At 63.8% G+C, this 57671-nt stretch carries 43 protein-coding genes (1 of these 43 running past the window's edge); 27 read left to right on the top strand and 16 right to left on the bottom strand.

Going from position 1 to position 57671, the window contains the following annotated elements:
- Positions 1-2093, top strand: partial view of a UPF0182 family protein gene (locus JQ573_RS16040; RefSeq protein ID WP_212313105.1) — the 3' portion only. The gene continues 691 nt to the left of window position 1, outside the view; only the last 2093 of its 2784 coding nucleotides appear in the window; the start codon falls outside the window, past its left edge; its stop codon occupies positions 2091-2093.
- 137 nt (positions 2094-2230) lie between these two features.
- Here JQ573_RS16040 and JQ573_RS16035 read toward each other — a convergent pair whose 3' ends face one another.
- The 3 genes from JQ573_RS16035 to JQ573_RS16025 form a co-directional block, all read right to left on the bottom strand.
- Positions 2231-2584, bottom strand: a complete 354-nt coding sequence (locus JQ573_RS16035) for a hypothetical protein (protein WP_212313103.1) — start codon at positions 2582-2584, stop codon at positions 2231-2233.
- A 75-nt stretch (positions 2585-2659) separates the two neighbouring features.
- A complete protein-coding gene (locus tag JQ573_RS16030; RefSeq protein WP_212313101.1) occupies positions 2660-7492 on the bottom strand; it encodes an NAD-glutamate dehydrogenase in 4833 nt (1610 codons plus the stop codon).
- A gap of 360 nt (positions 7493-7852) precedes the next feature.
- Positions 7853-9148 (bottom strand): MFS transporter, encoded by a 1296-nt coding sequence (locus JQ573_RS16025; protein WP_212313094.1) that lies wholly within the window; start codon positions 9146-9148, stop codon positions 7853-7855.
- Between the two features lie 94 nt (positions 9149-9242).
- Between JQ573_RS16025 and JQ573_RS16020 the strand changes: the two genes are divergently transcribed.
- Complete coding sequence (locus JQ573_RS16020; RefSeq protein WP_212313092.1) at positions 9243-9839, top strand: TetR/AcrR family transcriptional regulator; 597 nt, start codon at positions 9243-9245, stop codon at positions 9837-9839.
- 66 nt (positions 9840-9905) lie between these two features.
- On the opposite strand, the gene fabF is transcribed toward JQ573_RS16020, so the two are convergent.
- Positions 9906-11168, bottom strand: coding sequence for a beta-ketoacyl-ACP synthase II (gene fabF, locus JQ573_RS16015; protein ID WP_212313090.1), 1263 nt, complete (start codon positions 11166-11168; stop codon positions 9906-9908).
- A 75-nt stretch (positions 11169-11243) separates the two neighbouring features.
- On the opposite strand from fabF, the gene JQ573_RS16010 reads away from it, so the two are divergent.
- The 3 genes from JQ573_RS16010 to JQ573_RS16000 all read left to right on the top strand — a co-directional run bounded on the left by JQ573_RS16010 (position 11244) and on the right by JQ573_RS16000 (position 17546).
- On the top strand, positions 11244-11387 hold the full coding sequence (locus JQ573_RS16010; protein WP_212313088.1) for a hypothetical protein: 144 nt from the start codon (positions 11244-11246) through the stop codon (positions 11385-11387).
- A gap of 127 nt (positions 11388-11514) precedes the next feature.
- Positions 11515-16833, top strand: a complete 5319-nt coding sequence (locus JQ573_RS16005; protein ID WP_212313086.1) for an AAA family ATPase — start codon at positions 11515-11517, stop codon at positions 16831-16833.
- A 152-nt stretch (positions 16834-16985) separates the two neighbouring features.
- Positions 16986-17546 carry a hypothetical protein gene (locus JQ573_RS16000; protein ID WP_212313084.1) on the top strand — a complete coding sequence of 187 codons (561 nt, stop codon included), beginning with the start codon at positions 16986-16988 and terminating at the stop codon, positions 17544-17546.
- A 185-nt stretch (positions 17547-17731) separates the two neighbouring features.
- Here the strand turns inward: JQ573_RS16000 and JQ573_RS15995 are convergent, their stop codons facing one another.
- Together JQ573_RS15995 and JQ573_RS15990 are read right to left on the bottom strand one after the other, a co-directional pair.
- Positions 17732-17998 (bottom strand): HGGxSTG domain-containing protein, encoded by a 267-nt coding sequence (locus JQ573_RS15995; RefSeq protein WP_212313076.1) that lies wholly within the window; start codon positions 17996-17998, stop codon positions 17732-17734.
- Positions 17995-18654 carry a hypothetical protein gene (locus tag JQ573_RS15990; RefSeq protein WP_212313074.1) on the bottom strand — a complete coding sequence of 220 codons (660 nt, stop codon included), beginning with the start codon at positions 18652-18654 and terminating at the stop codon, positions 17995-17997. The genes JQ573_RS15995 and JQ573_RS15990 overlap by 4 nt, the downstream gene beginning before the upstream one ends.
- A 431-nt stretch (positions 18655-19085) precedes the next feature.
- Here JQ573_RS15990 and JQ573_RS15985 point away from each other — a divergent pair, with 431 nt between their 5' ends.
- From JQ573_RS15985 to JQ573_RS15975, 3 genes are all read left to right on the top strand, one after another.
- Positions 19086-21407: a molybdopterin guanine dinucleotide-containing S/N-oxide reductase gene (locus JQ573_RS15985; protein ID WP_212313072.1), complete on the top strand. Its 2322-nt coding sequence runs from the start codon at positions 19086-19088 to the stop codon at positions 21405-21407.
- Between the two features lie 104 nt (positions 21408-21511).
- Positions 21512-22555, top strand: coding sequence for an alpha/beta fold hydrolase (locus JQ573_RS15980; protein ID WP_212313065.1), 1044 nt, complete (start codon positions 21512-21514; stop codon positions 22553-22555).
- Positions 22556-22582: 27 nt separating this feature from the next.
- On the top strand, positions 22583-23458 hold the full coding sequence (locus JQ573_RS15975) for a PhzF family phenazine biosynthesis protein (protein ID WP_212313063.1): 876 nt from the start codon (positions 22583-22585) through the stop codon (positions 23456-23458).
- Between the two features lie 13 nt (positions 23459-23471).
- Here the strand turns inward: JQ573_RS15975 and JQ573_RS15970 are convergent, their stop codons facing one another.
- Positions 23472-23984, bottom strand: coding sequence for a helix-turn-helix domain-containing protein (locus JQ573_RS15970; protein ID WP_092126007.1), 513 nt, complete (start codon positions 23982-23984; stop codon positions 23472-23474).
- Between the two features lie 208 nt (positions 23985-24192).
- Here JQ573_RS15970 and JQ573_RS15965 point away from each other — a divergent pair, with 208 nt between their 5' ends.
- The 12 genes from JQ573_RS15965 (at position 24193) to JQ573_RS15910 (ending at position 36666) form a co-directional block, all read left to right on the top strand.
- On the top strand, positions 24193-24831 hold the full coding sequence (locus JQ573_RS15965; RefSeq protein WP_212313061.1) for a 2-hydroxychromene-2-carboxylate isomerase: 639 nt from the start codon (positions 24193-24195) through the stop codon (positions 24829-24831).
- Positions 24832-24880: 49 nt separating this feature from the next.
- Positions 24881-26428, top strand: a complete 1548-nt coding sequence (locus JQ573_RS15960) for a class I adenylate-forming enzyme family protein (RefSeq protein ID WP_312011477.1) — start codon at positions 24881-24883, stop codon at positions 26426-26428.
- Between the two features lie 51 nt (positions 26429-26479).
- Positions 26480-27217, top strand: coding sequence for an SDR family oxidoreductase (locus JQ573_RS15955; RefSeq protein WP_092116714.1), 738 nt, complete (start codon positions 26480-26482; stop codon positions 27215-27217).
- Positions 27218-27229: 12 nt separating this feature from the next.
- Positions 27230-28411 carry an acyl-CoA dehydrogenase family protein gene (locus tag JQ573_RS15950; protein ID WP_212313059.1) on the top strand — a complete coding sequence of 394 codons (1182 nt, stop codon included), beginning with the start codon at positions 27230-27232 and terminating at the stop codon, positions 28409-28411.
- A 71-nt stretch (positions 28412-28482) separates the two neighbouring features.
- Positions 28483-29613 (top strand): acyl-CoA dehydrogenase family protein, encoded by a 1131-nt coding sequence (locus JQ573_RS15945; protein ID WP_212313057.1) that lies wholly within the window; start codon positions 28483-28485, stop codon positions 29611-29613.
- 15 nt (positions 29614-29628) lie between these two features.
- On the top strand, positions 29629-30816 hold the full coding sequence (locus JQ573_RS15940) for an acetyl-CoA C-acyltransferase (RefSeq protein ID WP_212313055.1): 1188 nt from the start codon (positions 29629-29631) through the stop codon (positions 30814-30816).
- 21 nt (positions 30817-30837) lie between these two features.
- Positions 30838-31848 carry a nitronate monooxygenase family protein gene (locus JQ573_RS15935; protein ID WP_212313053.1) on the top strand — a complete coding sequence of 337 codons (1011 nt, stop codon included), beginning with the start codon at positions 30838-30840 and terminating at the stop codon, positions 31846-31848.
- 12 nt (positions 31849-31860) lie between these two features.
- Positions 31861-32634, top strand: a complete 774-nt coding sequence (locus JQ573_RS15930) for an enoyl-CoA hydratase-related protein (RefSeq protein WP_212313051.1) — start codon at positions 31861-31863, stop codon at positions 32632-32634.
- A 41-nt stretch (positions 32635-32675) separates the two neighbouring features.
- Positions 32676-33836, top strand: a complete 1161-nt coding sequence (locus JQ573_RS15925) for an iron-containing alcohol dehydrogenase (protein WP_212313049.1) — start codon at positions 32676-32678, stop codon at positions 33834-33836.
- Between the two features lie 26 nt (positions 33837-33862).
- On the top strand, positions 33863-34669 hold the full coding sequence (locus JQ573_RS15920; RefSeq protein ID WP_212313047.1) for a glutathione S-transferase: 807 nt from the start codon (positions 33863-33865) through the stop codon (positions 34667-34669).
- 39 nt (positions 34670-34708) lie between these two features.
- A complete protein-coding gene (locus JQ573_RS15915; protein WP_212313045.1) occupies positions 34709-35410 on the top strand; it encodes an SDR family NAD(P)-dependent oxidoreductase in 702 nt (233 codons plus the stop codon).
- Between the two features lie 53 nt (positions 35411-35463).
- Positions 35464-36666 carry an ABC transporter substrate-binding protein gene (locus tag JQ573_RS15910; protein ID WP_212313043.1) on the top strand — a complete coding sequence of 401 codons (1203 nt, stop codon included), beginning with the start codon at positions 35464-35466 and terminating at the stop codon, positions 36664-36666.
- 29 nt (positions 36667-36695) lie between these two features.
- Here JQ573_RS15910 and JQ573_RS15905 read toward each other — a convergent pair whose 3' ends face one another.
- Complete coding sequence (locus JQ573_RS15905) at positions 36696-38252, bottom strand: hypothetical protein (RefSeq protein ID WP_212313036.1); 1557 nt, start codon at positions 38250-38252, stop codon at positions 36696-36698.
- 15 nt (positions 38253-38267) lie between these two features.
- Complete coding sequence (locus JQ573_RS15900) at positions 38268-39569, bottom strand: glycosyltransferase family 4 protein (RefSeq protein ID WP_212313034.1); 1302 nt, start codon at positions 39567-39569, stop codon at positions 38268-38270.
- Between the two features lie 166 nt (positions 39570-39735).
- Between JQ573_RS15900 and JQ573_RS15895 the strand changes: the two genes are divergently transcribed.
- A complete protein-coding gene (locus JQ573_RS15895) occupies positions 39736-41838 on the top strand; it encodes a GumC family protein (protein WP_212313032.1) in 2103 nt (700 codons plus the stop codon).
- A gap of 85 nt (positions 41839-41923) precedes the next feature.
- Here the strand turns inward: JQ573_RS15895 and JQ573_RS15890 are convergent, their stop codons facing one another.
- Positions 41924-43249 (bottom strand): polysaccharide biosynthesis C-terminal domain-containing protein, encoded by a 1326-nt coding sequence (locus tag JQ573_RS15890; RefSeq protein ID WP_249131857.1) that lies wholly within the window; start codon positions 43247-43249, stop codon positions 41924-41926.
- 506 nt (positions 43250-43755) lie between these two features.
- Here JQ573_RS15890 and JQ573_RS15885 point away from each other — a divergent pair.
- Positions 43756-44976 carry an NAD(P)/FAD-dependent oxidoreductase gene (locus JQ573_RS15885; protein ID WP_212313028.1) on the top strand — a complete coding sequence of 407 codons (1221 nt, stop codon included), beginning with the start codon at positions 43756-43758 and terminating at the stop codon, positions 44974-44976.
- 28 nt (positions 44977-45004) lie between these two features.
- Here JQ573_RS15885 and JQ573_RS15880 read toward each other — a convergent pair whose 3' ends face one another.
- On the bottom strand, positions 45005-46135 hold the full coding sequence (locus JQ573_RS15880) for a GNAT family N-acetyltransferase (RefSeq protein ID WP_212313026.1): 1131 nt from the start codon (positions 46133-46135) through the stop codon (positions 45005-45007).
- Positions 46136-46618: 483 nt separating this feature from the next.
- Between JQ573_RS15880 and JQ573_RS15875 the strand changes: the two genes are divergently transcribed.
- From JQ573_RS15875 to JQ573_RS15860, 4 genes are all read left to right on the top strand, one after another.
- Positions 46619-47443, top strand: coding sequence for a WecB/TagA/CpsF family glycosyltransferase (locus JQ573_RS15875; RefSeq protein ID WP_249131855.1), 825 nt, complete (start codon positions 46619-46621; stop codon positions 47441-47443).
- Between the two features lie 74 nt (positions 47444-47517).
- Positions 47518-48807: an O-antigen ligase gene (locus JQ573_RS15870; RefSeq protein WP_212313024.1), complete on the top strand. Its 1290-nt coding sequence runs from the start codon at positions 47518-47520 to the stop codon at positions 48805-48807.
- Positions 48804-49829, top strand: coding sequence for a glycoside hydrolase family 5 protein (locus tag JQ573_RS15865; protein ID WP_212313022.1), 1026 nt, complete (start codon positions 48804-48806; stop codon positions 49827-49829). Before JQ573_RS15870 ends, JQ573_RS15865 begins: the two co-directional genes overlap by 4 nt.
- A 118-nt stretch (positions 49830-49947) precedes the next feature.
- Positions 49948-51237 (top strand): MFS transporter, encoded by a 1290-nt coding sequence (locus JQ573_RS15860; RefSeq protein WP_212313020.1) that lies wholly within the window; start codon positions 49948-49950, stop codon positions 51235-51237.
- A 9-nt stretch (positions 51238-51246) separates the two neighbouring features.
- On the opposite strand, the gene JQ573_RS15855 is transcribed toward JQ573_RS15860, so the two are convergent.
- From JQ573_RS15855 to clpB, 5 genes are all read right to left on the bottom strand, one after another.
- The gene (locus JQ573_RS15855) at positions 51247-51438 is read right to left on the bottom strand and encodes a hypothetical protein (RefSeq protein ID WP_097672779.1); all 192 of its coding nucleotides are present in this window, start codon (positions 51436-51438) and stop codon (positions 51247-51249) included.
- 85 nt (positions 51439-51523) lie between these two features.
- Positions 51524-52339: a family 1 encapsulin nanocompartment shell protein gene (locus JQ573_RS15850; protein ID WP_212313018.1), complete on the bottom strand. Its 816-nt coding sequence runs from the start codon at positions 52337-52339 to the stop codon at positions 51524-51526.
- Positions 52332-53387: a Dyp-type peroxidase gene (locus tag JQ573_RS15845; RefSeq protein WP_212313016.1), complete on the bottom strand. Its 1056-nt coding sequence runs from the start codon at positions 53385-53387 to the stop codon at positions 52332-52334. Before JQ573_RS15845 ends, JQ573_RS15850 begins: the two co-directional genes overlap by 8 nt.
- A gap of 117 nt (positions 53388-53504) precedes the next feature.
- Entirely contained in the window at positions 53505-53774 is a 270-nt protein-coding gene (locus JQ573_RS15840; RefSeq protein WP_050628119.1) for a DUF2171 domain-containing protein, read from the bottom strand.
- 102 nt (positions 53775-53876) lie between these two features.
- A complete protein-coding gene (gene clpB / locus JQ573_RS15835; RefSeq protein ID WP_212313014.1) occupies positions 53877-56489 on the bottom strand; it encodes an ATP-dependent chaperone ClpB in 2613 nt (870 codons plus the stop codon).
- 655 nt (positions 56490-57144) lie between these two features.
- On the opposite strand from clpB, the gene JQ573_RS15830 reads away from it, so the two are divergent.
- A complete protein-coding gene (locus JQ573_RS15830; protein ID WP_212313012.1) occupies positions 57145-57624 on the top strand; it encodes a YXWGXW repeat-containing protein in 480 nt (159 codons plus the stop codon).
- The last annotated feature ends 47 nt before the right edge of the window (positions 57625-57671 follow it).

The raw sequence follows: 57671 nt of genomic DNA, 5'->3' as shown, positions 1-57671 counted from the left end.
TGTTCGCGGTGAAGGCCTGGTCCTATGGGCTCGACCGCTATCTGCTGCTCTACGGCGACAATGGTGTCGTGGTCGGGGCAAGCTACACCGATGTCCATCTGGGGCTGCCGGCTCTGTGGCTGATGATCGGGCTTTCGATTATCGCGGCGTTCATCGCATGGGCCAATTTGCGCGCCCGCACCTACCGGCTTCTTGCCGCCGGGTTCATCCTCGTCGGCGCCGGCTCTGTCGTGCTGTCGAGCGTCGTCCCTTCGCTGTTCCGGCACTTCGTCGTCAAACCGACGGAGTTGCAGCTCGAGAAGCCGTACATTGAACGCAACATCGCGCTCACCAGGCAGGCCTACAATCTCGACCGGATCGCAGCCAAGCCGTTTGCCGCCGAACAGCGGCTGACGTTCAAGACGCTGGAAGCGAACAAGGCCACCATCGACAATATCCGGCTCTGGGACTGGCTGCCGCTGTCGAATACCTACGCGCAACTGCAGGAGATCCGTACCTACTACAAATTCCACGATCTTGACGTCGATCGCTACTGGCTCGACGGCTCCTACCAGAGCGTGATGCTCTCGGCCCGCGAACTGCGGGCCTCGCTGTTGCCCACGAATGCACAGACCTGGGTCAACCGCCACGTGCTGTTTACGCACGGCAACGGCGCGGTAATGAGCCCGGTCACCCGCAAGAGCCCAGAAGGACTGCCGTTCTTCTATTTGCGCGATATTCCGCCGGTTGCGGACGGCGGTCCCAAGATCGAGGAACCGCGCATCTACTTCGGCGAAGAGAGCGACGACTACGTCATCGTCAAGGCCAGCATCCCGGAGTTCGATTATCCGAAGGGGAAAGACAACGTCTATGCGGCCTATGACGGCAGTGGCGGTGTTCCGATCGGAGCATTGGGATGGAGAACGCTGTTCGCCTACTACTTCAATGACGCGAATCTGGTCCTCTCAAGCTACATCACGGCCGACAGCCGGATCATGATCCGGCGCAATATCACGGAACGGGTGCGCACGATCGCTCCATTCCTCAGGCTCGATCATGATCCCTATCTGGTCGTCAGCAACGGGCGGCTGTTCTGGATACAGGACGCCTACACCACGAGCTCCTATTTCCCCTCCGCGCAGCCCGTGCCGGAGCTCGATCTCAACTACATCAGGAATTCGGTGAAAATTGTTGTCGATGCCTATAACGGGACGGTTGATTTCTATCTGATCGACCCACGCGACCCCATTGCAGCGACCTACCAGCGTATCTTTCCGAGCCTGTTCAAGCCGTTCACGGCCATGCCGGCGGATTTACAGAAGCACATTCGCTATCCGGAGGATCTGTTCCTGATTCAGGCGCGGCTCTATCAAACCTATCACATGGAGCAGGCCGAAACTTTCTATAACCGAGAGGACTTCTGGCAGTTTCCGCGACAGCCGGGCGGCGATGGCACCTCGGTGATGACCCCCTATTACATCATCATGCGGCTGCCCGGCGAGCCGCAGGCCGAGTTCTTCCTGATGCTTCCCATGGTGCCGAGTCGTCGCGACAATATGATCGCGTGGCTCGCTGCGCGTTGCGACGCCCCCGACTACGGCAAACTGATCGTCTACGAATTCCCAAAGGACAAGCTTGTCTACGGGCCGTTTCAGATCGAAGCGCGGATCAACCAGAACACCGAGATCTCGCAACAACTCACGCTGTGGAATCAGATGGGCTCGCGGGTGATACGCGGTGCGAACCTGCTGGTGATCCCGATCGAGAACTCGATCCTTTATGTCTCGCCGCTCTATATGCGCGCCGAGCTTGGACACCTGCCGGAGCTGAAACGCGTGATCGCAGCCTACGGTGAGCATGTCGTGATGAAGGAGACGCTCGCTGATGCCCTGGCCGCGTTGTTCGCAGAGCCCGGTGCGGTGCCGGCGGTTTCAAACGCAACGGACGCGGTGTCCCCTGCGGGCGGGGCGGCGAGCCCGGCCCAGCAGGCGCTCGATCGCTACAATCAGGCGGTGGAGCGATTGAAGGCCGGAGACTGGAAAGGTTTTGGCACGCAGTTCGATGCCCTGCGCGAGCAATTGGAGGAAATGAACCGACGCTCCGTCGGTCACTGATGGCCGAGGGGAGTTGAAAGCGCGGACGCGCGCCTCAATCGTATTGCTAAAGGTTGCATTGCAATTTCGATCGCACAGGGGCTCGCTGTTCTGTTCGGGGTGGCGCGCCACTTCCGCTTCGCGTGCGATACCGCCGATCAATCGTCGCAATTGCTGGTGCCTCCCGTGGCGTTCCGGATCCTTGCCACAACCTCCGGCCGGTTGCTCTCGAGCCAGGCCACGGCGTCGGGTCCATCGACAACGCACGCGAAGGTTTCCCAGGTTGGGTCCTCCAGGGATTCCGGTTGCAGTCGCTTCGCCGCATACTCAACGAGGTCGTGCAAGCGTTCATAGCCTCGTCGGCGCTCAAGGGAATCTGCAATCGCGGTGCTGGCCCATCCTCGCTGGGCCAAATCGATGATGCTCGGAGCGTCAGCCTCGCTGAACCAGGGTGTGGCATCGAACTCGATGCAGCGGACATTATCGGCGGTATGGCAAGTCGCGTGGATCATTGGATTCCTCCGTTCGCCGGCTAACAACCTGCGCCAGCATTGCTCCTGGAGTTTCACATCGCCGCCTCGCACGCCTCAGGCTTTGACCAGGTCCCCCAGCAGGTTCGCCGCCACCGTCAGCTTGGCGAGCGTCAGGCCGCTGGCCGCGATCTCCTCGACCGAGCGGCGGATGCGCGTCGCTTCGGGGTGGGCCGCGAGCCAGGTCTCGACAGCGTGCTGGCCGGACTGCCCGGTCGCCAGCATGTCCGCGGCCAATCTTCTCTCGGCGCCAGCGATCTGCTCGACGGCGCGATCAATCGCCATACGTTCGAAATAATCGTTTGCCGGCACGCTGCGCGCGGCGGCGACGATGCGGTCGAGGCGGAAATTCGCTTCGGCGGCGAAGAAGGTCGCGGCGGCGTCGCCGATGGGGCGGGCGGTGCGCTCGGCAACCGTCACGATATCGGGTGCCGGGACCAGAGCATCGAGATCGGCGAGTTCGCCGGCGAGGCCGGCCGGGACACCGGCATCGGTCAGGTCCTGCCGACGCTTGGCACGTGCGGCCTGCAAGTCCGGCGGCAGCGCGGTGTCGAGCCCGGCGACGATCTGGCGGATAGCCGGGCCGAAGCGCGCGACGACGGCCTCCAGCCCGTCCTTGAAATCGACATTGCGCACGTACCAGACCATGCGGGAGAGCAGGAGGTCCTGGACAGAAGCGTAGAGGGACAGCTGCACCCGCCCGTCGATGCAGGTATCGAGTGCATCGATCGCGTCACTGAGCCACTTGAGCCCGTAGCATTCATCGACCGCCACATAGGCCATGACGATGGTCGGGATATCGGCGTCCGTCTCGTCGATCAGCCGCACGACACAGGCCGGGCCGCCGCGGTTGATCACCGCATTGGCGAGGCTGGTCGCGATGATCTCCCGCCGCAGGCGATGGGATTCGACCGCTCTCGGGTATTTGTCCTGAACCTCGCGGGGAAAATACTGAGATAGTTCCCGGGCAAGATAGGGATCATCCGGCACGCTGGTGACGAGCAGGTCATCGTAAAGCGTCAGCTTGGCGTAGGCGAGCAGCACGGCAAGCTCGGGCCGTGCGAGGGACTGGCCGCGCCGTGTGCGCTCGGTGAGCGCTGCGTCGTCGGGCAGGAACTCCACCGTGCGGCTGAGCAAATCGCGCTGCTCGAGCGACTGCATCAGGCGCGTGAGGAAGCCGGTCTCGGCCACGCCCTTGCGTTCGGCGAGCGAGAGCGCCAGCGACTGCAGATAGTTGTTGCGTAGCACCAGCGTGCCGACCTCGTCGGTCATCGCGGCCAGCAGGCTGTTGCGGTCAGCGGGGCTGAGCCGTCCCTCGCGCTCGAGCCGCGCCAGCGCGATCTTGATATTGACCTCGACGTCGGACGTGTTCACGCCGGCCGAGTTGTCGATGGCGTCGGTGTTGAGCTTGACGCCCTTCTGCGCCGCCTCGATGCGGCCGCGTTGGGTGACGCCGAGATTGGCGCCTTCGCCGATCACCCGGGCCCGCACGTCGCTGCCCGTGATGCGGATTGGATCGTTGGCGCGGTCGCCGGCCTGATCGTCGCTTTCCGCGGCGGAGCGGACATAGGTGCCGATGCCGCCAAACCACAGCAGATCCGCGCGCGCCTTCAGGATTGCCGTCATCACCTCGAAAGGCGTCGCTTGCGGCTTGTCGAGATCGAGCAGGGTGCGTACCTCCGGAGCGAGCGGGATCGCCTTGAGCTGGCGCGAGAACACGCCGCCGCCCGCCGAGATCAGCGACTTGTTGTAGTCCTGCCAGCTCGATCGCGGCAGGTCGAACAGACGCTTGCGCTCGGCGAGGCTGATCGCAGGATCAGGCGAGGGATCGATGAAGATGTCGCGGTGATCGAAAGCCGCCACAAGCTTTGTCGCTGGCGACAGCAGCATGCCATTGCCGAAAACGTCGCCGGACATGTCACCCACGCCGACCGCGGTGAACGGCATGGTCTGAATGTCGGTGCCGAGCTCGCGGAAGTGGCGCTTGACCGCTTCCCAGGCGCCGCGCGCCGTGATCCCCATCTTCTTGTGGTCGTAGCCCTGGCTGCCGCCGGAAGCGAAGGCATCGCCGAGCCAATGGTTTTTCTCGGCCGAGATCGCGTTGGCGATGTCGGAGAAGGTGGCGGTGCCCTTGTCGGCGGCGACAACGAGGTAGGGGTCGTCGCCGTCATGGCGCACGGTGGATTCGGGCGGCACGACGATGTCGCCGTCGAGATTGTCGGTGAGCTCCAGCAGCGAGCGAACGAAGATGCGATAGGCTTCGGTGCCTTCCGCGAGCCAGGCGTCACGATTGGAAGGTGGCGGCAGGCGCTTGGGCACGAAGCCACCTTTGGCGCCGACCGGCACGATCACGGCGTTCTTGACCTGCTGCGCTTTCACGAGGCCGAGGATCTCGGTGCGAAAATCCTGCGGCCGGTCGGACCAGCGCAAGCCACCGCGCGCAACCTTGCCGAAGCGCAGGTGAATACCTTCGACACGAGGTGAATAGACGAAGATCTCGTAGAGAGGTCGCGGAGCCGGCAGGTCGTCGATCCGGCGCGCGTCGAACTTGAAGGAGATCACGGGACGCGGATGTCCATCCTCGCCGATCTGCCACAGATTGGTGCGAATCGTCGCCTGCACCAGGTTGGTGAAACGGCGCAGGATGCGGTCTTCGTCCAGCGAGGCGACGGATTTGAGTTGCTCCTCGACCTCGGCAAGCAGGGCCGTCTCGCGTGCCGAGCGCTCGGCTTCCGTGGAGGCGAGGCGCGGATCGAGGCGGGTCTGGAACAGCGCGACGAGGCTGGCCGTGATCGCGGCGTTCTTGCGCAAGGTCTCCCACATATAATCCTGGGTGAACGGCGCGCGGATCTGGTGCAGGTAGCGGGACAGTGCCCGGATGGTCGAGACTTCCCGCCAGCCCAGGGCGGTGCGCAGGATCAGGCCGTTGTATCCATCGGATTCGGCGTGATCGCGGACCACGGCCATGATCGAGGCTTCAAGGCGATGGCTGAATTCGGGGCTGATCGTGATCGGCTGGCCGTCGCTGGTCTCGATGGTCATCTCGTGGAGCCAAACCGGCGGAGGCGTCGGCGTGGCGCGCGGCGCGATCTGATAGGTGCGTTCGTTGACCACGTGCAGGCCGTGATTTTCGATCACGGGCACGCGGTAGGACAGCGACAGGGGCGCGCCGTGCGAAAACACCCTCAGTCCGAAGCGCTTGGGATCGGCCTCGCCTTCGTCACGGTAAACCGAAATCGCCACGGGGCGGGTTGGCGTGAGCTTTTCGATGGTGGCGATGTCGGTGATCGCCCGTTCCGCGCTGAACACCTCGGTATAGCCGCCGCTAAACGCCTGGGCATATCGGTTGGTGAGCATGCGTGCCCGCATGCCGTCGGTGGAGGCAGTGAGCGCGGCCTTCAGCTTGTCGGCCCAGGTCGCGGCAATGGCGCTGATCCCGGCTTCGAGCGTGGTGCGTTCGACGACGGGAGTTTTGCCGTCATAGCGTCCGATGATGTAGTGGACGCGCACAAGCGCCCCTTCAGGGAAGGAAACGTAGGAGGCCGACAGCGTTCCCTTGTAGACCTGCGACAGGAAGGCCCCGACGCGGGTGCGGACGTTCGTGTCGTATTTCTCGCGCGGAATGAAGGTGAGGATGGAGACGAAGCGATCGAACTTGTCCACCCGCGCCAGTGCGCGGACGCGCGGACGCTCGTAGAGGATCAGGATCTCCATGACGAAATTGTAGAGCGTGTCGACGTCGACCTGGAATAGTTCGTCACGCGGATATTCTTCGAGAATATGCATGAGGGCCTTGCCCGAATGGCCGTTCGGGTCGAAGCCGGCGCGTTGCAGCGCGCGCGTCACCTTGTGGCGGACATAAGGGATCTGGCGTGCGGAGCGGGTATAGGCGCCCGAGGTGAACAGGCCGACGACCCGCAATTCGCCCTCGAGCCGGCCGTCGGGCGTATAGAGCTTGATGCCGACATAATCCATGCGAATGCGACGATGAACGCGGCTGGAGACGTTGGCCTTGATGACGATGAGCAGGGTGGGCTCGTGCATGAACTCGCGAATTTCCGACGTCATCACCACCATTTCGCTGCCGCGGCGCAGGACCTTCGCATCCGGATCGCGGAGGACGCCTAGGCCCTTGCCGGTCGTGATGTCGTCGGATGCATCGCTGTCGGGCGAGAAGCGATATTCGCGCACGCCGAGGAAGGTGAAATTGTCCGCGCACAGCCATTGCAGGAACTGGTTGGCCTCGGCGACCTCGTCGATCGGCAGCGGCGGCGGATTGGAAGAAAAGGTCTTGATCGCGTCCTCGACCCGGTCGCGCATGGCACGCCAGTCGGTGACGCAGGCGCGGACGTCGTTCAACGTCCTGGTGAGGCCGTCGATCAGCTTCTGGCGATCGGCATCGGCGTCCAGGCGGGTGATGTGGAGGTGAATCAGGCTTTCCCGCGTGCCGTTTACTCCCTCCGGCAGCGCTTCGCCGTGGAAGCGCAGGAGCTTGCCTTGGCTGTCGCGCTCCACCGCGAGGATCGGGTGAGCGACGAGGGTGACTTCGATGCCTTGCTCGGCCAGCTCCGCCGTCGTGGAATCGAACAGGAAGGGCATGTTGTCGTTGAGAATCTCGAGCACGGAAATCTCGCGCCCGTCCGGCATCATCGGATTGACGACACGGATATCGGCGCTGCCGGCCGTACGCTGCTGCACGTGCTCCCAGGCTTGTTCCGCCAGGAAGGCCAGCGACTGGGCATCGTGATTGGCGAGGTCCTCGACATTGGTGTAGCCGAACAGAAGTTCGGCAAAGCTCCGGGGCGCCTTGCCCGGCTGCACGCTTCCCGCTGCATCGCGGATCAGGATCGAACGGGCCTTGTCGTCACGCCAAGCCATCATGTCCTCCATTTGCCGCGCCGTCCGATCGCAGCCGCGATCATCAGCTTGATTCTGGAGTGCATCGCTTCGAGCGCCACAGCCTTGACCGCGATCGAGCGCGTCCGCGAAATCCCCGGTCTCAAAGTTGCGACAACTCCCGTCGACAATACTCCGATCCCAAAGCTATCCAAGGCGCATGCTGTCGGGAGAAGTATTGAGATGCCCTGCTGCAGCGCGTGAGGCCGAAGCCGGCGCTGGCGGCCGACGGATCATGGGGTCAGACAAAATCACAAGCAATTTCAATTGTATATGAGTTCGCAATTGTATTCCGGGGTAGCGCGCCAGCCCACCCCGGACATGCTGCAGGGTCGCATCGAGGTCAGCGCGTGCTTACGCTGCGACCAGGACTGGTTGCGCCGGCCGCCGGGTGATCGTCAGTGACAGCACGGCAGCTATGATGCCGGTTAAGCCTGCGATCAAGAAGGCCTGCAGATAATCGCCCTGGGCCGAGCGCATGAAGCCTGCAAAGAACGCGGCGCAGGCGGCGCCGAGCTGATGGCCTGCGACCACCCAGCCGAACACCAGCGGTGCGTTCTTGTCGCCGAACGCCTCGTTGGCGATGCGCACGGTCGGCGGCACGGTCGCGATCCAGTCGAGACCATAGAACACCGCGAATACCGACAGGCTGACCAGCGAGAAATCCGAGTAGGGCAGGTAGATCAGCGACAGGCCGCGCAGTCCGTAATAGAAGAACAGCAACTTGCGCGGATCGAAGCGGTCGGTGAGCCAGCCCGACAAGGTGGTGCCGAACAGGTCGAAGAACCCCATCAGCGCGAGCAGGCTCGCCGCCTGCACCTCGACGATGCCATGGTCGCCGCAGAACGCGATCAGATGGGTGCCGACCAGACCGTTGGTGGTGAAGCCGCAGATGAAGAAGGTGGCGAACAGGAACCAGAACGCCCGCGTCTTCGCTGCGCGCGCCAAGTTGCTGAATGCGGCGGTGAACGGGTTGCCTTGTGCCGGCGGCGCGGCATGATCTTCGTGCTGGCTGCCGAACGAGCGCAGGCCGACCGAGGCGGGCCGCTCCGGCACCAGGAAATACACCAGCGGAATCAGCGCCGCGCAGCACGCGGCCACCGTCAGCACCACCGGCTTCCAGCCGCCCCATTCCACCAGCGCCGCGAGGCCCGGCATGAAGATCAGCGTGCCGGTCGCGGTGCTCGCCGTCAAAAGCCCCATGACAAGGCCGCGATTGGTGGTGAACCAGCGATTGACGATGGTGGCGCCGAGCACGTTGGCGACCGCGCCCGAGCCGATGCCGGAGAGCAGCCCCCAGCTCATGAACAATTGCCACGGCGCGGTCATGAAGTAGCTCACGCCTGTCGAGGCCGACATCAGCACGAGCGCGCCCAGCACCGTACGGCGGATGCCGAAGCGCTGCATCACGGCGGCGGCGAACGGGCCCGCGAGGCCATAGAGGAAGATGCCGACCGCGGCCGACGACGAGATCACGCCGACATCCCAGCCGAAGGCCTTTTGCAGGGGCAGCATCAGCACGCCCGGCGTTGAACGCAGGCCGGCTGACGCGAGCAGCGCGAGGAAGATCACGGCGACGACGACGAAGGCGTAGTTCTGGCCGAACGGCCGTCTCGACACGGGGGCGGGTTGAATGGAGACATTGGGCATGTTACTTACCAGTACGTATTGCGATGCGGCCTGTATACGTACCGGTCAGTAACACTGTCAAGCATGCCGTGTGTAAAATCGGGAGGGAGCCGTCATGAAGAAAGCCGTCGAGCCGTCTGCGGAGCGTCCGGTCCGCGCCGCCGACCGGATCCGCGCGTCCGCGGCCGAGCTGTTCTATCGCGAAGGCATCCGCGCCGTCGGCGTCGATGAGGTGGTCGACCGCGCTGGCGTCACCAAGCCGAGCCTCTATCGCAGCTTCGCATCCAAGGACGATCTCGCCGCTGCCTATATGCGCGACTACGAGCTGGACTTCTGGGAGAGGTTCGAGAAGCCCGGCGGAAAATCCTATTCAGATGCGCGCGAACACGTGCTCGCCTACATTCGTGAGCTGTCGACGCGCGCCGTGCGCAAGGGCTATCGCGGCTGCGGCCTCAGCAATGCGACCGTGGAATATCCGGCGCGGGACAATCCCGCGCGGCAGGTCGCCGAAGCGCACAAGAAGCTGTTTCGCAAGCGCCTGCGCGAGCTCGCAGCCGGCATGGGCGCGCGTCACCCCGCCGTGCTCGGCGACGCCCTGCTGCTGCTGATCGAAGGCATCTACGTCACCGGCCAGCAGTCGGAGGAGGGGCCGGCGCAGTCGGCGCTCGCGGTGGCGAAGCTCGTGATCGATGCGAGCGTAGCGAAGGCGTGAGCTGGATGACCGGCGGAAGCGCGCGAGCCCGCTCGAGTTGACGCGCTTGCGGAGCCGCCAGCCGGTTCAAGACCAGCGTCGAAACACCAGACTGGCATTGACGCCGCCAAATCCAAAACCGTTCGAGATCGCGTGTTCGATGGCCATCGGCCGCGCAACGTTTGCGACGAGGTCGATGCCCAGCGCGGCCGGATCGGCGTTCTCCAGGTTGAGCGTCGGCGGCGCGACCTGATCGCGCAGCGCCAGGATCGTGAAGATCGCCTCGACGCCGCCGGCAGCTCCGAGCAGATGTCCGGTCGCCGACTTGGTCGCACTGACGGCAATCCTTCCCTCGCGCCCGAACACGCGCTTGATGGCTTCGAGCTCGCCGAGATCGCCGACCGGCGTCGAGGTCGAATGCGCGTTGAGATGCTGGATCTGGTCGGGCCGCAACCCGGCCTGCCGCAGTGCCGCCTCCATCGCCCGTCGCGCGCCGTCGCCGTCTTCGGGACCCGCGGTGATGTGATAGGCGTCCGCCGTCGTGCCGTAGCCGGTGAGCTCGGCGATCGGCCTCGCGCCGCGCCGCAGTGCGTGCTCGAGCTCCTCGATCACGAGCACGCCCGCGCCTTCGCCCATCACAAAACCGTCGCGGTCGCGGTCGAACGGCCGCGACGCCCGCGCCGGCGTGTCGTTGAACGACGTCGACAGCGCCCGCGCCGCCGCAAAGCCGCCGAGGCTCACCGGATCGATGCAGGCCTCCGCGCCGCCGCAGATCGCGACATCTGCTTCGCCTGATCTGATCAGCCGCGCGCCGTCGCCGATCGCCTGCACGCTCGCCGCGCACGCGGTCACCGGCGCGCCGATCGGCCCCTTGAAGCCGTATCGGATCGTGATGTGCCCGGCCGCGAGATTGGCCAGGAAGGACGGAACGGTGAACGGCGACAGCCGGCGCAGGCCGCTCTTCTCCGCCGTGCGCACCGCGTCCGCGATCGCGGGAAACCCGCCGATGCCGGATGCGATCACGGTCGCGGTGCGCTCCTGCGCATGCGCCTCGGCCGGCATCCAGCCGGCCTGCGCCACCGCCTCGCTTGCTGCGAGCAGCGCGAACAGGATGAAGCGGTCCATCTTCTTCTGGTCCTTGCGCGGCGCCGCGAGATCCGGATCGAACCCGCCCTCGGCATCGGCGGCTTTGTCAGGGACCTGTCCTGCGACGCGCGCCGGCAGCGCCGCCGCCCACGCCGGCAGCGCGCTGAGCCCGGAACGCCCCGCGAGCAGCCTCGACCAGACGAGTTCGGTGCCACAGCCCAGCGGGGACACCGTCCCGAGGCCCGTCACAACTATTCGACGCATGATGCTCCTGTTGGGCTCTTGGTGCGGACCGGCGCGGCCGGGATTCGAGACTGCTTGGGCGTCGGGCTATGTTATATGATTGTTGTCATCTATTGTCTCGACCGGCCGGGCGTCAAGGTGGCGACCCGGCACAAGAAGGTCTTTCACAAGCGCGTGCGCGAGCTCGCCGCCGCCATGGGCGCGCGTCACCTCGCCGTGCTCGGCGACAGGCTGCTGTAGCCACGCGGCAATGCTGCGCGCGGCCCATATCGAGAAATTGAGTGCACTGTCACCATAAGAGTCTCGAAGACCTGCCTTGAAATTGTTCATGAAATGTTCTATCGATAACTGAGGTATGCCATCGCACATGTGCAACGATATCGGGCTGGCTGGCTGCTATGCCGCGGTCGCATTACACATGGGGACACCCAAGGTTCAATCGGGACACCCAAGGTTCATCGCGCAACGAATGACTAGTCCCTACACAGCAGGCGGCGGCGGTACACATCTCGAAGCGCGGGTGGCGGCATCTTGCCTCGTCGCTATCCTTTGCGAAGTGCCTATTCGCGGGCTGGCGGGGGAATTCGCCACGAGCGTGAAAAGCCAACGCGCACCGTTCGACGATCCCCTCGATGACTTGATCGTTGACGGCACCGGCAGCAACGGCCGCGCCACGCAGTTGCATCTTCAAGTGACGAACAAGCTCACCTTCACTGAGAATGACGAAAAGTGGGTGGATATCCTAAAGCGCGCTTGGGATACATTCTCCAAACCTGGATTTGATCCTGGTTTCCAGCGCATCGGGGTGGGCCTTGGCACCTACAACGCCAGAGCCGATCAGCACTATCAGTCGGTTCTGAATTGGGCGGTGCACAGTACGGACTCAAATCATTTCTTTGAGCGGATCGCACAGGGCGACTATTCGCACGAGGACAAACGCTCTTTCGTGGACACAGTCAGGACAGTAATCGGGACACTTGCCGCTCGTAGCATCACCGACGATGAACTCTGGCGCTTTCTCAAGGCCTTTGTGATTGTTCACTATGATTTTCAATCCACCGCAAGCTCGCGCGATGAAGCCGGCGCGATCGACCGCCTAAGAAACTTGCTCTCGCCCGAACGCCGCAGCCAGGCCACGTCGATCTGGGAACATCTGGTCGCGAGGGCGGGCGAGATGATCCCGGCCGGCGGCGGCGCGACGCGCGCAACGCTCGTTGAGGCCCTCAAAAGGCATCGAATTGACGTTGGCCCAGCTCCTTCCTTCTGGAAGGACATTCAAGCTTTGCGGCGAGAATCCCGGCGCGCTCTCGACGACATCAAATCACACATGCACGGCCTGAAACTTCACCGGGCCGCTGCGTACCAGCAAGTGCGCGAGGCACTGAACGCCGGAGGCCGTTTCGTCCAGATCGATGGCGGACCTGGTACCGGCAAATCGGCCTTGTTGAAGGAGATTGCCGAAGAGTGCGAGCGCTTCGGGCCCGTATTCGTCCTCAAGGATACACGCATTCATCCAAAAGGATGGGCTGCGCATGCTCACATTCTCGGTATATCGGATGACGTCTCTGCGCTGCTGCGCGAGTTCGCATGCGCCGGAGAGCCCATTCTGTTCATCGACGGCATCGACAAGATTACCGATCCCGCCGTTCAGCTCACCGTCAATGACGCAATCAAAGCTATCGCAAGTGAGGATGCTCTGGGCGCGTGGCGCGTGCTAGTGACGATCCGTGAACAAAATCTCAGGCATCTCGAAACCTGGATCGATTCCGATGCTCTCAAAAAGCTGCCTCTCAGGACGATCGAGGTAAAACCGCTTGATGAGGCGGAACTCGAGCTTGTTGCCAGTCATTTTCCCCGACTGAGTCCGTTGCTTACACAGTCCGGCGGACCGGATATCATTCTCAAGCGGCCGTTCTTCCTGAATGCGTTACTCGGGCTTTCCGGCAATACCGGTACCGCGCAATTGCCTGCCACCGAAGTCGAGCTCTTGAAGCTGTGGTGGGAAATGGGCGGCTCCGACCGCAAAGACTTCGCGGGTGCCCAGCACCGACGCAATCTTCTTGTTGCGATGGCGGAAAAGATCGCGCGCTCGCCGAACACGCCCATTTCCATCCGGGACTTGTCACCCGAGCCTCTCGCCGAACTAAAAGCCGCCGGCGTTCTAAGGGACAAGGAGCTTGGACACTCCGTCGTCTTCACCCATGACATTTACGAGGAGTGGTCGCTTTGTGAGCTGCTTGTCGGACAGCAATCGAACATTGCTGAATTCCTCAAGCAGATGGGAGAGCCGGATGCCTTGATCCGTCCTGTTCAGCTACTTGGAACTTACGTCCTGGAATCCGATGTCACTCCGGATTCCTGGAAGGCGCTGCTTGCCGAGTCCAGCGAAAACACTCTGCGGCCCGTTTGGCAACGCACCGTTTTGACTTCGTGCCTTCAGTCGACCCGCACGACACATCTTCTGGAGAAATTGACTGAATACCTGTCAGAAAATGACAGCGAGCGCCTGCGGAAGCTACTGCTGGCGATGACCACGATCGAAGTGCTGCCCAATCCGTTGTTTCTCAATGAGCAGATCATTCCTGATCTGACTCCGGAAGAGCGCGCGAAGTACGCGCATATCGACGCCATCCCTAAGCCTCTTACCTGGATTCGCTTTCTCGACTGGCTCATGCCGCAGGTGACCTCGGCTGCACCTAGCTTGATCCCCGATCTGTTGCCGGTATTCCAGACTTGGCAAGGCACGTATGCCGGGCAGAAGATTCGTCATTGCCGCGAAATCGGCAGCCTAAGCAATGGATGGCTGCAAGAGGTCGAAAAATCGTACCATCCCAGAGACTTCAAAAAATACCGGGCGCCGTTCGGCGGTGCTCTTTCCGGGAAGGATGTGGAGAAATCTCTTCGAGCGCTGTTCCTGTCCTCCGCCGGAGACGTTCCGAAGCTTGTATCAGATTATCTGCGTACGCACGCGGCAAGCTATAAAGACGTGCACGTGTTTCGTGAGAAGATTCTCAAGAATTGCGCGATGCTCATTCGTTACCTGCCGGGCCCATTGGTCGACTTCATCTTATCGGCCTATCTTGAGGATCCTTTCAAACGTCACGATGACCATCCTTTTGGCGGTCTCTCCGACCATGACTTTGACCAACTTGGTGTCGCAGGCTACCGCGAATTTTACCCGGCTTCGCCAGCGCAAGCCCCTTTTCTCGGGCTCCTCCGCCTGCACGAGGAGGAAGGGCTCCGTCTGGTCCGAGGCTTCTGCAATCACTCCATCGCCATCTGGCGCGCGCTTCAGACACGCGGCCGGTCCTGGTCCGCGCCGACTACTCCAATTCCAGTCACGCTTACATTTCCATGGGGACCTCAAACGTTTTGGGGCGATGGCCGGGTCTATTTGTGGTTCCGCGGCCTATGGGGCAACCACGCGGTGGAATCGGCGTTGATGGCGCTCGAACAATGGGCGCTGGAGAAGCTTGAGCGAGGTGCGCCGTTCGACGAGGTTTTCCGTAAAGTGATCGAAGGCAATGACGCGGTTGCCGCTCTTGGTGTCGGCGTCAGTCTTTGCCTGGCTCAACCCGGCGCCTCGTTGCCGTGCGCCTTCCCACTCGTGACCTGCCCATACATCTGGGAATGGGACATTCCGCGCTTCGTGCAAGAGTCGTCGCGGACAAACGAAATGGGCAATTGGCTTCATGACCGGGATAAGCTTGGCGCGGTCCGTAAACTGAACCAGAAATCCCACCGTAATCAGGATATCCGCAGCCTGGTTCCGTACTTCGTGTTTTCCGGCGAGGAGGCGCTCACCGAAGCCTTCACGAGCAGCGTCCGCGGGTTTCCCGAACACTTGCCTCTCGGCTACGAGGAAGAACGAGAGTCTCCCGAACATATCGCGGCCCTGCGCGAGAAAATGCTCTTGTTCGCTGAACAAGCGGACCCGCAGTATTTCAAGGCGGCTCCGACGGATGATGGAAATCATATTAAAATATGGAATGAACCGCCTTCGCTCCAAACAGAGCAGTGGAAGGAGCAGCAACAACAGCATGCCCAGCTCAATGCCTATATGGGCGTCGCGCTGTGGGCTGATAAGTCGATTGAACTGGATAAGATCGACGAGAGGTTCTCACTCGAAGATGCGCTTGCCAAGGCCCAGGAATGGGACAGTCCCGATCTGTTTGATGCCGATATCGACTCTCTTGATCACCGGCAGCGGACGGCAGCGGTTGCCGGCACTGCTGCCGTTGCCGCTCGTCATTGCTCGACTGAAATGTGGACCGAGGAGCGCGCGGCCTGGTGTTTGAATGTCATACAACGAGCCGGCACCGCCGCAGGAGTCATGAATGAGCTGAACATCCGCAGCGCGATGTTGCTGATGGACCCGGCGGTATTCGCTGCGCACGGCTACGCCGCTCTTCTCGCTCGCGGCTATGAAATTGATCGTTGCCAACAAGCGATCCTAAATCTTGCTCTTGATGCCGTTCAGGGAGTCCAAATAGCCGTTTTCGTCTCGGCCAAATACTATACCGACGTCCGGCATGACTTCTATTGGGTGCTCCTTAGCCTTGCGCTCAAGGAATGTGTTGTCCGCAATGGCGAGATTCCCGATTTTCATTCCATTGCCTGGGATGAGCGGGAAGCCGAGCGGAAACTTGCGCTTCTGGAGCAGGCCGAGTCCGATCTTTCCGGTCACAGCGCCCCAGCTTTTCCTCAAATTCCGATGCCTTGGATTAAGGTAGAAGAACCGGAGCGCAAAGCCTGGAAGGACACCAAAGGCTATGCGCGCAACGAGACGGTATTTCTCTATGACCTGGCCGAGAAACTGCTCCCGCACCTCCGGCTCGAACCGATCCTTTCCGATTTCGATCGTCGCAGTCAGTTTCTCTTGCTAGTCGGTGAATTACTTGAATTTACATTTCAGGAGATCGTGCCGCCCTTTGCCAGGACGAAGCATGACCATGGCGGTAGTACGGCTTTCGAATGGGTCTACGCTTTTTCGTCGTGGTGCGGAAAACTCTGCGCGCATTTAACCAGCGACGAGGCCAAGAACCTCATTATCGCGCCCGTATGGTCGCGCGATACCGATACCGCCTTGCTCATTCTGCAAAGCCTGATGCGCTCCTTCATGATCGATGCATTCTTGGGTGCGAACGAAATCAAAGATGAGCAGATTGCTCTTTGGAATGAGATGGCCGAATGGTTGTTGCAGACTTCACACTGGCGCCACAATGGGAAAGGTGGCCATCTTGACAGCGAATTCGTCGCTTGCGCCTTCACGACGCTGTTCTGCGCGGCTCCCGATTTCTCGCCTTTGATCTGCGGCGTCGATCCAGGGTGGCCGCACCTTTCCAGATTCTTGCCGATCATCGAGCGCTCGATCCGCGAATTCGGAAAGAACATCACGCTATACCTAGCCGTCATCACGTTCCTCAAGCGAGGTGGTTTTGATCTTATGCCCGAACCGGCCCTCGGCTGGCTGCAGAACGTCGTCGTCGATCGGAAGGCCGATCAGAAATTCTGGACGATGAACGGTGAGGGCACGGTCGAATTGCTGAAGCGCCTCGTCGCCGAGAAGGAACACGCGCTTACAGCGGACCACCGCAAGGTGATCACGTTGATCGCCGACATACTAGTCGATAACGGCGTGCGTGGAGCGGGATTCCTCCAGCAAGAGCTGTTGCGTGCCAGTTGAGGTCGACAGATCGGCATTGCACAGATTGATATAGGCGTCGGTTGGGAGTTAGAGGAGTCGTCAGAGAACAGTACGTGAACCGAGCTGCTTTGCGGCCAGCTTTAACATCGAGCGGTTGCGGCGCAAGAACACAACTGGAAGCGAAAACCCGCATGAAGACCACTTGGCACGTTGCTACCGCCGCTGAAGCCATCGCCGCCGCGCAATTCGCGCGGTTCGGGTTCGATGTATCCGTGCAATACGGGGCCAATCAGCCCGAGTATGATTTGATGGTCACAGACGGTGAAGAGTTCCTGAAGATCTCTGTCAAGGGGAGCGCTGACGGGGCTTGGGGACTGACGCAGACTCAGCTCGCTAGGATCGGAAATGCCGACTATCACGGAGCGGCTGATGCTTGGCTCAAGCGACACAAGCCGCGAACGGCATTGTGTCTTGTCCAGTTCAAGGATGTTCCTGACGACATCTTGCCCCGATGCTATCTGGCTTGGCCTTCCCATATCGCGGTTCGCCTGAAATCCGCTTCCGGCGGACGCGGAGACACCGTTCTCTTCGAGAACTATCGGCGTGGCCCGAGGGCAGCAGGAGCCGGGTCGGTCGAACGCATTCCGGATGATTGGAAGCTGTCACAGGAGCGCGTCATCGAATTCCTGCGAGTGGCCGGCGCGGCACACAAGGACATTCTGGCGGCCGAGCTATCTGCGCCGACGGAGTGAATTGTGGCTGGCGCTCTTCAACACCACATTCCGCTTCTTACCCGTCGTTTCCGTGTACCCGGTGGTTCCAAAAAGCAGAGCCAGGTCTGGCTGTACGCGATCGATCCCAATCGCGGTTTCGGCTCAACGCGTGTGGGGCGGATTACGCTCCGATGATCTCTCAATTGCGGATATCACCGCAACAATCACTTCATCCCCTCCAGCACCTTCCGCACGTCCCCCAACAACACTCGAATCTCCCTCCGCTCTTCGATCGCATCCCGCGTGAACAGCCCGTGCTTGCGCGCGTTCCGGTTGGCCCTCGGCGCGCCGGATCCCTCGGCGCCGCCGTGCATGCGGCAGCGCGTCTTGCCGTGCACCGCCGGCGCGCGGCACGCGCCGCCGCTGCGGGTCTTGGCGCCGCAGCGCGGGCTCGCCCGCATCGCTTCGGTGGTTCTGATGCGATCGCTCATGCCTGTGCGTTCGGCCCGGCATCGGCGGCATCATGCCGTCGCCTGGCGCCCGCGGGCCTCATGGCCCGCGCCGCCGCCGCCGGGGTCTGGTCCGAGACGATCACGCTCGCATGCTGGGTGACATTGCCGACGATGGCGTTGCCGCCGTCCTCCACCTTCACATTCTGCACGGTGATGGCGGGCTCGCGCTGGCTGCGATAACGATTCAGCGCGTCGATCTGGGCGGGAAAGGTGCGGGTGAGCCGGCCGAGCGCCCGCGCCGCGCTGTCGTGCTGGGCGAGGTCGTCGGCATGCGCGAGGTGATGGGCGCAGCGCATCGCCATCACATGCACCGACACCATCTGCGCCACCAGCATGGCCTCGACGGAATCCCGCGGCCCAATGCTCTTCACCATCGAGATCATGAAGGCGAGGTTGACCTCGCAGGGCTTGCCGCCGCTCACGCTGGCCTTGACCAATTGCCGCAGGATGCCGTCCATCGCGTCGCGATCGGCGGCGCCCAGCGCGTGCGCCATCAGCGCTTCGCCGAGCTTCCGGTCGGGATGGTCGATCGCGAACCCGCGCCGCGAGAGTTTTATGCGCGGAGTCGCGGCGGCTTGGCTCGGGGCGGTCGCGGCGGGCATCGTCGGCACGGTGATGTCAGGTGCAGTGATCATGTCGCTGGTCCTTGGGGTGCGCGCGGCATACGCGCAGGCGATCGCTCGCTACGCCGGCCGGTGCGATGTCGATTGTGGGTGGTGGTCGCAAGCGCAATCGTCGCGCCGCTGTTGCGGGCGAGGGGAGGCTTGCACGATTTCGGAATATTGGAAAAATAACCCTGAGTTGCCCGACGTGTCAAGTTGACTTGTCGAGCGCCGGCCATCGGCCGGCTACTGTGCATGGGGTTGTTTTCGATATCTTGCCTGCGCGCCCCTGCGGCGAGGAGTTCCGTCACCGTCATCGGCAGTCATGCCGATGCGGCACGGGGCGATAACCGGCCGGCGGGTATCGCGGGCCGGCCGGATCACTATACTGGCCGGAACGTTGCGACCCAGGCGCGGCCTCACCGCCGGCCTTGGGATCAAGGACTTGGGAACAAGGAGACGAGATGAGCGAGACCATTGGCTTCCCCGATCCTGGCCTTGATCTGTCCGATGGTTTCAAGCCGCATACCTCGCATTGGGGCGTGTTCTCGGCGCGGCTCGGCAAGCAAGGTCTCGAAGTCCGGCCCTATGGCGGCGATCCCGATCCGAGCGGCATCATCAACAACTTCCCCGGCGCGCTGCGCCACCAGGCGCGCATCGCCCAGCCTGCGATCCGCCGCGGCTGGCTCGAGCGCGGTCCCGGGCCCGACGATCGCCGCGGCCGCGACGAATTCGTCTCGGTCAGCTGGGAAAGGGCGATCGACCTGCTCGGCGGCGAGCTCGGACGCATCCGCGACACGGTCGGCCCGGGCGCGGTCTTCGGCGGCTCCTATGGCTGGTCGAGCGCGGGCCGCTTCCATCACGCGCAGAGCCAGGTGCATCGCTTCCTCAACATCGCACTCGGCGGCTATGTCCGTTCGGTGAACTCCTATTCCTCGGGCGCGTCCTCGGTGCTGCTGCCGCAGATCCTGACCGGCTATGAGGACATCACCAAGCGCAACGTCACCTGGGAGCAGATCGCGGCCGAGACCGACATCGTGCTGGCGTTCGGCGGCATGGCGCTGAAGAACTCGATGGTCGCCGGCGGCTCGATCAGCAAGCATGTCGAGCGCGGCGCGATGGAGGCGGCGCAGCGGCGCGGCTGCCAGTTCATCCTGGTCAGCCCGCTGCGTGAAGACCTGCCAGTCGAGGCCGGCGCCGAATGGATGACTGCCGTGCCCGGCACCGACACCGCGCTGATGCTCGGCATCGTCCACACGCTGGTCAGCGAAGGCCTGCACGATCAGGCGTTCCTCGATCGCTACACCGAGGGCTGGCCGGTGTTCCTGCGCTATCTGACCGGTGAGACCGACGGTGAGCCCAAGAGCGCCGAATGGGCCGCCGCGATCTGCGGCATCGAGGCCGACGCGATCAGGACGCTCGCGCGGCGGCTCACCGGGCGGCGTGCGCTGATCACCGTCTCGCACTCGCTGCAGCGCGCCGAGCATGGCGAGCAACCGGTGTGGATGGGCATGGTGCTGGCGGCAGCGCTCGGCCAGATCGGCCTGCCCGGCGGCGGCTATGCCTATTCGCTCGGCGCGATCGGCTATTACGGGCGCCGCGTCAACGCGGTGCCGGGACCGACGCTCGGGCAAGGCCGCAACGGCGTCGCCGACTTCATTCCGGTGGCGCGCATCGCCGACCTGCTGCTCAATCCCGGCGCCACCTATCGATACAATGGCGAGACGCGCACCTATCCGGATATCCGGCTGGTCTATTGGGCGGGCGGCAATCCGTTCCACCATCACCAGGACCTCAACCGCCTGCGCAAGGCCTTTGCTAGGCTCGACACGCTGGTGGTGCATGAGCTCGCCTGGACCGCAACCGCGCGCCACGCCGACATCGTGCTGCCCGCGACGATGACGCTGGAGCGCGAGGACATCGGCTATTCCAGCAACGATCCCTTGATGGTCGCGATGCACCGGATCGCCGAGCCGTTCGGCCTCGCGCGCGACGACTACGACATCTTCGCCGATCTCGCCGAGCGGTTAGGGGCCCGCGAGCCGTTCACCGAGGGGCGCACGTCGCGGCAATGGCTGGCGCATCTCTACGAGCCGACCCGCAAGGCGCTCGCCGCGCGCGGGCTCGAGGCCCCTCACTTCGAGGAGTTCTGGGAACGCGGCAGCCTGGTCGTGCCGCAACATCTCGACGACGGCGGCTCGCTGCGCCGCTTCCGCGAGGACCCGGTGGCGCGGCCGTTGCCGACGCCGAGCGGGCGGATCGAGATCTTCTCGCAGAAGATCGCCGATCACGGCGATGCGGACTGCCCGGGCCATCCGGTCTGGCTCGAAAAGACCGACACGCCGACGCCGGGCTCGCCCTGCTTCCTCGTCGCCAACCAGCCGGTGACGCGCCTGCACAGCCAGCTCGACTTCGGCGGGCACTCGCAAGAGGCCAAGCATCGCGGCCGCGAGGTCGCGCGCATGAACCCGCGCGACGCCAAGGCGCGCGGCATCGCCGACGGCGACATCATCCGGATCTTCAACGCGCGCGGCGCGTGCCTTGCCGCGGTGCATGTCACCGACGGCATCGCGCCCGGCGTGGTGCAGCTGCCGACCGGCGCCTGGTACGACCCGATGGACCCGGAGGAGGAGGCGCCGCTCTGCGTCCACGGCAATCCGAACGTGCTGACCCGCGACATCGGCACGTCATCCTTCGCGCAGGGCTGTACCGGCCAGCTCACGACTGTCGAGGTCGAGCGTTTCAACGGCAATCTGCCGCCGATCCGGGCGTTCGATCCGGCGTAATTTCACCACCGGATCACGAACAAATCATCGGAGGGCGCTGGATGGCGCCCGACCGTTCGGCTACGGCATCACGACGTCGTCCCTGAGTTCCGGATTTGCTGAAGATGCACCTGAAAACCCTGTTTCACCTTGCCATCGCCGCAACCGTCGCGCTCGGTTCGTCCAGCGCATCGGCGCAATCGGCCGCCGAGCCGGCCTTTGGGCCGGAATTGCAGGGCTTCGACTATCCTTATCCGGTCGAGCACTATCGCTTCAGCTCGCAGGGGCAGGAGCTCGACATGGCCTATCTCGACGTCAAGCCGGCGACGCCGAACGGCCAGGCCGCGGTGCTGCTGCACGGCAAGAATTTCTGTGCCGCGACCTGGGACGGCACCATCAAGGCGCTCAGCGGCGCCGGCTATCGCGTGATCGCGATCGATCAGATCGGCTTCTGCAAATCCTCTAAGCCGGAACGCTATCAGTTCACCTTCCAGCAGCTCGCCGGCAACAGCCGCGCGCTGCTGGCTTCGCTTGGGATCGCGCATTCGATCATGGTCGGGCACTCGACCGGCGGCATGCTGGCGATGCGCTACGCGCTGATGTATCCGGAGGCCACCGACCGCCTGGTGCTGGTCGATCCGATCGGGCTGGAAGACTGGAAGGCCAAGGGCGTGCCGTGGCTCAGCCTCGACGGCTGGATGCAGCGCGAGACGCGCGTCACCGCGGACAGCATCCGGGCCTATGAGCGCGCCACCTATTATGCCGACACCTGGGATCCGTCCTACGAGACATGGGTGCAGATGCTGGCCGGCATGTATCGCGGGGAGGGCCGCGCCGCCGTGGCGTCGAGCTCGGCGCGGCTCTACGACATGATCGCGACCCAGCCGGTGTTCTACGAGTTCGAGCAGATCAAGCCGCCGACGCTGCTGTTTGTCGGCGACAAGGACACCACCGCGATCGGCAAGGACACCGCGCCGCCGGAGATCCGCAAGACGCTCGGCAATTATCCGGTGCTGGGCAAGGAGGCCGCGAAGCGGATTCCGCATGCGCAGCTGATCGAATTCCCCGACCTCGGCCATTCGCCGCAGATCCAGGCGCCGGCGCGCTTCCACGCGGCGCTGCTCGGCTGGTTGCAGCATCCGGAAACCGGCGCGACGCTGGTCAAATAAGAGTTGGTGGGACAAGCGAACGACATCATGACGACAGCCGAGATGGTCAGCGTATTCACGGTCGATGGGCAGGGCGGCAATCCCTGTCCGATCGTGGTCGATGCAAGCGGCATGAGCGCGTCCGAGATGCAGGACGTTGCCCGCCGCCATGGTCACGAGTCCGGATTCGTGTTGCCGGCGCAGAGTGACGATTTCGACGCCACGTTCCGTTTCTTCGTTCCGAACCACGAAATGGAGATGTGCGGCCATGCAACCATCGGTGCGCTTTGGCTGCTGGCGCGCCATGGAAAGCTGCTGGGCGATACGATCCGGATCTCGACGCGCAGCGGCCCCGTCACCGGCTTCATCAGCCGGGATCGCAGCGGCGAGCCCAGTGTCGAGATCACCCAGCCGGCGGGGAAGACTGTTCCGCTCACCGCAAGTCAAAGCGATGACGTGCTGCGGGCGCTCGCGGTCGGGCCGGATGCGATTGGCCAGGCTGCGCCCTGCAATGCGGTCACATCGCGGATCAAGACCTTGATCCCGATGCGCTCACCGGAGGCGCTGAATGCGCTGGATCCGTCGGCTGATGCCGTCGAGGCGGTCTGCGGCCGGATCGGATCGACCGGGCTCTATCCGTTCGCGGTGATCGACCGCGAGGCGCGTCTGTTCGAGGCGCGGCAATTCCCGCGCTCGTCCGGTTATCGCGAGGATGCCGCGACCGGCATCGCGGCCGCGGCGCTGGCATTCGGCTTGCTCGACAACGGCCTGGTCGCGCCGAACGACGAGGAGATTCGAATCCTGCAGGGCAGGGCGATGGGGCGTCTGTCGGAAATCCGCGTCCGCATCGGCTTTGCCGGCGGCCGTGCTGTCGGCTGCCTGCTCGGCGGCAATGTCGTGCTGATGGCCGCGCCGTCACACTGAAGCGAGCTGATGTCTAGGTCGATTCCGCGGCGCGCTTAGCGCGCTCCCGCGCGCTGGCGTGCACCGGCGACGATTTCCGAGCACCGGGGCCCGGATGCACATGGACCGCCTTCGCGCTCAGCGGCTCGCCGCATTCCGAGCAGACCATGACGGGATCGAACATCTTCCCGCAGGTCTTGTGTTCGTGCAGCAACGGCCGGCCGCGGGCGTCGACCATATGGATGTTGCCCCAGTGCACGATCGACATGATGATCGGATAGAGGTCGAGACCCTTCTGCGTCAGGATGTATTCGTAGCGCTTCGGCGCTTCCTGATAGGGAATCTTGCGCAGCACGCCGAAGCGCACCAGCTTCTTCAGCCGGTCGGCGAGCAGATGCCGGGTGATCCCGAGCGATGCCTGGAAGTCATCGAACCGTCGGATGCGCAGGAAGCATTCGCGCAGGATCAACAGGCTCCAGCGGTCGCCGATCACAGCGACGGTGCGGGCCAGCGAGCACGGCTCCTCCTCGAGGGTATCCCATTTCATCGGCGTCTCCTGCGATCTGCGACGGCATCGCATATAAAATTCTAAAACAGAACTGACGTCATTTCAATAGGATGCCTGCGCGGTGGCTGCCGCACGGTCATTGGATGACAAATATCATATTGACAGTTCTAAAATAGAACTTATGGTCCGGACCACGATCAACCGGCGGCAACAGGCGATTGCCGCCCATCGAAGGGAAGGGCGTTCCATGGCTGCTCCGCTCAAGGTCGAATTCCACTTCGATTTCGGAAGCCCCAACGCCTATCTCGCCGAACTCGCGCTGCCCGGGATCGAGAAGCGCACCGGCGTCAAGTTCGACTACATCCCGGTGCTGCTCGGCGGCGTCTACAAGGCGACCGGCAACATGTCGCCCGGCGAGTCGCTGCGCGGGATCAAGAACAAGCCCGAATACAACGCGCTCGAGACGGAGCGCTTCCTGCGCCGTCACAACGTCACGAAGTTCACCATGAATCCGTTCTTTCCGGTGAATACGCTGGCGCTGATGCGCGGCGCGGTGGCCGCGCAGTTTGAGGGCGTGTTCGAGCCCTATTTCCGGGCTGCCTACAACCACATGTGGGTTGAACCCAAGAAGATGGACGACCCGCAGGTCTTCCGCGAGGCATTTCTGTCCTCTGGTATCGACATCGATCGTCTGATCGCCCGCGCCCAGCAGGATGACGTCAAGAAGAAGCTGATCGACAATACCGGCGATGCGGTCGCGCGCGGCTCGTTCGGATCGCCGACGTTCTATGTCGGCAACGAGATCTTCTTCGGCAAGGACAAGGTGCGCGAAGTCGAGGAAGAGATCGTCGCGCAGCTCGCAGCCGGGCAGCGCAAGACCGCCTGAGCGGAAATTCCTCAACACAAGCCCGAAGGGCAGCGACAGGGAGGTTTGAGTGCAGGCGCCGATCCGGATTATCGAAGGAAGTGTGGAAGGCTTGCCGAACCGCCTCCACGAGGTGATCGATCACCACGTCGCGGCGACGCCGGATCATCCGGCGCTGATCGACGACAAGGGGCGGCTGACCTATCGCGAGCTCGATCGAACGGTCGGCCGTGTCGCCGAGGCCTTGCAGGGGCTCGGCATCCGCGCCGGCGACCGCATGATGATCGTGAGCGAGAATTCGATTCCGCTGGCCTGCCTGCTGCTGGCGGCGAGCCGACTGGACGTCTGGTCGATCGTGGTCAATCCGCGGCTGTCGCCGCGGGAGCTGGATCAGATCAGGGATCACAGCGGCGCCCGCCGCGTGCTGCTGACTGCTGACGTCTCGCAAGAGGCGGCCACCCATGCCGCGCGCTATGAGGCTGCCGTGCAGGATGTCGGCCCGCTCCGTGGCGTTGCCGTCACCGGCCTGAATCTCGCGACTACGGCCGAGCCGGTCGAGGCCGACGGCGCCAACCAGGTCGCGGTCCTGATCTACACGTCCGGCACCACAGGCACGCCGAAGGGCGTGATGCTGACTCATCGCAATCTCCTGTTCAGCGCCCGAGGCACCGCGGGGTTCCGCAAGATGGCGGCCGACGACGTGCAATATTGCGTGCTGCCGATCTCGCATATCGTCGGCATCTCGCTGCTGACGATGACCCTGATGGTCGGCGCCACCGTGCGCCTGGTCGCCAAGTACGATCCGGCCGCGCTGGTCAGGGCGATGGCCGAGGAGGGCATCACGATCCTGAACGGCGTGCCCGCGACCTATCAGCGTCTGCTCGAATACCGGCGCAACGCCGGCCTGCCGAAGCTCGATCGCGGCCGGTTGCGCGTGATCTCGGTGGCCGGCGCGCCACTCGATCTCGATCTCAAATCCCGGGTCGAGCAGGAGCTCGGGCTGCCGCTGCTCAACGGCTATGGCATCACCGAGTGCTCGCCCGGCATCTCCGGCGTCCGGCCCGATAACCCGCGGGCCGACCACGCGGTCGGCACCGTGATGCCGGGCCTCGAAGCAAAACTGGTCGGCCGCGATCTCAAGCCGGTTACACCGGGCGAGGTCGGCGAGCTGCATGTTCGCGGGCCCAACGTGATGCGCGGCTATTACCGTGCGCCAGATCTGACCGCGAAGGCGATCGATCCCGACGGCTGGTTCAACACCGGCGACCTGGCCCGCTTCGAGAATGACGTCCTCTACATCGTCGGGCGCACGAAGGAAATGATCATCCGCTCCGGGTTCAACGTCTATCCGGCCGAGATCGAGGCGGTGCTGAGCACGCATGATGCCGTTGTGCAGTGCGCCGTGGTCGGCCGGCCGGTCGAGGGCAATGAGGAAATCATCGCGTTTGTGCAGCTGATCAAGGGTTCGACGGCCACCGTGCAGGACCTGATGGCCCATATTGCCCCGCAACTCACCTCGTACAAGCGCCCATCCGAGATTATCCTGATGGACACGCTGCCCGCGACATCGACGGGCAAGCTCCTGAAGCACAAGCTCGCGGAGTCGCTGCGCAGCTGAGGCTGAGCCGCCGCCGCAAGCCAGTTCACTCAAACAAGACCGGAGTACACCATGCAGAAGAGAAACAAGACGGTCGCCGTCATTGGTGCCGGTGATTTCATCGGCGGCGAGATCGCCAAGAAGTTCGCCTCCGAAGGCTTCACGGTCTTCGCCGGCCGCCGCAACGGCGACAAGCTCGCGCCGCTGGTCAAGGAGATCGAGGCCGCCGGCGGCGAGATCCACGCGCGTTCACTCGATGCGCGCAAGGAAGAGGAGATCATCTCCTTCCTCAACGACGCCGACAAGCATGCGCCGCTGGAGGTCTGCATCTTCAACATCGGCGCCAATGTCAACTTCCCGATCCTGGAGACCACCGAGCGCGTGTTCCGCAAGGTCTGGGAGATGGCCTGCTACTCCGGTTTCCTCGCGGGGCGCGAGGCGGCGCGGCTGATGACGGCGCGTGGAGAGGGCAACATCTTCTTCACCGGCGCGACCGCGTCGCTGCGCGGCGGCAGCGGTTATGCCGCCTTTGCCAGCGCCAAGTTCGGCCTGCGCGCCGTGGCGCAGGCGATGGCGCGTGAGCTTGGACCGAAGAACATCCACGTCGCGCATCTGATCATCGATTCCGGCGTCGACACCGAATGGGTGCGGCAACGCCGCATCGAGGCGCTCGGCCCGAACGCGCTCGACAATCCGGACCTGCTGATGCCGCCCGCTTCGGTCGCCACGTCCTACTGGCAGCTCTACCAGCAGCCGAAGAGCGCCTGGACCTTCGAGCTGGAAATCCGGCCCTTCGGCGAGAAGTGGTAGGGAGCATCACAGATGGAGCTCGCGCTATCTCCTGAAGACGCGGCGTTTCGCGACGAAGTCCGCGCATTCATCAAGGACAATTATCCGGCGGAGATGCGCGTCCCCAATCCGGAGACCGATCTCTCCAAGGAGCAGATGCTGCTGTGGCATCGCATCCTGCACGAGAAAGGCTGGATCGCCCCGCTCTGGCCCAAAGAGTATGGCGGACCGGGCTGGTCGATCACCCGCCGCTTCATCTTCGAGCAGGAGACGACGCGCGCCGGCACCATGCCGCCGCTGGCGTTCAGCGTCACCATGGTCGGCCCCGTGATCTACACGTTCGGCAACGCGGCCCAGAAGGCGAAGTTCTTGCCGCGCATCCTGTCCGGCGAGGACTGGTGGTGCCAGGGCTACTCAGAGCCGGGCTCCGGCTCCGACCTTGCCACCGTCCGCACCAAGGCGGTGCGCGACGGCGACCACTACATCGTCAACGGCCACAAGACCTGGACCACGCTGGCGCAGCATGCCGACTGGATCTTCTGCCTGGTCCGTACCGATCCGGCCGCGAAGCCGCAATCCGGCATCTCGTTCCTCCTGATCGACATGAAGTCGCCGGGTGTGACGGTCCGCCCGATCATCACCATCGACGGCTCGCACGAGGTCAACGACGTCTTCCTGGAGAACGTCCGTGTTCCCGCCGAAAATCTGATCGGCGAGGAAAACAAGGGCTGGACTTACGCCAAATTCCTGCTCGGCAATGAGCGCACGAGCATGGCCGGCATCGGCCGCTCGACGCGCTACATCGCGCGGCTGAAGAAGATCGTGAAGGCCGAGATCCCGGAAGACGATCCGGCGCATCTTGAATTCATCAGGGACATCGCCCGCGTCGAGCTCGACGTGCTGGCGCTGGAGGCGACCGAGCTTCGGGTCGTTGCCCAGATGGCGCGCGGCATCGATCCGGGGCCGGCGGCCTCGCTGTTCAAGATCCGCGGCACCGAGATCTTTCAGAATATCACCGAGCTGACCCATCGGGCGATCGGCAATGACGGCCTTGCGATCCGCGAGCATCCGGTCAGCGCCAACCGCTTCATGCCGGGCCCGGACTACGGCCACACGGCGTCGGAGAAGTATCTCAACTCGCGCAAGCTCTCGATCTACGGCGGATCGAACGAGATCCAGCGCAACATCATCGCCAAGGCGGTGCTTGGTCTCTAGAGCGTGATGCTCAAACGAAGGCCTGGAGCGCATCTCATCGCGCTCTGGTAGTAGCGGCACGAGAGGATCGGATGGATATCCAGTTCACGGAAGAGCAGGAATTGTTGCGGTCCAGCGTGCAGCGGCTGCTGCGCGACCGGTACGACTTCGATGCGCGCCGCAAGATCGTCGCGAGCGAAGACGGCTTCAGCCGCAAGCATTGGGCTGAGTTCGCCGAGCTCGGCCTGCTCGCAGCACCGTTCTCGGAAGCCGCCGGCGGGCTCGGCGGCGGACCGCTGTCGACCATGATCATCATGCAGGAGTTCGGCCGCCGTCTCGTGGTCGAGCCGTTCGTCGAGACGGTTGTCGTTGCCGGCGGCCTGCTCGAGCAGGCGGGTTCCGACGCGCAGCAGCAGGCTTATATCGCCGACATCATCGCGGGGACCAAGCTTTGGGCATTGGCGTGGACCGAGAGGGGCTCGCGCTTCGATCTTGCCACGGTCACTACCGCGGCTCGACGGGAGGGCAACGACTATGTCCTTACCGGTGAGAAGACGGCGGTGATGGCGGCGCCCTGGGCGGATCACCTGATCGTCTCCGCCCGCACCTCGGGCCATCGTCACGATCGCGGCGGCGTCAGCCTGTTCGTGGTCGATCGCCGCGCAGCGAATCTCGACCTGCAAAGCTTCAGGACGATCGATGGCCGCAGGGCTGCCGAGATCAGCCTGCGCGGCGTACGCGGCGAATTGCTCGGCCGGGAAGGCGAGGGCGTCGCCGCGCTGGAAGCCTGCCGCAACCGCGCGATCGGCGCGCTCTGCGCCGAGGCGGTCGGCGCGATCGGCGAGCTGAACGACGCGACGCTCGACTACTCCAAGACGCGCAAGCAGTTCGGCGTCACGATCGGTAGCTTCCAGGTGCTGCAGCACCGGATGGTCGACATGTTCATCGCGCATCAGGAGGCGCTGTCCCTGATGCAGCATCTCAGCCTCAGCCTCAGCGACGACGAGGCGGGAATCTCCCGGCTGGCGTCGGGCGCCAAGTCCAAGATCGGCTATGCCGGCAAGTTCGTGGCTGATCAGGCGGTACAGCTGCACGGCGGCATGGGCATGACCGACGAGCTCAATGTCGGCCACTACTTCAAGCGGATTTCCTCCATCAACATCCAGTTCGGCGATCCCGCCTATCACGTGCTGCGCTTCGCGCAGCTCGACGCGGTCGCATAAGCCAGAGAGGCAAGCATGTCACAGGATGCAGTCATCGTTTCCACCGCGCGCACCGGCGTCGGCAAGGCCTATCGCGGCGCGCTCAACAATACCGACGGCCCGACCCTGGCCGGCCACGTGATGGCCGAAGCCGTCAAGCGCGCCGGCATTGCGCCCGGCGAGGTCGAGGACGTGGTGATGGGCTGCGCCATGCAGCAGGGCACCATGGTGATGAACGTTGCGCGCAAGGGCGCGATCCGCGCCGGCCTCCCGGTCACGGTTGCCGGCACCACCATCGACCGGCAATGCGCCTCCGGCTTGCAGGCGATCGCTGTCGCGGCGCGTTCGGTGATGCTCGACGGCGTCGAGATCGCGATCGGCGGCGGCATCGAGTCGATCAGCCTGGTGCAGAACGAGCACATGAACAGGTTCCACGCCGTCGACGATGAGCTGATGGCGATGAAGCCCGAGATGTACATGTCGATGCTGGAGACGGCCGAGGTCGTCGCCGAGCGCTACGGGATCGGCCGCGACAAGCAGGACGAATACAGCCTCGAGTGCCAGCGCCGCGTCGGCGCCGCGCTGCAAGGCGGCCGCTTCAACGACGAGATCGTTCCGATCACGACCAAAATGGCTGTGGTCAACAAGGATACCAAGGAAGTCAGCTTCCAGCAGACCACGCTGGCGAAGGATGAAGGCCCGCGGCCCGATACCACGGCGGATGGGCTCGCCAAGATCAAGCCGGTGTTCGAGGGCAAGACCATCAGCGCCGGCAATGCCAGCCAGCTCTCGGACGGCGCTTCGGCCTGCGTGATCATGAGCGACCGGATCGCCGCGCAAAAGGGGCTGAAGCCGCTCGGCATCTTCCGTGGCTTCGTCGCCGCCGGCGTCGAGCCGGACGAGATGGGCGTCGGTCCGGTCGCCGCGATCCCGCGGCTGTTGAAGCGGCACAATCTGAAGATCGACGACATCGATCTCTGGGAGCTCAACGAGGCCTACGCGGTGCAGGTGATCTATTGCCGCGACAAGCTCGGCATCGATCCGGACAAGCTGAACGTCAACGGCGGCTCGATCGCGATCGGCCATCCCTATGGCATGACCGGCGCACGGCTCACCGGTCACCTCCTGATCGAGGGCCGACGGCGCAAGGCAAAGTACGGCGTGGTGACCATGTGCATCGGCGGCGGCATGGGCGCGGCGGGCCTGTTCGAAATCGTCCATTGATCGGAAACGCGGGAGAGACTTGTGAAGACAGCAATCACTGAACTGTTCGGTATCCAGCATCCGATCATCCAGGGCGGCATGCATTATGTCGGCTTCGCCGAGATGGCGGCCGCGGTGTCCAACGCCGGCGGCCTTGGGATCATCACCGGCCTGACCCAGCGGACGCCGGAGCTGCTGGCGAAGGAGATCGCGCGCTGCCGCGACATGACGGACAAGCCGATCGGCGTGAACCTCACCTTCCTGCCGAGCTTCACCGCGCCGCCCTATCCCGAATATATCGCTGCTATCCGCGAGGGCGGCGTCAAGGCGGTGGAGACCGCGGGCCGCAGCCCGGAGCAGTACATGCCGGCGCTCAAGGCCGCCGGCATCAGGGTGATCCACAAATGCACCTCGGTGCGGCATTCGCTGAAGGCCGAGAAGATCGGCTGCGACGCGGTCAGCGTCGACGGCTTCGAGTGCGGCGGCCATCCCGGCGAGGATGACATCCCGAACATGATCCTGCTGCCGCGCGCGGCGGACGAGCTGACGATCCCGTTCGTGGCCTCGGGCGGCATGGCGGATGCGCGCAGCCTCGTCGCGGCGCTATCGATGGGCGCGGCCGGCATGAATATGGGCACGCGCTTCATCGCGACCAAGGAAGCGCCGGTCCATGCCAATGTGAAGCAGGCGCTGCTCGATGCCGACGAGCTCGATACGCGCCTGGTGATGCGGGCGCTGCGCAACACCGAGCGGGTGTTGAAGAACAAGGGCGTCGATGAGCTGCTCGAGATCGAGCGCGAGAAGGGCGCCAAACTGAAGATCGAGGACATCCACGAGCAGGTCGCCGGGGTCTACCCGAAGGTGATGATCGACGGCGAGATGGATGCCGGCGCCTGGAGCTGCGGCATGGTGGTCGGCCTGATCCACGACATCCCGACCGTCAAGGAGCTGATCGACCGCATCATGACCGAGGCCGAAGCGATCATCCGGCAGCGGCTGACCGGCTTCCTCGACGGCAAGTTTGAAACCACGGCGGCCCGCGCGGTCGCCTGACGGGAGCGTGCCATGACCGAGCATGTCAAAGTGGAAGTCGCGGCCGGCGTCATGACGCTGACCTTGCAGCGGCCCGAGAAGAAGAACGCCCTGACCGGCGCCATGTATGACGCGATGTCGAACGCGCTGAAGCAGGCCGAGGCGGATCCAGCCGTCCGCGTGATCCTGTTCCAGGGCGACGGCGACAGCTTTACCGCGGGCAACGACCTGGCCGACTTCGCGAGCCAGGCGCGCGGCGAAAGCGCAGTCGATAGCCCCGCGCATCGCTTCATCGAAACCATCAGCAAGGTCGGCAAGCCGCTGGTCGCGGCCGTGCAGGGCAATGCGGTCGGCGTCGGGACCACCATGCTGCTGCATTGCGATCTGGTCTATCTCGCCGAGAACGCGCGGCTGATCACGCCTTTCGTCAATCTCGCTCTGGTGCCGGAGGCAGCGTCGAGCTGGCTGCTGCCGCTCAGGATCGGGCACGCGCGCGCCTATGCGATGTTTGCGCTCGGCGAGCCGATGGATGCGGCGGGCGCGCTGGCGTCCGGCCTCGCCAACGCCGTGGTGCCGCAGGCCGATCTGCGCAAGAAGGCGCATGACGCGGCAGTCGCGCTGACCAGGCGGCCGGCCGGTTCGCTCAGCATGACCAAGCAGCTGATGCGCGAGCAGCAGCGGATCGCGGCGCAGATCGCCGAGGAAGGCGTGCTGTTCAAGCAGCGGCTGACGACGCCCGAGGCGCGCGAGGCCTTTGCCGCGTTCGCCGAACGGCGTCAGCCGGACTTCACCAAACTGTCGGCCTGAAGCCGCCGGGAGTTCACGGATACATCGAGGGAGTGGAAAGCATGGGCGTCGTCGGCAGCCATCAATATCCCAGCATGGAATCCGTGATCTACGGCAAGCCGGCAGCCGAGGCGCTGCGCGAGGAGGCCGAACGGCTGGGCGCGAAGCGCGTCTATCTGATCGCCAGCCGGACGCTGAACACGACGACCGACGAGATCGCGAAAATCCGTAAAGCGCTCGGCGATCGCCATGCCGCGACCTTCGACGGCGTGCCGCAGCACACGACCCGCGATGTGGTGACGCAGATCGCGCGGCAGGCCAGCGAAGCCAAGGCGGACCTCGTGGTCGCCATCGGCGGCGGCTCGGTGGTCGATGCGGCGAAGATCGTGCTGATGTGCATGGAGCACGAGATCGTCGAACCTGATGGCCTCGACGGCTTCGAGACCACGCCGGACCGCCGGTTCGGACCGTTCCGCACGCCAAAAGTCCGGATGATCGCGATCCCCAGCACGCTTTCGGGCGGCGAGTACAATTCCGGTGCGCTGGTCACCGACACCAGCCGCAAGCTGAAGCAGATTTTCAATCACCCGATGATGATGCCGCGCAGCATCATCCTCGATCCCGCGATTACCAAATATACGTCGGAGAAGCTTTGGCTCGGCTCCGGCACGCGCGCGATGGACCACGGCATCGAGGCGATCTGCTCCAGCCGGCCCAATGTGCTGGTCGATGCGGTGTGCCAGCAGGGGCTGCGCTATCTGCATCACGGCCTACTACGCACCAAGGCCAATCCCGACGACGAGGCGGCGCGGCTGAGCTGCCAGCTCGGCTCGTGGCTGTCGGCCTTCGGCTTGCAGTCGCGGGTGCCGATGGGTGCAAGCCACGCCATCGGCCACGTGCTCGGCGGCACCTGCGACGTTCCGCATTATTTCTGCACGGCGGTGATGATGCCGAGCGTGCTGCGCTACAACCGTCCCGCGACCGAAGCCGCCCAGCAATCGATTGCCGCCGCGCTCGGTGCGCCCGGCCGTGACGCCGGCGAGGCGTTCGCCGGCTTCATCGCGGAGCTCGGCCTGCCGCGGCGGCTTGCCGATGTCGGTGTCGGTGAGGACCGCTTCGAGCTGATCGGCCGGAACGCCATGCTGTCGATCTTCACGCGGACCAACCCGCAACCGATCCGCGAGCCAGGCGACGTCGTCAAGATCCTGCAGTTGGCCGCCTGAAGCAACAGCACCTGGAGGAGCCCACCATGGCCGCCTTGCGCATCTTCTCCTATCTGCCGAACCCGCGGGTCTGGAAGGCAACCATTGCGGCGCGGTTCTGCGGCGTCGACGTCGAGGTCAGGGGCGCCTCCGGCAAGGAATTGCGCGACTGGCTGTGGGATTACGATGCTCGTCCGCTGGCGGAGCAGGAGCGCGCTGGGCTGTCGTCGTTGGCGCGAACCGGCCGGGTCGGACTGACCGGCGCGCAGCTCTTCAAGACCGATGCGTTCATGGAAGCGCAGCCGTTCGGCAATGTGCCGGCTGCGTTCGGCGCCGACGGCAAGGTCGGGATCTTCGAATCGAACAGCATCATGCGCGCTGTGGCACGGCTCGGTGAGGCGGCGTTCCCGCTCTACGGACGTGACGCCTATGAGGCGTCCAGGATCGACAGTTTCCTCGATGTCAGCCTGGTCTTTGCGCGGGATACGCAGATCTATCTGCTGGCGTTGTCGGGCGGCACGGTCGATGCCGCTATTCACGCGCGCGCAAAGGACGCGTTCGCGATCTATGCCTCGGGGATTGAGCAGGCATTGTCGCCACGGCGAGAGGCGCTGGTCGGGAACGGCATCTCGATTGCCGACATCTGCCTTGCCGCCGAACTCGCACTGTTCATGAATGAGCATGCGCGGACCGAGCAATTGCGCAAGCAGGGGTTGGAGAGAATTCTGCACCCGGGGGTAAGGGATGAATATCCGCTGATGTTCGCGCACTTCGCCCGGCTGGTCGGGCACGAGCACATCAGGCCGGACCTCAAGCCTTACGTCGAGAAGTTGCTGTCGAAGGCAGCGGCCTGATCTCGAGAACGATTGGCCGCAACGCGGAGGATTGACTGCATGACCGCACCCGTCTGTCTGATATCCGGCGTTGGGCCCGGCACCGGTTCGGCGCTCGCCAGGAGGTTCGCGGAAGGCGGCTATCGGGTCGCGCTTCTCGCCCGGAACGAGGAGCGCCTCGCCGGGCTCGAGAAGCAGCTGCCGGGGGCAAAGGCCTATCGATGCGACGTGTCAGATCCGGTGCAGGTCGAGCTGGTGGCATCGGCGGTGGAGCGCGATCTCGGCCATCCCATTGTCGTGGTCCACAACGCCGTCGGCGGCGCGTTCGGCACTTTCCGCGAGATCGATCCGCAGATTCTCAATCGCAACTTCCAGGTCAACACGATGGGCCTGTTGTACCTGGCGCGGCGGTTTGCGCCGGCGATGATCAGCGCCGGCAAGGGCGCCATCGTTGCGACCGGCAACACCTCGGCATTGCGCGGCAAGGCCGGCTTCGCGGGATTCGCGCCGACCAAGGCGGCGCAGCGCATTCTGGCCGAGGCAATGGCGCGTGACCTCGGGCCGCAAGGCGTCCACGTCGCCTATCTCGTGATCGACGCGGTGATCGACCTGGAATGGACGCGGAAGCGCTGGCCGGAGCGGCCGGACGACTTCTTCATCAAGCCGCGGGCGATTGCGGACGAGGTCTGGCACGTCGCCCATCAGGACCGCAGCGCGTGGTCGTTCAACGTCGAGATCAGGCCGTTCGGCGAAGCCTGGTAGACGTCGCGCGGCGGTCGCAAGCGCCGTTCAGTTCATAAGCTCAGGGGGAATTCATGTCGTTGAAGCCGTTTGCTGTGTCGATTGCGTTGCTCGTGGCTGTTGCTGCCACTGCGGTCCGCGCCGAAACGCCCGGCGTCTCGGAATCGGAAATCAGGATCGGGGCGACATTCCCGTTCAGCGGCCCGGCATCCCCGCTCAGCAATACCGGCAAGGGCCTCATCGCCTACGTCCATTCCATCAATGATCGCGGCGGCATCAACGGCCGCAAGATCAACCTCATCACCTATGACGATGCCTATTCGCCGCCCAAGGCGGTGGAGCAGACCCGCAAGCTGATCGAGAGCGACGAGGTGGCGTTCCTGTTCAGCCCGCTGGGGACGCCCGGCATCGGCGCAACCATCAAATACGTGACCGCGAAGAAGGTGCCGCACCTCTTCGTCGTCAGCGGTGTGACCAAGTTTGCGAACTTCGCCGAGTTTCCGCTGACGACCACCGGGCTGCCCAGCTACAACACCGAGGGAAAGATCTACGCCAGGTACATTGCTCAGACGGCGCCCGACGCGAAGATCGCGATCCTCTACCAGAACGACGATCTCGGCCGTGACTTCGTGGCCGCGTTCAAGGAAACCCTGAAGGGCGAGTTCGACAAGAAGGTGGTGACATCTCCGTATGAGGTCACCGAGCCCACGATCGAGTCACGCGTCGTGACGCTGAAGGCGTCGGGCGCCCAGGCATTCCTGATCGCGGGTACGCCGAAATTCGCCGCGCAAGCGATCAAGAAGGCGAGCGAGATCGGCTGGTCACCGCTCACCATCGTGAATTACGTGTCGAGCTCGGTGTCCTCGACCATCGTGCCGGCCGGAGCGGACAAGGCGGTGGGCGTCGTCGTGGCGACGATCGCGAAGGATCCGAACGACAAGAGGTGGGCCGACGATCCCGGCATCAAATGGTATCGCGCTCATTTCGAGAAGTATCTTCCCGGTGCCGATATCGGCGACAGCAACTATCTGTTCGGGACCCAGCAGGGCCAGATCCTGGAGCAGGTGCTGAAACAGTGCGGCGACGACCTGTCGCGCGAGAACATCGTGAGGCAGGCGCGCAACATCAAGGGGCTTGTGCTGCCGACGCTGATGCCGGGCATCACGGTCAACACCGGGCCGGACAACAGCATGGCCTATACGCAGCTTCAGCTGCAGCGCTGGACAGGGAGCTCGTGGGAGCAGTTCGGCGGCGTGCTGAGCGCCGAGCCGAACTGAGCCGTCGCCGGGATAACCAACGCATCGCGCTAGTGGAGCCGTCGTGCGATCGGCTTCGCCAGCGGGCTATGCCAGCCCCATTGCGATGAGCGATCGCTCGACCGCAGGCTCGCCAGAAATGCCGTGGTCTTCGGCTGCACCCGCGAGCCGTCGATCACCTCGAGCTGGCCGCAGCGGTTGAGCGTGTGGAGCTTGCGCCCGGTCCATAGCGGCCCGGGCTTGAGCAGATGTCGAACGGCCTGCCTGTACGTCGTCGGCGACAATTCGAGCACTTCCGCAAGGCCGAGTGCCGCGCCGTATCCGTTGGTGCAGTCCTGCACCGGCCGCCACAGCTTCCCATTGACGGTCACGAAGTTTCCGGCCGGCCGCGTGGTCGCGCGATCCATCAGGATCGGATTGGCCACGTGCGGTTGCCAGGGGCCAAGCAATTGCCCGGCGTAATAGATCGTGAGCGTGTCGGAATAGCCGCCGGTGCCATCGCGCCAGGCCCCGAACATGTAGTGGAGGCCGTTGTGCTGCGTGATCGTCACGTCGGCAAGTTCGAGCCCGGACAGCAGCGTTGAGTGCCGCTCCCACTTGTCCGGAAAGCGGATGCATTTGTAGATCGGAACGTCCCGATGCGCGGTGCTTTCCGGGATCATCCAGAGCTCGCCGCCATCCTCGATCAGGAACGGGTAGGACAGATGCCAGGGTTCTTCGAGCACCGGCATCACCGTGCCGATCGGCCCGTTGCCGTCGAATTCGATCGCGGAAATGATGCCCTTGCCGGTCCGGTGGTCGAGGTCTTCGAAGAACACGAACGTCCTGCCCTGCCATTTCACCGGGACAGGATCGGCATAAAAGTGGTTGCCGGCATCGCCGAGCACGTTCCAGGCAGGTCCCGACAGGTCGCCGGTGCGCCAGATATCCGTGTTGTCGGCAAAGCGCCAGCCGACATGCCAGTGCGGCGCGTAGCAGCACAGGCGATAGATTTCCTTCGCGATCGAAGTCGCCACGCCACGCATGACAAAGGGCGCCGGATTTCGCGGTACGCTGCCATTCGCCGAGGCAGCCAATTGCGGCACCAACCGCGGAGCCCCCGACAGAATCGGCGGCAGCATCGACAGGGTGCGTGCCATCACCGTTTCGAGCCCGCCGCTCAGGCCGGCCGCGATTTCAGCCGAGGGATGACCGCGGTCCAGCACCGAGCCGTCGAGCTCATTGACGATTTCGATCACCGGCAGATCGCCGGCGAGAATGGCCGAAAGTACTGCACTTTCTCCCGCGTGCCCGTTGAACCGTGGACGGAGATAGAGCTTGGCGGAGCAGTTCGGGTCCCGTGCGGCACTGGTGAAGTCGACCACCACGTCGGGGTTGCCGGCGCGCGGACGCTCCGGGATCGCCTTCAGCCGGTCGGCTTCGCCGGTCTTGCCCTTGCGCAGGACGATGCGTTCGAGCTCGAACAGCATGTCGAGGCCGGCGGGTCGAGGCTCCGGCGTCGTGGTCCAGGCGATTTGAACGGGAATATCTTGATCGTTGACGCGCAGCGACTCGCGGCTCATCCAGAGCCGCGGCTGCGCGCGATCGCAGCGAAACTCGATAATCATGGCCAGCCCAACTTCCTAGTGCGCGTCCGCCCCCACAGCGTCGCCGAGAATGCGGACGTATTCCTCTATCATGGCATCCAACGAATAACGCGACTTCAGGCCCACGGCGCTTTGCCGCAGCTGAGCGCTCAACACACGATCTGTCAGGACCTTCGACACGGCCGCTGCGAATTCGGCCTCGTTCGAAGCGTCAACGAACACCGCGGCAGGCTGTCCCTGGTAGGACAGCACCTCGCGCAGCACGGGGAGATCGTTGACGACGCAGGGAATGCCGGCGCTCGCGGCTTCGACCGCGGCAAGGCCGAAGGTTTCGGCCTGCGTGGGGAATACGAAGACGTCGAGGCAGGCCAGAAAATCGGCCATCTGGCGCGGTGCAATCTCGCCGATGAAGTGCAGCCGGTCCGAGACATCAAGCTCGTCCGCCAAGGCTCTCAGCCGCCCTTCATCCGCGCCCTGGCCGGCGAGCGCAAGGTGCCAGGATGGATCGGCAGCCAGCAGGCGGATTGCCGCATCGAGCCGCTTGTGCGGGTGCAGCCGTGCCGCGCAGCCGAGCAGGGTGCGGTCCGGCGGCAGCTTGAACTGTTGCCGCGCAACGTCCTTCGGCAGGCTGTGCGACTTGTCGTCGAAGCCGTGCGGGACGTGCTTCATGCGCGATCGGTACGGAGCCGGATAGCGCGCATATTCGCGCTCCATGTCCCGCGAGTTCAGCGTGATGCAGTGGAAGAAACCGGTAGAGCCCATGATGATGTCGGCAGCACGCACCGGCATGCTCATCGACAGCGCCGAGGATACCTGGTTGGCGATCACGGGGGCGCGGCTGACGAGGCGCGACACGCCTCCGCCGATCACATTGCCGAAGTGCTGGAAGGTCAGCACGACATCGGGTCTGACGGTCCTGAGATGGCCGGCGAGCGCCCACAGCATGCGCAGCAGCGCCACCGGATTTCCCGGACGGGTCTGCGCGCAATAGAACGTATTGGGCGGCTCGTCGAAGGAATCCGATTTGCGGAAGAAGAACAGGTTGGCGACGTCGTAGCCGCGCGCGGTGAGGCCGGCGCCGAGCAGCCGCGAGATCTCCTGCGCGCCGGCGTTCTCGGCCTGGGTCTGCACCAGGACAACACGCAGCTTTCGCTTGCTCTCGTTCGGTTGATCGCGTGATGCGGTCGATGCCTCGCGCAATTCTGTGCTTGGCGTGTGCTGGAGCACGGAGTCCTCACCCGTCGAAGGGGTGGATTGGTCCCCTTCATTTTTGCGCGCGTAGCTATCACGCGAGGCGCGCTCGTGCATCGAGTAGCGCGTGTTGAGGTTACTGCTCATTTAGCAATCAGACATGTGTCGGCAATCGAGAGCTATTATCTCACAGATAGGGTACAGCCGGCTCGTTAACTAATTGGTTACGGCAACGCGAAGAGGGGGTAACCGGCGATTAACCATAGATATTTACGTTGGCGCAGTACTGTCAGTTGAATTCGAGTCAGAACCCATGAAGTTCGGTAGCCGGATAGGCCCGAGACGTTCCGAAGTCACGGAACCCGCAGCGTCGTGGGAAACTGCCGGCGTACCGGCTGGCCAATCCTCCGCGCAAACCACCAAGGGCGTGCTTAGCATTCCGGGTGTGGTGGCCTTTTTTCGCGAGAAGGGTCAACGCATCCTGATGCTCGCCGCGGTCATCTTCGCGGTCGGTGTGATCCTGTTGATGTTGATCCCGGCGCGCTACGCCGCGACGGCGCTCGTCGTGCTCGATCCGCGCGAGCAGCGCGTGACCGCCGACCAGGACGTCCTGCCCGGCATTGGTCAAGATGCCGCAGCTCTGCAAAGCTACGTCGAAATCGCCAAATCCGATGGATTTCTCGGGCCGCTGATCGATCAGCTCAAGGTCGCAGAGGACAGCGACATCGCCGGCGGCAGGACCGACGCCACGCGCCTGCTCGACCGGTTTCGCAACCGGCTCGATATCTCGAGGCGCGGGTTAACCTATGTTATCGCCATTAAGTTCACGTCCAATAATCCGCAGCGCGCCGCGTACTACGCCAATGCGGTGGCCGAGGCGTTCGTCGCCAGCCAGCGCGGGACGCGCAGTGTGGCAACCGACGAGGCCGCCGATTGGCTGAAGAGCCGGCTCAAGACCTTGAACGACCGGCTGCGGTCGTCGGAAGATGCCGTTGCCAAGTTCAAGCTCGAGCACCGGATCGTCAACGCCGGCAAGGAATCCACCACGCAGCAATTGCGCGTTACCGACCTGACGCAACAGGTCGCCGCGGCGCGCGCCCGTGCCGAGGAGGCCAAGTCGCGCTATGAGCAGCTGCAACGCGACCTGAAGGCCAATGTCGACGGTCCGGTCAAGCAGGACCTGCTGAGCGCGCTGCGCGCCCAGCGCTCCGCGCTCAACGACCAGATTGCCCAGAAGCGCGGCGTGCTCGGCGATCGTCATCCCGACCTCGTGATGGCGCTCAGCCAGTTGAGCGATCTCAACCGGCAGATCGAGATCGAGCGCAAGAAGAACATCGAAACCGCGAAGTCGGAATACGAGGCGCAGCGCGATCAGCAGAAGGCGCTCGAAGACCAGCTGAAGGCGGCCGAGCAGCAGATCCTTGTCGATGGTCAAGCGCTCGTCAAGCTGCAGGAATTGCAGCGCGATGCCGATGCCAACAAGAATATCTACGAGCAGTTCCTGTCGCGCTACAGGACGACCGACGAGCAGCGCGGTCTTCAGAACTCGCAGACCAAGGTGGCATCGTCCGCGACGCCGCCGGTGCGTTCGACGCTTCCGCCGCTTCCGCTGTTGCTCGTCGCGCTCGCGATCGTCTCGCTGCTGACGTCGACGGCGATCGTCGCCGTGCCCGGTCTGGATCTGAAACAGCTCCCGATCAAAAGTATTCCGCTTCGCCGCGCCGAGGCGCTCGCGCCGGCACCGGCCGCGCCGCAATCTGCGCTGCCGCCGGGCTTGCCGGTGCTGGCCCGCATTCCCAACATGGTGTCGTCAGATGCCGTCAGGAGCGTCTGGCAGACTCCGATTTCGACGGCGGCCGAGCCCGATCTCAGTCCGCATCTTCAATTGCTGATCGAGAACATCGAGCAGCTTCCGGGTGAGCACGGCAAGGTGGCGCTGCTGCTGTCGGTCGAGACCGCTGCGGGCGGCAGCACCGTCGCACGGTCACTCAACCGGTCCGCTGTCAAGAACGGGATGCTCAGCGTCCTGATCGAGATGGAAGCCAGGCGCGCCGAAGCCGCACCGCCGCAGGGCTCAGGGATCATCAAGGCCGATCTGCCGTCGGTCGTCGAACTGCTGGGCGCCAGCAGCAAGGCGCCGCCCTATCCCCAGGACGACATTCGCGCCGATTTCGGCCTGATCATCGTCGACGCATCGTCGCTTGCCATGCAGCCGGCCGCGGTCGCGCTGGCCGCCCGGGCTGACCTGGTGATCCTGGTGGTTCGCGAGGGCGCCGCCGACCCGGCTGCGATCGGCAAGGCGCGGACCGATCTGTCCAGCTTCGGTTCGGTCCCGATTGCGCTCGTCATCAATCGCGTGGCGGCCAATGCCGCGGTCAGCAACCCTCAGCGCGAAGCCCTGGGATTGGCAAGCTGAAGGTCTCTTGTTTGACGGGTGTTCTTCACGCGAAGCGGCGTCCATCCCGCATCAAGTGCGGGACAGGCTTTCGGTTGAAAACGCTCTAGTCCTTGCCATCCGCAACGCGGACGGCGTAAGCGCCGGCCTTCGACGACGAGAGATGCGACAGCACCAGAATTGACGGGTCGACGCCGGTCCGCCGGCGGCACAGCACATTGAGTGCGATGGTGGCGAGCACCAGAGAAACCGTCGCCGAGATTGCCGCCCCGAGCACGCCGAGCCAGGGGATCAGCACGACAAATCCGATCAGCCGCAACGCCACGTTGGCGGCGACAACAGGAACATAATCGCGCTCGTGCCCCGTCAGCTGCAGGACCGCGGCGGACGGCCCGCCTGCCGCCTGGAAGGCCGTTCCGATCGCGAGCACGATCAACACCCACTGCTGCGCGGCGAAATGCGGTCCGAACAGACCGAGAAGGTAGGGAGCGCCGACCCAGACAATGACGAGCCCGCTGAGCACGCAGAGCGCGGTCACCTCGGCCATCAGCTTCAGCGTATGTTCGAGCTCGCGGTGATTCTTGCTGAAATACAGCGACGGCAACCGGCGCGCGCCGAACGTGTAGAGCGCAGCGGAAAGCATCGCGAAGATGTTCGCCAGACGCGAGGCGGCGAAATAGACGCCCGCAGTGGCTGGATCCAGCATCCAGTAGACCAGGATGACGTCGAAATATTGGTTCGCTGCTTCGAGAATCGAGGCGAGCCAGAAGCGGAACGCGCTGCGGTTCCAGCGCGATGTCTCGAAGAGCGCCGTGACCGTGCGCAGGTTCGGCAGCACGCGCACGATCGACACGATCTGCACGATCAGCCCCAACGCCATCGCGACCGTCATCGCGGTGAACAGTTCGGCCGGGGTAAGCTGGCGGTGGCCGAACAGCGCCGCGATCAGGACCAGGACCACAGCGACCCGCCAGAAGAATTCGCGATTACCTTCGCCCATCAGGATGCTGACCAGTGATCGTGCGATCTGGCTGCCGAGCATCAACCCGGCATTGACGGCGGTGAACGCCGAGACCGAGAGGATCAAGAGCCACCATTCGCCGCGAATGCCTGCCACCGCGGCGATCGCGGCGATCGAGATCAGCATTCCGATCGCCGAGTACTTCAGGCTCGACAGCAGCACGCCCTTGGTCAACTCGGCCTGGCCGCGCACCTCGTACTCATTGAGAAAGCGAACCAGCAGCAGCTCCTGACCGACCAGGCCCACGACCGCCGCGATCTGGGCGATGGAGAGCAAGGTTGCGAAGTCTCCGAACGCGTCGGGCGTCATCGTCCGCGCCGCCAGCGAGAACAGGGCGAACGCGAGCCCGCCGCTGCCAACCTTGAGGAGGATGGTCCCGGCAACGCCGCGCGTCACATCGCGCCGTAGCATTTGGAGAACAGAGGCAATCACAAGAGACGTCTCAATATCCTGTCGGACTACTGACCTTAGCAACCGGTGAGGTCTGGAGTGTTAATGTTCTCTTGCTAAAATTCCGTTCCTTCCAGCGGGGCTTGAGGCGCTACGGCCAATATGTCGCGCTGCTCCATTCTGGAACGCTGCCGTCCTCGTTGTGTCCAAACGGCGCAGATCGGATTTTTTGCCTGGCGCCCGGTTCGACAGCGTGGGCCGCGCTGGTTGAAGCCGCGTTAGCGCGTCAACGGCATCCGTCGAAGCTCCATGGCCTGGCAGTTGCCCCGCCAGCCTGCCGTGGAGCGCCCAAAACGTCGGTTTCATGACCGCTGTGGCTGCAAGCCATGTGCCGGGAACGGGCTGATCGCGGTGGGGGCGGTGTCGTTAACCTCAATACTGGAACTCGTCGTGCCCGTCCTGCGCAGCGGCAGGGCAGGCAAGGAAATTGCAGTTCCGTGACCAATTAGCCGTCGGAGCGGACAAAGATGATTGCCGAGGAAAGCATGGCCCAGCCGATCGCAACCTGCGAGGCTGAAACGATCGACGCGGATGTCGCCATTGTTGGCGCCGGTTTGGCGGGCTCGCTCGCGCGGGCCGTCCTCTCCCGGGCTGGCTATCGGGTCGTCCTGATCGACAAGCGCTCGATCCCGCCGGATGAATTCCGCGTCGAAAAGATCGCCGGACGCCAGATCGATATCTTCCGCCGCCTGGGCTTCATCGACGACGTCGAGGCCGTCGCCTCGTCCTATGACCGGGTGCTCAACATCAGGGACGGCAGACTGGTCGATATCGGCGTCGGCCGGTCCTACGGGGTTTCCTATGCCAACCTCGTCGACATGGCCCGCGGGCTGACGCCTGATACATCCAGCTTCCTGCTCGACCAGGTGATCAATGTCAGCTGCAGCGAGGATCGTCAGCAACTGACGCTGGCCTCCGGAAAACGCGTCGTCTCGCGCCTGGTCGTTCTGGCGACCGGCATGGCGGGCGCGCTTGGCTACAATCTCGGAATGCGCCGGCAGATGATCGCCGCGCGCCACTCGGTGACGTTCGGCTTCACGATCGCGCGGCCGGATAACGCGCCATTCGGCTTCGACGCGCTGACCTGCTACGGCAAGCAGGCGGCTGACGGCGTCGACTATCTCAGCCTGTTTCCGATGTCGGGCGGCATGCGCGCGAACCTGTTCATGTTCCGCGATCCGACCGATCCGATCATGCGCGAGCTGCGCCGCGACACCCGACGGACGCTGCTTCGCCTGATGCCGGGATTGGAGCGCTACCTTGGCGATTTCCAGATCGTCGGCCAGGTGCACAATTGGGTCATGGACCTCTCCGTGACCGAGGGCCATCTGCAGCCGGGCGTCGTACTGATCGGCGATGCCTACCAGACCAACTGTCCTGCGGCCGGAACCGGCGTGAGCCGCCTGCTGGTGGACGTCGAGCGTCTTTGCACCGAATATGTGCCGCGCTGGCTCGAGACCGACGGCATGGGTACGGAGAAGATTGCGCAGTTCTATTCCGATCGCGACAAGCTCGCCGCCGACCTGCATTCGCTGCAACTGGCGCGCTTCCGCCAGGCTTTGACCTCCAACACCGATGTGCGCTGGACCATGCAGCGGAAGCTGCACTTCCTGCGTCGCATGATCACGCATCAGGTGGACCGGATTCATCCGGGATGGGTCATGCGCGTTCGTAGCGCGCTCCGCTAAGCGGCAGTAAGGCTTTTCCCAGGCGGCATTACCGCGTGCCGGTCGAGGTGCGGACCGGCCTGAGGTCGGTCACCCGCTTGGCGGCCTGCTTGATCCAGGGCGCCTGCTTCAGCGCAAACAGTGCAAGCGATCCGGCCGCGCTGCCGGCCTGCGTCACGCTCGACATCGGCGTGGGCTGGCCTCCGAACTGCATCTTGTAGGGTTCGTCACCGATGGTGAAATCCAGCACCCGGTCGCCGCGCTCGATGCAGTCCTTGGCAACACTCTCGAACGTCAGCGCGCCGATCGACTGGCTCTTGTATCCCTCGATGTCGAAAGCCGTCATGACGACGAGCAGGCTGCCGCGGTGAGCCAGCCCAAGGGCGGTGGCGATGACCTCGCCATCCATCTTCATGGCGTAGAGCCGGGTAAACGAGCCCATGCCGCGAAGCGCCACGCTCGAGTAGAAATCGAAATATTCCGGACGCTGCAGCAGGTCACCGTCGCCGTGTGCCTGGAAACGCGGGCCGCGAAACTTCCTCATCACGTCCATGGCTTCGCCGATCGAAGCGCTGTCGTTGCAGCATGCGAAGGTGAGCGTGCCCTTCTTGTGGATCTGGCGCCATTTCTTTGCCAGTTCCTTTTGATAGGATTTTCCCAGCGCGTTGAGCTCCCATTGCTCGAACGGCGCGGACAGGACCGTCGCATAGGCATTGGTATCCATCAGGCCGCGGTGAGGCGCCCCGAGCAGATTCTCGATCGGCATCTTTGCGTCGAGCAGCTTGGGTATGCGCAGCAGATCGAATGGCCGGACCAGCTTGCGAAGCTGTTCGCAGGCCTGCCGGTCCTGCAGCACGTCGGCGAATGTCGTGGCGGCGCAGACCGGCGACAAATAGTCGGACACGCGAAGGTCCGCGAACTCGATCGTGCGCATCGGGCCGCGCCGCACGCGGAGCAGCGGCAGCACGGCCGCAAGCGCGCCGTTCGCGCGATGACGGACGACGACGACCAGCGGCTTCGCTGCCGCGGCGGGAGCGAGCTTGCGATAGAGGCTGTCGAGCCACAGCGGATGCTGGAAGGCGGTCGCGTCCGAGCCTTCGAACAATGTCGCGTATTCTTCAGACAGGAAGTCGAATGCGTCGTCGATGCAGACATCGAACGCGTCATCATTCTTATTCATGTGAAACCAAACAAACGGGTTTTCAAAGCGCCGGTCGAGCCGCCGTGATCTCCTTATAGCAAAGGCTGATGATCTCGGGCACCGGTAGATTACGATTTGTATTAATGTAGTCCCTCGACCTTTGCGCAGTGTTGCTACTCAAACGTCGCCGGCCTTGCGGAATCCTGTGTGATGCTGTCGCTCCGCCCAGCGCCGGTATCGTTAACAACCCCTTACGGTCCGTCTCACGTCACGCTGCCGCGTGATATCGCATCCGTCTGGACCGGATATTGCAGTTAGGTGCACGTAAGCACTGGAGCCCCTGCTGAAATGTTGACTAACCGCCAAAAAGCCCGCGTTTCCGACGCAATCTCGCCCCTGCAGGCCGATCGCGAGCGGCCGCGGCGTCTCGATTCGGATATGGCTGCTCCAGCTGTCCGGATTTGCAACACTTCGAGCGCCGGGCAGCCGGTTTCCTTCGCGGATGGGCCAGCCGAATCAACGATGCCGAACGGCGTGCCGGAGCGGCGCACCAATCCTGTCGGCAGGGCTGCGACCGCCAGCGTTGCTCGCGCTACGATCGGCGGGCTACGGCTCGCCGTGCTCGATCGCGAGCAGACCGCGGATTTCATGGTCGAGGCTGTGTATCCGAACCGGCGTATCAATCGGCCGCTGTATCTGACGTCAGCCAATGGCGAGGTGCTGTCGCGCTGCTCCACCGAGCCGATGACCGATCGGCTGTTCCGTGCCGCCGACCTGATCAATGCCGACGGGCAGCCGCTGGTCATGGTCTCGAAGCTGCGCTCGCCGAACCCGCTTCCCGAGCGCGTTGCGACCACGGATTTGTTCCACGACGTCGCGCGCAAGGCCGAAGAACTCGGGCTGACCTTCTACCTGTTTGGCGCCAACGAGGTCGAAAACAAGGCGGCCATCGCCAATGTGCGCCGGGCCTATCCGGCTCTCAAGATCGTCGGCCATTCGCACGGCTATCTGCGCGGCGACGCGCTTCGGGCCAAGGTGGATGAGATCAACGCCCTGGCGCCGGACTTTCTCTGGGTCGCGCTTGGCGTGCCCTACGAGCAGGCCTTCGTCGACGAATTCATGTCGCAGCTTGGTAATGTCGGCGTCATCAAGACGTCGGGCGGATTGTTCAACTTCCTGTCCGGATCGCGGCCGCGCGCGCCGAGATGGATGCAGATCGTCGGGCTCGAATGGGCCTGGCGTCTTTGGCTCGAGCCGCGCCGGCTGTTCTGGCGCTATCTGACGACCAATCCGCACGCTCTCTATCTGCTGTTCAACCGGACCCGGTCCTCGGCGACCAGGGACTGAGTCCGTACCGAGTGCAATGTGCCGCTCCGATCCACCGGAGCGGCGAGCTCATCAATGAGCGGAGTACAACTGATATGGACGGTCGAGCAGTCGATAGCTCGGTCTGGCGGGCGCCGGGCGTTGATGCGGAAAATTTCGCGCGAACCGTCGTCAATTGGTCGATCACGGTCAACGTGATCATGTCGATGGGGACGTTCCACCCCGCGCTGCTTCCGACCGAGGTGACGCTGGTTCAGCAGGCCGTCGCCCTGCTGATGTGGGGCCTGCTGATCTATGCGAGCCTGTTCATCCGTCCCTGCCTGCGGCTGGCGTTCAATCTCGACACGCTGGTGATCGTCGCATTCTACGCGTTCGCCACGATTTCGGTGCTCTGGACCAATTTGGACGCGGCGGCCCTGATGAAGGCCGCGGCGCTCGCGGTCACGACGCTGGGCGCGTTCTGCATGATCAGCCGCGTCGACATCGACGACATCGTGAAATCGACCACCCGCGGCCTCTTCGTCCTGATCGCGGGCTCGGCGTTTTGTGCGGTCGCACTCCCGGACATCGGCGTGGACCAGACCTGGATGCACAATGGGCAATGGCAGGGTGTCTTCGAGTCGAAGCAGACCCTGGGCTTCGCTGGCGCCTATCTCATGTTCTTTGCCTGTTATCGAAAGACAACCGGACAGGGATGGCTGCCGTTCCTCATCACGTTCGCGCTCGCTTCGACCTGCGTCGTCTTTTCGGAGTCGCGCGGCGCCGGCGCCTTGTCGCTGGTCGCTTGTGCGCTGTTGCTGACCTCCTTGTGGTCGGTCAGGTGCATGCGGGTCTACGCGGTGCTGCCATGTGCCATGTGCGTCGCTGCCGCGTTGCTGATGCTGTACTTCTATGCGACCGGATACGACTCGATCCACGTGTTCGACACGACGATCAATTTTACCGAGAGAACCTTCATCTGGCATTACGCCATCAGCCATTTCGATGATGCGCCGCTGTTCGGATTTGGCATCAACGGGTTCTGGACCAGACCGGAGATCTACGACTATTTCAACCAGAACCACGGCTGGGTGCTCGACAATTACCACAACGGCTACATCGCCATTCTCGTCGAAACCGGATTCCTGGGCTATTTCCTGTTCATGGCGAGCGTCTTTCTGTTTTCCTACAAGATGCTCTGCCTGATCGCGGAGCGGGCGATCGACCGGCTGCATTGCGCGCTGATCGTCGGGTTCGTCTTCCTCAACTGCCAGACCAATTTTACCGAAACGGTCTTCCTGCGCTCGACGATGTTCACATCGGTGCTGTTGATCGCCTTTTTCCTCGCCGCTTGCCGCTCGTTGCCGTCGCAGCGCCTGCAGCTGCGCGAGCTGGAGCCGTCATGACCGCGTTTCGTTTTGTTCCGCAAAGAGCCTTAGGCGTGCTGCTGGCGGCGGCGCTTTCTGCCGTGCTGATCTCGCCCGGGCGTGCGGCCGGGCAGGGGGCGTCTCCGGACGCCGCGGCGTTGGGGCGCGGCATCAATATTCTTGGCTATGACGGCATCTGGGAAGGTTACCCGAACGCGCCCTTTCGCCTGGAAAACCTCACCGCCATCCGCAAGGCAGGCTTTTCACACGTCCGGATCAACTTCTTCGGCTTCAAGCACATGGATGCCGGCAACATTCTGGATGACGCCGTCTTGCGGCGCCTCGATGCCGTGATCGAGCAGGTGCTGGCGAGCAAGCTGATCCCGATCCTCGATGAGCACGACACCGATCTCTGCCAACGCGACGTGTCGGAATGCACCGCAAAGCTCAAGGCGTTCTGGCGCCAGATTGCGTCGCGCTACGCGGGCAAATACCCGGCGCTGGTGTTCGAGATCCTGAATGAGCCCGGCGGGAACATGACGTCGGCCGAGTGGAACGCGCTGCTCGGCGAATGCCTGGCCATCGTCAGGGGCACGAATCCGAAGCGCAATGTGGTTGTCGCCATCCTGAACACCGAGCAGCTGCCGGTCGAGCAGTTGACGCTGCCGGCCGGCGACAGGAATCTCGTCGTCACGTTCCACTATTATTTGCCGCTGCAATTCACCCATCAAGGCGCGCCGTGGTCGGCGACTTTCTCGAAGATCGGCCCGCTGAGCTGGGGCTCGGCGGAAGACGAAGCCAAGGCCGCCGCGGATTTCGACAAGGTCAGGTCCTGGTCGGAGAGGGAGCAGCGCCCGATCTATCTCGGCGAGTTCGGCGTCTATGAGCGCGCGCCGGCGGAGAGCCGGGCGAAGTACCTGTCGTTCGTGGCGAGGCGCGCTGAAAGCTTCGGCTGGGCGTGGGCCTATTGGCAATTCGATCACGATTTCGCGGCATTCGACGGCGCCCGGCAACGCTGGAACAGGGACATCCTCCGCGCGATCATTCCTTCGGTTCGATGAACCCTTGCGGCCCACGCGCGGCCCCTGATTCAGGATCGCGCGGTACGCCATGCCTTGCCTTGCATGGCCCGAGGAATGATACTCGCTCCGGACAGTCAGACCTAAGGAATCGAGAGCGTTGCCGGACATTGCGAGCAGGGAACAGTTCGATGTCAAGCGCGCAGCCTTTGCCGCGACCATCGGCAACATGCTGGAGTTCTACGACTTCATCACCTACAGCTTCTTTGCAACCGAGATCGGGCGCACCTTCTTCCCCGCGCATAGCGAATACGGCAGCCTCATGCTGTCGCTTGCGACCTTCGGTGCCGGCTTCCTGACACGACCGATCGGCGGCATCGTGCTCGGCATCTTCTCCGACCGGGTCGGCCGGCGGCCGGCGATGCTGCTGAGCTTCGCGCTGATGGGGGGCGCGATCCTGACCATCGCGCTGACGCCATCCTATGCCGTGATCGGCGTCGTGGCTCCGATCATCGTGATCCTGGCGCGGATGGTGCAGGGGTTCGCGCTCGGCGGCGAAGTCGGACCGACCACGGCCTATCTCATCGAGATCGCAGCGCCCAGGAATCGCGGCCTGGTGGTGGCATGGCAGCCCGCCAGCCAGGAGGTCGCAGCGACCATCGGCGCCCTTGTCGGTGTCATCCTGAGCAGCACGATGGCGCCAGACATGCTGCAGGCGTATGGATGGCGCGTCGCGTTCCTGCTCGGGGCGGTGTGCCTGCCGTTCGGCATATGGATGCGCCGCACGCTGCCGGAAACGGTCCCTCACGGCGAGCAAGCTGCCGCGAGCGTCGAGAGTTCGAACCATGTCATGCTGGCGCGCCGACATCTTCGCGTGATCATGCTGGCCGTGATGATCCTGGCCAGCGGCACGATCTCGACCTACGTGACGCAATACATGACGACCTACGCCAAGAATACGCTGCACGTGTCGCCGTCGCTGGCGTTTACCGTATCGTTGGTGAGCAACGGACTTCAGATCATCGGCGCGGTGCTGGGCGGCTGGCTTGCCGACCGGCTAGGACGCAAACCGATCATGATCTGGCCGCAGCTGGTCGTGCTCGTGCTGACCTATCCGGCCTTCCTGTGGATCGTCCGGGACCCCGGCGCGTGGTCGTTGCTGTTCGGCTTCGGCATCCTGTCATTCATCGGATCGCTGCCGTTCACGGCATTCTATGCGGCCTTCACCGAGGCGCTGCCGCAGAACATCCGCGGCGGCGTGTTCGCGACGATCTACGCGGTCGCGATCGCGACCTTCGGCGGCACCGCGCAACTCGTGGTCACGTGGCTGCTGCATGTGACCGGCGATCCGCTGGCGCCTTCCTGGTATCTGCTGCTCGCGGCAGCGGTCGGCATCGTGGCCATGAGCTTGATGCCCGAGACCGCCCCGGTGAAGGTCGGCGAGAAGTAACCGCTGGGCTCAGTCCATGTCGCGAAAGGCGTGGCCGTTGGCCTCGATCTCCTTCACGAGCTGCGGCGGCAGATTGGCCTGCGCCGAGGTGCCGTCGAACACCCAGTCCTTGGCGTCGCCGAGATCGGGAAGGCCGGCGCCCTTGCGGACGTAGAGTCCGACCGACGCCTTCTTCGGGTTGATGTAGAGATCGTAGTCCATTGCGCGCCTCCTCTCCGTTGAAGTTCAACGGAAGCTCCGGCACAGATTGGCCGGAGGCTTCCTGGAAGAGTCTACGCCGGCGGGTCTAGGCGGGTTTCTTCGCCTCCGGCGCAAGCACCACCGACGCTTCGCTGGTCAGCATCAGGAAGGTGATGGTCTCCTGGAAATACAGCTGGACCGAGGTCGCCGAGTGGCTGAGATAACCGATCGAAAGGTCCTGGCCGATCGAGAGCTGGAAATCGCCGCCGCGGGTGGTGAGCAGGACGCCGCCCTCGATCGCAGGCGCCCAGATGATCTTGCCGTCGATCAGGCGCTGGATGTGCTGCAGCACGGGATAGCCGTCGTCGGTCGCACCGCCGATCGCGGTGTAGGGCTCGGTGCCGAGCAGCAGCGTATAGGGACCGTTGACGCCGGCGAGCCGCAACTGGCTGACCGCCTGCGCGACCACGGCGGGGTAATTCTTGATGCTCGACGGCAGCTTCAGCACCGGGTTGCTGGTGCCCTGACGGATGCCCTGAATCCCGGCGGCGGCATAGCCGTCGAACACCGCGCGATCCTCGGCGAAGGCGATTTTTCGCGCGGCGTCCTTGAGCGGATCCCAGTCGGAATCATTGGAGCCGCGTTCGACGTCGTCGATCGCCTGGCGCGACAGCTCGAACGGCACGCGCAGCTCAACCAGCGCGCGCACGTCGCGCTGCGTCGCCTCGACCCCGTCGCCGGGCGTCGCGATTTGCTTCAGATGGCCGGTGCCGACCGCAGAGAAGTCCGTGCCCTTCGGGCCATCGACATCGACGACACGGCGCGCCGCCAGATGGCGCTTCAACGTCCGCGAGGCTTCCTCTTCGATCTGGGCCCATGCCGCGTCCGAGATGGGGGCCAGTCCCCGATGAAGATTATTCATGTCCAGCCTCTCCTTTGAGTGAGCCGATCCCGAGCGAGCCGTCGGACGGCGGTATTCCTGGTGCAGGTGTCTCGTCAGCCCCGGCGTCGTCCAGCGACGGCTCAGCGGGCGCGGCTGCTTTGCTGGTGACGTCCTCCAGGAAGGTCGCCGACGGGATGAAGAACAACGTGCCGGTCACGGCGCGGCTGAAGTCGAGCAGGCGGTCGTAATTGCCCGGCGGCTTGCCGACGAACATGTTCTCCAGCATCTGCTCGATCCGGTGCGGGGACTTGGCATAGCCGATGAAATAGGTGCCGAACTCGCCCTTGCTGATGTTGCCGAACGGCATGTTGTCGCGGACGATATCGAGCTCCTCGCCATTCTCGACGATCGTCGTGAGGGCATTGTGCGCGTAGCTCGGCTTCACCGCATCGTCGAGCTCGATGTCGGACAGTTTGGTGCGGCCGATGATCTTCTCTTGCATCTCGACCGGCAGCTCGTTCCACTTCTTCAGGTCGTGCAGGTATTTTTGTACGATCACATAGCTGCCGCCGGCGAAGGCCGCGTCCTCGTCGCCGATAATCGTGGCCTCGGTCGCCGCCTGGTCCTCTGGATTCTCCGTGCCGTCGACGAAGCCGAGCAGGTCGCGCTCGTCGAAATATTTGAAGCCGTGCACCTCGTCCGAGGTGGCAACCGCATCACCGAGCCGCGACATGATCTGTGTCGCGAGCTCGAAGCACAGGTCCATCGGCACTGCGCGGATGTGAAACAGCAGGTCGCCTGGTGTGGCGACGGCGTGGTGGACGCCGTTGATCTCGCGGAACGGATGCAGACCTTGCGGCTTCGGCGCACCGAACAGCCGGTCCCATGCATCCGAGCCGATGCCCATGACGCAGGACAGCCGGCCCTCGAGATCGCGGAAGCCGACCGCGCGCACCAGCGCAGCCAGATCGGCACACAGCGACCGCACCACGGTATCAAATTCCGGATTGGGCTTGATCGTGACCGCAAGGAAGATGGCCGCGCGCGTCAGTTTCGCAGCGACCGGTTGCGGAACGGCTGATGGCACGCATCTCTCCTTAACTAACGGCACTTTCACGCGAAAAAGGTCTCGACTGGACGCCGGATCGACGTCCAGACAGGGCAGAGGAGCATGCCATCGGAGCCTTTACAAGAGCCCGGATCGCTAGGCTTCCGCGGACGGACCAACCGGCTTGCCGGACTTCTCCTCCTCAAGGGTCACGGCAATGGCGGCGTTGGCGGAGAGCCGGACCTTGGAGCCTTCGACACCGGCGACGAAGCCGAGCTCGATATAGTGGTGATGGCCTTTGTGGAAGCCGTCGCTCTCGCTCTTCTTGAGCTTGATGCGGTTGCCTTCCACGTGATCGACGGTGCCGACATGCACGCCATCGGCGCCGATGACCTCCATGTTGTCCTTGATGTTCTGCTGCGTCATGGCGCTCTCCCTGGTTGCAGGTCGGCTTGTATATTCAGCTTGCATATGATGCGCCCGGACGACGCGGCGATGACGGCGCGCCGTTGGCAATCCGGGCTTCTCTCACACCGGTTCGAATTCGTCTGCGGCAGCGTTCTCGGGCTTCTTGCCGTTGAAGGTGAGGCCGGCCTTGGTGGCGGAGAGCTTCACCCGCGAGCCGTCGCGGACGTCGCCGGCGAGGATCATCTCGGCGAGCGGATCCTGCACGCTGCGCTGGATCACTCGTTTCAGCGGACGGGCGCCATAGGCTGGATCCCAGCCCTTCTCCGCCAGCCAGTCGCGCGCCTTCGGGTCGAGCTCCAGCTCGATCTTGCGATCCTCGAGCAGCTTGCGCAGGCGTGAGAATTGAATCTCGACGATGCGGCCCATGTCGCTCTTCTGCAGCCGGTGGAACAGGATGATCTCGTCGATGCGGTTGAGGAACTCGGGCCGGAAATGCGCCCGCACCATGTTCATCACCTGCTCGCGCACCGCGCTCGTGCTCTGGCCCTCCGGTTGGTTGACGAGATATTCCGCGCCGATATTCGAGGTCATGATGATCAGCGTGTTGCGGAAATCGACGGTGCGGCCCTGGCCGTCGGTGAGACGGCCGTCGTCGAGCACCTGCAGCAGCACGTTGAAGACATCGGGGTGCGCTTTTTCGATCTCGTCGAACAGCACGACCTGGTAGGGCCGGCGCCGCACCGCTTCGGTCAGCGCGCCGCCCTCGTCGTAGCCTACATAGCCGGGAGGTGCGCCGATCAGCCGCGAGACCGAGTGCTTCTCCATGAACTCGGACATGTCGAGACGGACCATCGCGGTCTCGTCGTCGAACAGATATTCGGCGAGCGCTTTTGCGAGTTCGGTCTTGCCGACGCCGGTCGGACCTAAGAACATGAACGAGCCGATCGGCCGGTTCGGGTCCTGCAAGCCGGCGCGGGCGCGGCGCACCGCGGTCGACACCGCACGCACGGCCTCGGCCTGGCCGACGACGCGCTTGCCGATCATCTCCTCCATGCGCAGCAGCTTGTCTTTCTCGCCTTCGAGCATCTTGTCGACCGGCACGCCGGTCCAGCGCGACACCACCTGCGCGATATTGTCGGCGGTCACGGTCTCGCTGGCGGACGAGGTCTCGCTGGCCTCGACGGCAGCGAGCTTCTTCTCGAGCTCCGGAATGCGGCCATAGGCCAGCTCGCCCGCCTTCTGGAATTCGCCCTTGCGCTGCGCGTTGGCAAGCTCGGTGCGCAACTGCTCGAGCTCACCCTTCATCTTCTGCGCGTCGGAGAGCTTGCTCTTCTCCGACCGCCATTTCGACGTCATGTCCGCCGACTTCTTCTCGAGATCCACGAGATCCTTCTCGAGGGTTTGCAGACGGCTCTTGGAGCCGAGATCGGTCTCCTTCTTCAGTGCCTCCTGCTCGATCTTGAGGCGGATGATCTCGCGGTCGAGCGAGTCGAGTTCCTCAGGCTTGGAATCGACCTGCATCTTCAGTCGCGCCGCGGCCTCGTCCATCAGGTCGATGGCCTTGTCGGGCAAGAAGCGGTCGGTGATGTAGCGGTTCGACAGTGTGGCGGCGGCGACCAGCGCCGAATCCGCGATGCGCACGCCGTGATGCTGCTCGTATTTGTCCTTGAGGCCGCGCAGGATCGAGATGGTGTCCTCGACCGTCGGTTCGGAGACGAACACCGGCTGGAATCGCCGGGCCAGCGCCGCATCCTTCTCGACATGCTTGCGGTACTCGTCGAGCGTGGTGGCGCCGATGCAGTGCAACTCGCCGCGAGCGAGCGCGGGTTTCAACAGGTTCGATGCGTCCATCGCGCCGTCGCCCTTGCCGGCGCCGATCAGCGTATGCATCTCGTCGATAAACAGGATGATCCCGCCCTCGGCGGACGTCACCTCCTGCAGCACCGCCTTGAGCCGTTCCTCGAACTCGCCGCGATACTTTGCACCGGCAATCAGCGCGCCGAGGTCGAGCGCGAGCAGCGCCTTGTCCTGCAGGCTCTCCGGTACGTCGCCATTGACGATGCGCAGCGCCAGACCTTCGACGATCGCGGTCTTGCCGACGCCGGGCTCGCCGATCAGGACGGGATTGTTCTTGGTGCGGCGTGACAGAACTTGAATCGTGCGCCGAATCTCCTCGTCGCGGCCGATCACCGGATCGAGCTTGCCGTCTCGCGCGGCCTGGGTGAGATCGCGGGCATACTTCTTCAGTGCGTCGTAGGCGTTTTCGGCGGTCGCGCTGTCGGCGGTGCGGCCCTTGCGCAGCGCATTGATCGCCGCGTTCAGGTTCTGCGGACTGACGCCGCCCTTGGCGAGCAGCTTGCCGGCCTCGCTCTCCTTGTCGGCTGCCAGCGCCTGCAGCAGGCGTTCCACCGAGACAAAGCTGTCGCCGGCCTTGTCGGCGGTCTGTTCCGCCGCGGCGAAGGCGCGCGCGGTCTCGGGCGCGAGGTAAATCTGTCCGGAGCCGGCGCCGCTCACCTTCGGCACCTTCGCCAGCGCGTCTTCGGTCGCCTTGAGGATCGCGCGCGAGTTGCCGCCGGCGCGGTCGATCAGGCCTGCTGCGAGGCCTTCACTGTCGTCGAGCAGCACCTTCAGGATGTGGAGCGTCGAGAACTGCTGGTGTCCTTCGCGCGTCGCGAGCGATTGTGCCGACTGAATGAAGCCGCGGACGCGATCGGTATATTTTTCTATGTTCATCGTGGCACCTCAAGGCAGCACAGGCTCGTCGAGATCCAATATGCCACGCATTGCCGCCGGCGACAGATGGCGGAACGATGACATCCATCATGCGACAGGCGTCCAATCGTGCCTGGCGGAGAACCGCGGGCCTGACGCCACCGCTGCTCGCATCGTGTGGTCGTTTCAGGGGAGTGTCAATCGCGGAGCGCGGCCGCCGGCATACCGCTTTTGAGGTGTTGCGACTGCCAGTGTTGGCTTCTGGCACTCATCCGGAGGCACTGCTACGGACGCGCCGACAAACCGGGGTCCGGCATCACGCCGACGGCGGCTCGGCTGATCGTGATGCTTGCGGAATGAGCGGCCCGACGAGCCCGGATGGTTGCAATCATGCGAGAGCCGAAGTCATGTTCGCGATTTCAGTAACTGTGATCTCGCACCTCGCGGAATGCACGCGATGATGCAGACGTGCGTCGCGCTGTTCCACTGAATCGCGCGATGATGAGTCACTGCACACTCTGAACCGTCGATGAATGGCTGCGTGATGCGTTTGGCGCTGTTTCAGGTTGATGTAAGGTCAAGGCGCTAGCGATGAAAGTGTGTCGGTGTGTTGCCGATGCACGGAACTTTTGTTCCGGTTCTCACGTTGAACGTGCTCATCGAAGAGGCTCCCCCAATGATCACTCGTCTTCTTTCGACCGCGTCGTGCGCTGCGATTGCCACGGCGCTGTTCACTGCGACCGCCGTGCCGGCAATCGCGCAGGATGCGGCATGCGCGCCGGTCGCTGCCGTCGATACCGCGCCGCCGCCGTTGCCGACCTACGATCAGCCTCCGGTGCCCGGACCCGGTTACATGTGGTCGCCGGGCAATTGGTCGTGGGACGAGGATCGCGGCGATTATTACTGGGTGCCGGGCACCTGGGTGCAGCCGCCGCGGGTCGGCTTGCTGTGGACTCCCGGTTATTGGGGCGCATTCGGCGGCGGCTTCATTTTCCATCAGGGCTACTGGGGCGATCGCGTCGGCTTCTACGGCGGCATCAATTACGGCTTCGGCTACGGCGGTTCAGGCTATGAAGGCGGCCGCTGGGATCACGGCAACTTCTTCTACAATCGCACCGTGAACAATTTAGGTTACGCGCGAGAAGGTGTCCTTTAGCGCGCTGACTGTTGCGAGTTTTGCACGCAGACGTCCGGGTCAAGCGT

The sequence above is a fragment of the Bradyrhizobium sp. AUGA SZCCT0105 genome (genome assembly GCF_018129565.1).
Lineage (GTDB): Bacteria > Pseudomonadota > Alphaproteobacteria > Rhizobiales > Xanthobacteraceae > Bradyrhizobium.
Note: the sequence above shows the minus strand (reverse complement) of the source record. Positions and strands in the feature narration are given on the sequence as shown.

Excerpts from the sequence above, each read along its gene's own strand:
- JQ573_RS16035 (WP_212313103.1), bottom strand. The coding sequence starts at position 2,584 with ATGATCCACGCGACTTGCCATACCGCCGATAATGTCCGCTGCATCGAG.
- JQ573_RS16030 (WP_212313101.1), bottom strand. The coding sequence starts at position 7,492 with ATGGAGGACATGATGGCTTGGCGTGACGACAAGGCCCGTTCGATCCTG.
- JQ573_RS16025 (WP_212313094.1), bottom strand. The coding sequence starts at position 9,148 with ATGCCCAATGTCTCCATTCAACCCGCCCCCGTGTCGAGACGGCCGTTC.
- JQ573_RS16020 (WP_212313092.1), top strand. The coding sequence starts at position 9,243 with ATGAAGAAAGCCGTCGAGCCGTCTGCGGAGCGTCCGGTCCGCGCCGCC.
- fabF (WP_212313090.1), bottom strand. The coding sequence starts at position 11,168 with ATGCGTCGAATAGTTGTGACGGGCCTCGGGACGGTGTCCCCGCTGGGC.
- JQ573_RS16010 (WP_212313088.1), top strand. The coding sequence starts at position 11,244 with ATGATTGTTGTCATCTATTGTCTCGACCGGCCGGGCGTCAAGGTGGCG.
- JQ573_RS16005 (WP_212313086.1), top strand. The coding sequence starts at position 11,515 with ATGTGCAACGATATCGGGCTGGCTGGCTGCTATGCCGCGGTCGCATTA.
- JQ573_RS16000 (WP_212313084.1), top strand. The coding sequence starts at position 16,986 with ATGAAGACCACTTGGCACGTTGCTACCGCCGCTGAAGCCATCGCCGCC.
- JQ573_RS15995 (WP_212313076.1), bottom strand. The coding sequence starts at position 17,998 with ATGAGCGATCGCATCAGAACCACCGAAGCGATGCGGGCGAGCCCGCGC.
- JQ573_RS15990 (WP_212313074.1), bottom strand. The coding sequence starts at position 18,654 with ATGATCACTGCACCTGACATCACCGTGCCGACGATGCCCGCCGCGACC.
- JQ573_RS15985 (WP_212313072.1), top strand. The coding sequence starts at position 19,086 with ATGAGCGAGACCATTGGCTTCCCCGATCCTGGCCTTGATCTGTCCGAT.
- JQ573_RS15980 (WP_212313065.1), top strand. The coding sequence starts at position 21,512 with ATGCACCTGAAAACCCTGTTTCACCTTGCCATCGCCGCAACCGTCGCG.
- JQ573_RS15975 (WP_212313063.1), top strand. The coding sequence starts at position 22,583 with ATGACGACAGCCGAGATGGTCAGCGTATTCACGGTCGATGGGCAGGGC.
- JQ573_RS15970 (WP_092126007.1), bottom strand. The coding sequence starts at position 23,984 with ATGAAATGGGATACCCTCGAGGAGGAGCCGTGCTCGCTGGCCCGCACC.
- JQ573_RS15965 (WP_212313061.1), top strand. The coding sequence starts at position 24,193 with ATGGCTGCTCCGCTCAAGGTCGAATTCCACTTCGATTTCGGAAGCCCC.
- JQ573_RS15955 (WP_092116714.1), top strand. The coding sequence starts at position 26,480 with ATGCAGAAGAGAAACAAGACGGTCGCCGTCATTGGTGCCGGTGATTTC.
- JQ573_RS15950 (WP_212313059.1), top strand. The coding sequence starts at position 27,230 with ATGGAGCTCGCGCTATCTCCTGAAGACGCGGCGTTTCGCGACGAAGTC.
- JQ573_RS15945 (WP_212313057.1), top strand. The coding sequence starts at position 28,483 with ATGGATATCCAGTTCACGGAAGAGCAGGAATTGTTGCGGTCCAGCGTG.
- JQ573_RS15940 (WP_212313055.1), top strand. The coding sequence starts at position 29,629 with ATGTCACAGGATGCAGTCATCGTTTCCACCGCGCGCACCGGCGTCGGC.
- JQ573_RS15930 (WP_212313051.1), top strand. The coding sequence starts at position 31,861 with ATGACCGAGCATGTCAAAGTGGAAGTCGCGGCCGGCGTCATGACGCTG.
- JQ573_RS15925 (WP_212313049.1), top strand. The coding sequence starts at position 32,676 with ATGGGCGTCGTCGGCAGCCATCAATATCCCAGCATGGAATCCGTGATC.
- JQ573_RS15920 (WP_212313047.1), top strand. The coding sequence starts at position 33,863 with ATGGCCGCCTTGCGCATCTTCTCCTATCTGCCGAACCCGCGGGTCTGG.
- JQ573_RS15915 (WP_212313045.1), top strand. The coding sequence starts at position 34,709 with ATGACCGCACCCGTCTGTCTGATATCCGGCGTTGGGCCCGGCACCGGT.
- JQ573_RS15910 (WP_212313043.1), top strand. The coding sequence starts at position 35,464 with ATGTCGTTGAAGCCGTTTGCTGTGTCGATTGCGTTGCTCGTGGCTGTT.
- JQ573_RS15905 (WP_212313036.1), bottom strand. The coding sequence starts at position 38,252 with ATGATTATCGAGTTTCGCTGCGATCGCGCGCAGCCGCGGCTCTGGATG.
- JQ573_RS15900 (WP_212313034.1), bottom strand. The coding sequence starts at position 39,569 with ATGAGCAGTAACCTCAACACGCGCTACTCGATGCACGAGCGCGCCTCG.
- JQ573_RS15895 (WP_212313032.1), top strand. The coding sequence starts at position 39,736 with ATGAAGTTCGGTAGCCGGATAGGCCCGAGACGTTCCGAAGTCACGGAA.
- JQ573_RS15890 (WP_249131857.1), bottom strand. The coding sequence starts at position 43,249 with ATGCTACGGCGCGATGTGACGCGCGGCGTTGCCGGGACCATCCTCCTC.
- JQ573_RS15885 (WP_212313028.1), top strand. The coding sequence starts at position 43,756 with ATGATTGCCGAGGAAAGCATGGCCCAGCCGATCGCAACCTGCGAGGCT.
- JQ573_RS15880 (WP_212313026.1), bottom strand. The coding sequence starts at position 46,135 with ATGAATAAGAATGATGACGCGTTCGATGTCTGCATCGACGACGCATTC.
- JQ573_RS15875 (WP_249131855.1), top strand. The coding sequence starts at position 46,619 with ATGCCGAACGGCGTGCCGGAGCGGCGCACCAATCCTGTCGGCAGGGCT.
- JQ573_RS15870 (WP_212313024.1), top strand. The coding sequence starts at position 47,518 with ATGGACGGTCGAGCAGTCGATAGCTCGGTCTGGCGGGCGCCGGGCGTT.
- JQ573_RS15865 (WP_212313022.1), top strand. The coding sequence starts at position 48,804 with ATGACCGCGTTTCGTTTTGTTCCGCAAAGAGCCTTAGGCGTGCTGCTG.
- JQ573_RS15855 (WP_097672779.1), bottom strand. The coding sequence starts at position 51,438 with ATGGACTACGATCTCTACATCAACCCGAAGAAGGCGTCGGTCGGACTC.
- JQ573_RS15850 (WP_212313018.1), bottom strand. The coding sequence starts at position 52,339 with ATGAATAATCTTCATCGGGGACTGGCCCCCATCTCGGACGCGGCATGG.
- JQ573_RS15840 (WP_050628119.1), bottom strand. The coding sequence starts at position 53,774 with ATGACGCAGCAGAACATCAAGGACAACATGGAGGTCATCGGCGCCGAT.
- clpB (WP_212313014.1), bottom strand. The coding sequence starts at position 56,489 with ATGAACATAGAAAAATATACCGATCGCGTCCGCGGCTTCATTCAGTCG.
- JQ573_RS15830 (WP_212313012.1), top strand. The coding sequence starts at position 57,145 with ATGATCACTCGTCTTCTTTCGACCGCGTCGTGCGCTGCGATTGCCACG.